The organism is Microbacterium testaceum StLB037 (assembly GCF_900104345.1).
In the GTDB taxonomy this organism is placed as follows: Bacteria; Actinomycetota; Actinomycetes; order Actinomycetales; family Microbacteriaceae; genus Microbacterium; species Microbacterium testaceum_A.
Map to the genome: position 1 here is coordinate 57,497 of NZ_FNJN01000008.1, position 57,671 is coordinate 115,167.

General features: G+C 67.4%; 50 protein-coding genes, 1 tRNA gene and 1 pseudogene (2 of these 52 running past the window's edge). 26 read left to right on the forward strand and 26 right to left on the reverse strand.

The annotated features are described in order from the left end of the window. Positions 1-817, forward strand: the 3' portion of a protein-coding gene (locus BLS25_RS15605) for an aminotransferase class I/II-fold pyridoxal phosphate-dependent enzyme (protein WP_074696911.1). Its footprint begins 389 nt before the window's first position; only the last 817 of its 1,206 coding nucleotides appear in the window; its start codon lies off the left edge, out of view; the stop codon is at positions 815-817. 132 nt (positions 818-949) lie between these two features. Here the strand turns inward: BLS25_RS15605 and BLS25_RS15610 are convergent, their stop codons facing one another. Continuing rightward, on the reverse strand, positions 950-1,900 hold the full coding sequence (locus BLS25_RS15610; protein ID WP_143017978.1) for a hypothetical protein: 951 nt from the start codon (positions 1,898-1,900) through the stop codon (positions 950-952). A 59-nt stretch (positions 1,901-1,959) separates the two neighbouring features. On the opposite strand from BLS25_RS15610, the gene BLS25_RS16745 reads away from it, so the two are divergent. Beyond that, positions 1,960-2,172 (forward strand): hypothetical protein, encoded by a 213-nt coding sequence (locus BLS25_RS16745; protein ID WP_143017979.1) that lies wholly within the window; start codon positions 1,960-1,962, stop codon positions 2,170-2,172. Here the strand turns inward: BLS25_RS16745 and BLS25_RS15615 are convergent. Together BLS25_RS15615 and BLS25_RS15620 are read right to left on the reverse strand one after the other, a co-directional pair. After that, positions 2,159-2,965 carry a carbon-nitrogen hydrolase family protein gene (locus BLS25_RS15615; protein ID WP_074696915.1) on the reverse strand — a complete coding sequence of 269 codons (807 nt, stop codon included), beginning with the start codon at positions 2,963-2,965 and terminating at the stop codon, positions 2,159-2,161. The genes BLS25_RS16745 and BLS25_RS15615 overlap by 14 nt on opposite strands. Beyond that, the gene (locus BLS25_RS15620; RefSeq protein ID WP_143017980.1) at positions 2,962-3,459 is read right to left on the reverse strand and encodes a DUF6328 family protein; all 498 of its coding nucleotides are present in this window, start codon (positions 3,457-3,459) and stop codon (positions 2,962-2,964) included. The genes BLS25_RS15615 and BLS25_RS15620 overlap by 4 nt, the downstream gene beginning before the upstream one ends. Positions 3,460-3,542: 83 nt before the next feature. Between BLS25_RS15620 and BLS25_RS15625 the strand changes: the two genes are divergently transcribed. Next, positions 3,543-3,616 (forward strand) — tRNA-Met (locus BLS25_RS15625). A 108-nt stretch (positions 3,617-3,724) separates the two neighbouring features. Here the strand turns inward: BLS25_RS15625 and BLS25_RS15630 are convergent. The 4 genes from BLS25_RS15630 to BLS25_RS15645 all read right to left on the reverse strand — a co-directional run bounded on the left by BLS25_RS15630 (position 3,725) and on the right by BLS25_RS15645 (position 7,243). Then, positions 3,725-4,042 (reverse strand): Dabb family protein, encoded by a 318-nt coding sequence (locus tag BLS25_RS15630; RefSeq protein ID WP_074696919.1) that lies wholly within the window; start codon positions 4,040-4,042, stop codon positions 3,725-3,727. Continuing rightward, a complete protein-coding gene (locus tag BLS25_RS15635; protein ID WP_074696921.1) occupies positions 4,043-5,026 on the reverse strand; it encodes a GDP-L-fucose synthase family protein in 984 nt (327 codons plus the stop codon). After that, entirely contained in the window at positions 5,023-6,072 is a 1,050-nt protein-coding gene (gmd, locus tag BLS25_RS15640) for a GDP-mannose 4,6-dehydratase (protein ID WP_074696923.1), read from the reverse strand. The genes BLS25_RS15635 and gmd overlap by 4 nt, the downstream gene beginning before the upstream one ends. Positions 6,073-6,178: 106 nt before the next feature. Beyond that, the gene (locus BLS25_RS15645; RefSeq protein WP_176786396.1) at positions 6,179-7,243 is read right to left on the reverse strand and encodes a hypothetical protein; all 1,065 of its coding nucleotides are present in this window, start codon (positions 7,241-7,243) and stop codon (positions 6,179-6,181) included. A gap of 60 nt (positions 7,244-7,303) precedes the next feature. Between BLS25_RS15645 and BLS25_RS15650 the strand changes: the two genes are divergently transcribed. Further along, entirely contained in the window at positions 7,304-8,734 is a 1,431-nt protein-coding gene (locus BLS25_RS15650) for an oligosaccharide flippase family protein (protein ID WP_074696927.1), read from the forward strand. On the opposite strand, the gene BLS25_RS15655 is transcribed toward BLS25_RS15650, so the two are convergent. The 10 genes from BLS25_RS15655 to BLS25_RS15695 all read right to left on the reverse strand — a co-directional run bounded on the left by BLS25_RS15655 (position 8,688) and on the right by BLS25_RS15695 (position 18,994). After that, on the reverse strand, positions 8,688-10,040 hold the full coding sequence (locus BLS25_RS15655; protein ID WP_074696928.1) for an O-antigen ligase family protein: 1,353 nt from the start codon (positions 10,038-10,040) through the stop codon (positions 8,688-8,690). The two genes, BLS25_RS15650 and BLS25_RS15655, sit on opposite strands and share 47 nt — an antisense overlap. 63 nt (positions 10,041-10,103) lie before the next feature. After that, positions 10,104-11,162, reverse strand: a complete 1,059-nt coding sequence (locus BLS25_RS15660; protein ID WP_176786398.1) for a glycosyltransferase family protein — start codon at positions 11,160-11,162, stop codon at positions 10,104-10,106. A 53-nt stretch (positions 11,163-11,215) separates the two neighbouring features. After that, positions 11,216-12,406, reverse strand: coding sequence for a glycosyltransferase family 4 protein (locus BLS25_RS15665; RefSeq protein WP_074696932.1), 1,191 nt, complete (start codon positions 12,404-12,406; stop codon positions 11,216-11,218). After that, entirely contained in the window at positions 12,403-12,924 is a 522-nt protein-coding gene (locus BLS25_RS16750) for an acyltransferase (protein WP_143017983.1), read from the reverse strand. The genes BLS25_RS15665 and BLS25_RS16750 overlap by 4 nt, the downstream gene beginning before the upstream one ends. A 138-nt stretch (positions 12,925-13,062) precedes the next feature. Next, positions 13,063-13,914: a glycosyltransferase family 2 protein gene (locus tag BLS25_RS15675; protein ID WP_074696934.1), complete on the reverse strand. Its 852-nt coding sequence runs from the start codon at positions 13,912-13,914 to the stop codon at positions 13,063-13,065. A gap of 38 nt (positions 13,915-13,952) precedes the next feature. Beyond that, a complete protein-coding gene (locus tag BLS25_RS15680; protein WP_074696936.1) occupies positions 13,953-15,113 on the reverse strand; it encodes a glycosyltransferase family 4 protein in 1,161 nt (386 codons plus the stop codon). Beyond that, the gene (locus tag BLS25_RS16515) at positions 15,114-16,187 is read right to left on the reverse strand and encodes a glycosyltransferase family 4 protein (RefSeq protein WP_176786399.1); all 1,074 of its coding nucleotides are present in this window, start codon (positions 16,185-16,187) and stop codon (positions 15,114-15,116) included. A gap of 34 nt (positions 16,188-16,221) precedes the next feature. Further along, the gene (locus BLS25_RS15690) at positions 16,222-17,034 is read right to left on the reverse strand and encodes a WecB/TagA/CpsF family glycosyltransferase (protein WP_074696940.1); all 813 of its coding nucleotides are present in this window, start codon (positions 17,032-17,034) and stop codon (positions 16,222-16,224) included. Next, a complete protein-coding gene (locus tag BLS25_RS16755; protein WP_143017985.1) occupies positions 17,031-17,750 on the reverse strand; it encodes a hypothetical protein in 720 nt (239 codons plus the stop codon). Before BLS25_RS16755 ends, BLS25_RS15690 begins: the two co-directional genes overlap by 4 nt. Positions 17,751-18,382: 632 nt before the next feature. Continuing rightward, positions 18,383-18,994 (reverse strand): CPBP family intramembrane glutamic endopeptidase, encoded by a 612-nt coding sequence (locus BLS25_RS15695; protein ID WP_081349909.1) that lies wholly within the window; start codon positions 18,992-18,994, stop codon positions 18,383-18,385. Positions 18,995-19,260: 266 nt separating this feature from the next. Between BLS25_RS15695 and BLS25_RS17235 the strand changes: the two are divergent. From BLS25_RS17235 to BLS25_RS15730, 8 genes and pseudogenes are all read left to right on the forward strand, one after another. Continuing rightward, positions 19,261-19,584, forward strand: a pseudogene (locus BLS25_RS17235) (arsenate reductase/protein-tyrosine-phosphatase family protein); the annotation flags it as partial. Positions 19,585-19,686: 102 nt separating this feature from the next. Beyond that, complete coding sequence (locus BLS25_RS17240) at positions 19,687-19,860, forward strand: hypothetical protein (protein WP_256335610.1); 174 nt, start codon at positions 19,687-19,689, stop codon at positions 19,858-19,860. Between the two features lie 161 nt (positions 19,861-20,021). Then, positions 20,022-21,521 (forward strand): tyrosine-protein kinase domain-containing protein, encoded by a 1,500-nt coding sequence (locus BLS25_RS15705; protein WP_074696946.1) that lies wholly within the window; start codon positions 20,022-20,024, stop codon positions 21,519-21,521. Positions 21,522-21,608: 87 nt separating this feature from the next. Beyond that, the gene (locus BLS25_RS15710; RefSeq protein WP_074696948.1) at positions 21,609-23,423 is read left to right on the forward strand and encodes a DUF4012 domain-containing protein; all 1,815 of its coding nucleotides are present in this window, start codon (positions 21,609-21,611) and stop codon (positions 23,421-23,423) included. Between the two features lie 219 nt (positions 23,424-23,642). Then, positions 23,643-24,161 carry an LPXTG cell wall anchor domain-containing protein gene (locus tag BLS25_RS15715; RefSeq protein ID WP_056230531.1) on the forward strand — a complete coding sequence of 173 codons (519 nt, stop codon included), beginning with the start codon at positions 23,643-23,645 and terminating at the stop codon, positions 24,159-24,161. Positions 24,162-24,311: 150 nt separating this feature from the next. Then, positions 24,312-24,800, forward strand: coding sequence for a cupin domain-containing protein (locus BLS25_RS15720; protein ID WP_074696950.1), 489 nt, complete (start codon positions 24,312-24,314; stop codon positions 24,798-24,800). Between the two features lie 49 nt (positions 24,801-24,849). Continuing rightward, a complete protein-coding gene (locus BLS25_RS15725; RefSeq protein WP_074696952.1) occupies positions 24,850-25,770 on the forward strand; it encodes an SMP-30/gluconolactonase/LRE family protein in 921 nt (306 codons plus the stop codon). Further along, positions 25,767-26,408, forward strand: coding sequence for a formylglycine-generating enzyme family protein (locus tag BLS25_RS15730; protein ID WP_074696953.1), 642 nt, complete (start codon positions 25,767-25,769; stop codon positions 26,406-26,408). Before BLS25_RS15725 ends, BLS25_RS15730 begins: the two co-directional genes overlap by 4 nt. Positions 26,409-26,436: 28 nt before the next feature. Here the strand turns inward: BLS25_RS15730 and BLS25_RS15735 are convergent, their stop codons facing one another. Beyond that, positions 26,437-26,868: a MarR family winged helix-turn-helix transcriptional regulator gene (locus BLS25_RS15735; RefSeq protein ID WP_322476743.1), complete on the reverse strand. Its 432-nt coding sequence runs from the start codon at positions 26,866-26,868 to the stop codon at positions 26,437-26,439. 111 nt (positions 26,869-26,979) lie between these two features. Between BLS25_RS15735 and idi the strand changes: the two genes are divergently transcribed. The 7 genes from idi to BLS25_RS15770 are packed head-to-tail and all read left to right on the forward strand — an operon-like array spanning position 26,980 to position 32,573. Next, positions 26,980-27,531, forward strand: a complete 552-nt coding sequence (gene idi / locus BLS25_RS15740; RefSeq protein ID WP_074696955.1) for an isopentenyl-diphosphate Delta-isomerase — start codon at positions 26,980-26,982, stop codon at positions 27,529-27,531. Continuing rightward, the gene (locus BLS25_RS15745; protein WP_056230519.1) at positions 27,528-28,595 is read left to right on the forward strand and encodes a polyprenyl synthetase family protein; all 1,068 of its coding nucleotides are present in this window, start codon (positions 27,528-27,530) and stop codon (positions 28,593-28,595) included. Before idi ends, BLS25_RS15745 begins: the two co-directional genes overlap by 4 nt. Beyond that, positions 28,592-29,461 (forward strand): phytoene/squalene synthase family protein, encoded by an 870-nt coding sequence (locus BLS25_RS15750; protein ID WP_074696957.1) that lies wholly within the window; start codon positions 28,592-28,594, stop codon positions 29,459-29,461. Before BLS25_RS15745 ends, BLS25_RS15750 begins: the two co-directional genes overlap by 4 nt. Beyond that, positions 29,458-31,014: a phytoene desaturase family protein gene (crtI, locus tag BLS25_RS15755; RefSeq protein ID WP_074696959.1), complete on the forward strand. Its 1,557-nt coding sequence runs from the start codon at positions 29,458-29,460 to the stop codon at positions 31,012-31,014. The genes BLS25_RS15750 and crtI overlap by 4 nt, the downstream gene beginning before the upstream one ends. 1 nt (position 31,015) lies before the next feature. Then, positions 31,016-31,372, forward strand: coding sequence for a lycopene cyclase domain-containing protein (locus BLS25_RS15760; protein WP_074696961.1), 357 nt, complete (start codon positions 31,016-31,018; stop codon positions 31,370-31,372). Next, on the forward strand, positions 31,369-31,683 hold the full coding sequence (locus BLS25_RS15765; protein WP_056230511.1) for a lycopene cyclase domain-containing protein: 315 nt from the start codon (positions 31,369-31,371) through the stop codon (positions 31,681-31,683). The genes BLS25_RS15760 and BLS25_RS15765 overlap by 4 nt, the downstream gene beginning before the upstream one ends. Continuing rightward, the gene (locus BLS25_RS15770) at positions 31,680-32,573 is read left to right on the forward strand and encodes a prenyltransferase (protein WP_074696963.1); all 894 of its coding nucleotides are present in this window, start codon (positions 31,680-31,682) and stop codon (positions 32,571-32,573) included. The genes BLS25_RS15765 and BLS25_RS15770 overlap by 4 nt, the downstream gene beginning before the upstream one ends. A 266-nt stretch (positions 32,574-32,839) precedes the next feature. Here BLS25_RS15770 and BLS25_RS15775 read toward each other — a convergent pair whose 3' ends face one another. Both BLS25_RS15775 and BLS25_RS15780 read right to left on the reverse strand, forming a co-directional pair. After that, on the reverse strand, positions 32,840-35,785 hold the full coding sequence (locus tag BLS25_RS15775; RefSeq protein ID WP_056230507.1) for a UPF0182 family membrane protein: 2,946 nt from the start codon (positions 35,783-35,785) through the stop codon (positions 32,840-32,842). Between the two features lie 48 nt (positions 35,786-35,833). Next, positions 35,834-36,955, reverse strand: a complete 1,122-nt coding sequence (locus BLS25_RS15780) for a YlbL family protein (RefSeq protein WP_074696965.1) — start codon at positions 36,953-36,955, stop codon at positions 35,834-35,836. A 183-nt stretch (positions 36,956-37,138) separates the two neighbouring features. Here BLS25_RS15780 and BLS25_RS15785 point away from each other — a divergent pair, with 183 nt between their 5' ends. Next, positions 37,139-38,602 (forward strand): zinc-dependent metalloprotease, encoded by a 1,464-nt coding sequence (locus BLS25_RS15785; RefSeq protein WP_081349911.1) that lies wholly within the window; start codon positions 37,139-37,141, stop codon positions 38,600-38,602. Positions 38,603-39,453: 851 nt separating this feature from the next. On the opposite strand, the gene BLS25_RS15790 is transcribed toward BLS25_RS15785, so the two are convergent. Together BLS25_RS15790 and nudC are read right to left on the reverse strand one after the other, a co-directional pair. Continuing rightward, positions 39,454-41,205, reverse strand: a complete 1,752-nt coding sequence (locus tag BLS25_RS15790; protein WP_056230501.1) for an ATP-dependent helicase — start codon at positions 41,203-41,205, stop codon at positions 39,454-39,456. Further along, complete coding sequence (gene nudC, locus BLS25_RS15795; protein ID WP_074696969.1) at positions 41,202-42,119, reverse strand: NAD(+) diphosphatase; 918 nt, start codon at positions 42,117-42,119, stop codon at positions 41,202-41,204. The genes BLS25_RS15790 and nudC overlap by 4 nt, the downstream gene beginning before the upstream one ends. 107 nt (positions 42,120-42,226) lie before the next feature. On the opposite strand from nudC, the gene BLS25_RS15800 reads away from it, so the two are divergent. Further along, positions 42,227-43,723 carry a phosphotransferase gene (locus BLS25_RS15800; protein WP_176786400.1) on the forward strand — a complete coding sequence of 499 codons (1,497 nt, stop codon included), beginning with the start codon at positions 42,227-42,229 and terminating at the stop codon, positions 43,721-43,723. A 572-nt stretch (positions 43,724-44,295) separates the two neighbouring features. On the opposite strand, the gene BLS25_RS15805 is transcribed toward BLS25_RS15800, so the two are convergent. Both BLS25_RS15805 and BLS25_RS15810 read right to left on the reverse strand, forming a co-directional pair. After that, positions 44,296-47,583 (reverse strand): ATP-dependent DNA helicase, encoded by a 3,288-nt coding sequence (locus tag BLS25_RS15805; RefSeq protein WP_074696971.1) that lies wholly within the window; start codon positions 47,581-47,583, stop codon positions 44,296-44,298. Between the two features lie 52 nt (positions 47,584-47,635). Next, entirely contained in the window at positions 47,636-50,782 is a 3,147-nt protein-coding gene (locus tag BLS25_RS15810; protein WP_081349898.1) for an ATP-dependent helicase, read from the reverse strand. 257 nt (positions 50,783-51,039) lie between these two features. On the opposite strand from BLS25_RS15810, the gene BLS25_RS15815 reads away from it, so the two are divergent. Both BLS25_RS15815 and BLS25_RS15820 read left to right on the forward strand, forming a co-directional pair. Continuing rightward, on the forward strand, positions 51,040-51,264 hold the full coding sequence (locus tag BLS25_RS15815) for a DUF3107 domain-containing protein (RefSeq protein WP_056230491.1): 225 nt from the start codon (positions 51,040-51,042) through the stop codon (positions 51,262-51,264). 10 nt (positions 51,265-51,274) lie between these two features. Continuing rightward, positions 51,275-51,562 carry a hypothetical protein gene (locus tag BLS25_RS15820; RefSeq protein WP_074696973.1) on the forward strand — a complete coding sequence of 96 codons (288 nt, stop codon included), beginning with the start codon at positions 51,275-51,277 and terminating at the stop codon, positions 51,560-51,562. An 87-nt stretch (positions 51,563-51,649) separates the two neighbouring features. Here the strand turns inward: BLS25_RS15820 and BLS25_RS15825 are convergent, their stop codons facing one another. Next, positions 51,650-52,366 (reverse strand): ferritin-like fold-containing protein, encoded by a 717-nt coding sequence (locus BLS25_RS15825; RefSeq protein ID WP_074696975.1) that lies wholly within the window; start codon positions 52,364-52,366, stop codon positions 51,650-51,652. Positions 52,367-52,515: 149 nt separating this feature from the next. Between BLS25_RS15825 and BLS25_RS15830 the strand changes: the two genes are divergently transcribed. Further along, positions 52,516-53,973, forward strand: a complete 1,458-nt coding sequence (locus tag BLS25_RS15830) for a DEAD/DEAH box helicase (RefSeq protein WP_074696977.1) — start codon at positions 52,516-52,518, stop codon at positions 53,971-53,973. A gap of 252 nt (positions 53,974-54,225) precedes the next feature. Here the strand turns inward: BLS25_RS15830 and BLS25_RS15835 are convergent, their stop codons facing one another. Continuing rightward, positions 54,226-55,086, reverse strand: a complete 861-nt coding sequence (locus BLS25_RS15835; protein ID WP_176786401.1) for a PHP domain-containing protein — start codon at positions 55,084-55,086, stop codon at positions 54,226-54,228. 86 nt (positions 55,087-55,172) lie between these two features. Between BLS25_RS15835 and BLS25_RS15840 the strand changes: the two genes are divergently transcribed. Then, positions 55,173-56,204 (forward strand): endonuclease/exonuclease/phosphatase family protein, encoded by a 1,032-nt coding sequence (locus BLS25_RS15840; RefSeq protein WP_074696981.1) that lies wholly within the window; start codon positions 55,173-55,175, stop codon positions 56,202-56,204. A gap of 148 nt (positions 56,205-56,352) precedes the next feature. Beyond that, a protein-coding gene (locus BLS25_RS15845) for an aminopeptidase P family protein (protein ID WP_074697112.1) crosses the window boundary here: on the forward strand, positions 56,353-57,671 show its 5' portion. It continues 91 nt past the right edge of the window; only the first 1,319 of its 1,410 coding nucleotides appear in the window; the start codon lies at positions 56,353-56,355; its stop codon lies beyond the right edge, outside the window.

Sequence of the window (57,671 nt, forward strand, 5' to 3'; positions counted from 1 at the left end):
CTTCGAGCCCTACTACGACTCGTACGCCGCCTGCGTGGCCCTCTCGGGCGCCACGCTCGTGCCGGTACCCCTGCGGTGGCCCGACTTCCAACCCGACCTCGAGCGCCTGGCATCCGCCGTCACCGACCGCACGCGCGTGATCCTCGTGAACGACCCGCACAACCCGACGGGCACGGTGTTCTCTCGCGAAGTGCTCGACGAGGTCGTACGCCTCGCACACCGGCACGACGCGATCATCGTCACCGACGAGGTGTACGAGCACCTCGTGTTCGACGGGCCGCATGTGCCGATCGCGACGCTCCCCGGGGCGGCCGAGCGGACCCTGTCGATCTCGTCAGGCGGCAAGACGTTCTCGCTGACCGGGTGGAAGACCGGGTGGGTCACCGGCCCCGCCGACCTCGTGTCGGTCGTGCTCGCGGTCAAGCAGTACCTGACCTACGTGGGCGGCTCGCCCTTCCAACCGGCGATCGCCGTCGGCCTGCGCCTGCCCGGTGCCTTCTTCGCCTCGGTCGCGTCGGAGATGGCTGCCAAGGCCGCCCTGCTGGGCACGGGGCTCCGCGCGGCGGGGTTCGACGTGTCCTCCCCCGCGGGCTCGTATTTCACGGTGGTGGATGCCGCCCCACTCGGCGCCACCGACGCCGACGCGTTCTGCCGCGAGCTGCCCGCCCGCGCCGGAGTGGTCGGCATTCCCCTCACCGCCTTCGTCACACCGGAGCACCGGGGCGACTACGCCACGCTGGTGCGATTTGCGGCGTGCAAGCGGGTTGAGGTGTTGGAGGATGCGGCGGGGCGGTTGGCGGGGATGACGTTCAACTGAGGGCATTTGAACCTTGCTAGCAATGCGAGTCGAACCGAGCAGTTATTCCGAATAACTCTTCGAAGGTTGCGTAAGGCCCGACGTCTTCGTCTGACAACCCGCTCAGTATTCAAGGATCGTGGAGGCTAACCGTCACTTACGACGAATTCGATGACGGGCCTGAGCGGCTATGTCCTTCAGTAGACGGCTCGGCTTTCGATGATGCAGACCAGCAACACGACCGGCCCTCTCGACAAAAGATTCTTGGGGCAAAGTCCAAAACCAACTGCCCCGATCTATGACCGCGGCGTGCATCTCCGCGAATGCTCGTTCCTTCTCAGCCGGCAAGTGCCACAGCGCGAGTGCCGCTTCGTTCCCTGTGACAGACCTGAAACGGTGAGCCGTCCAGATGCGGTTCACGATATCTGTCGAGGCGCGAGTGGGCAGCCCCTCGAGGGCGAACCCCATTATGTGTTCCTCGGTCGTGAAGTATGAGAGGCCCCGTTCATATCGGTCGAGCGCGCTCCGCCACGCCGTTGCAGCACGTTCGATCACCGCCCTGCGCAGCGACGACGGGATACCGTAAAACTCGCCGCCATAGTGGGACACAGAAGTTCGCGGCTCACCTAACGCGTCATGAATGCGCGCCGCCTCGGTTCGACTCAAGCGGTTGATGTCGTGGTCATCCCCATAGGGCAGCGGGAGGGCCGCTATCGCGCCCTGCTCGCGTAAGAGCCCGGACAGGTCCCCAACGCACAGCACATCGGGGTCGATGAGGAGCAGGTAGTCGCTCAGCGCGATCTGATCGACCGCATCTAGAAGGTAGAGAGACCCGGCAAATGTCGGAGCGAAACCCACCGGCGGTGTGTGCGCAAATGGAATCACCTCGACACGGGCACCCACGGAGGCAAACTCGGCGCGCCACTCGACACCCGGATCCTCAGATGTCACAAATACTCTGTCCCATGCAGGGTTCCAACGCTGACAAGATGCGAGCGCGACAACAGATGCTTTCATGTAGACGTCGCGAGTTGCGGCGGCTTTGGAAATGTTCGGGCTGTGCGAAGACGGCATTGGTGCGAAGGGAATCGCGACAGTGGGCACGCGCCTAGGCTAGCGGGTATGCCCCCGCGGTGACCCTCCAACATAATATTCAGCCCTGCATGGTGACCGAAGAGATCGAGATCAAGGTCTCAGGTCCGCCGTCTTCAACCCTCGAACTACCTGACGAACAACCCATTCGTTGGGCGGTCGAGATCGTTCGCTTTGCTTCCCGGTTCATGGTGCTTCAGATTGCACCAGCAACACGACTGCGTTGGGGCGACAACGATAGGCACCGGGAGCGGGCCGATCAACGGCAACTCATCGCGGCGTGACCCGGTACCGCCGCAGCTCGAGTGCCGGGTTCACGCGCCGCACGCGAGCGATCGCGGCCGGGTCGACATGCGCCACGGCCACGTCGGTCGCCGTCCCCACCTGAGCGAGCGTCACGCCCTGCGGGTCGACGATCATCGAGTGCCCGACGCCGAGGGGCGGCGGGTGATCGGCGGCGGCCACGAAGAACGTGTTCTCGATCGCGCGAGCGGTGAGCAGCGTCTTCCAGTGATGCTCCTTGAGCGGACCGCGCACCCACTCGGCCGGCACGAGCGCGACATCGACGGCTGCGTCGGCCAGCGTCCGGGCAACCTCCGGAAACCGGAGGTCGTAACAGGTCATCAGACCGAACCGCAGCCCGTCGACCTCGAACGTCTGGGGAGGCGCGATCTCACCCGGCTCAACCCAGTCGGACTCACGCTGACCGAAAGCGTCGTACAGGTGGAGCTTTCGGTACACGGCCCGGATGCCATCGGCACCCACCGCCACGACAGCGTTGCGCACGCGACGACCGTCGTCGGCACGCTCGACCAGCCCCGCGACCACGACGATGACGAGTTCGGAGGCCAGGGCGGCGAGAGCCTGCACGAAGGGGCCGTCGAGGTCTTCGGCGTTCTCGGCGAGTGAGGAGTCGAAGGGGTCCACGAAGTAGCTCGAGTACTCGGGGAACGCGACGACCCGCGCACCTCGAGACGCGGCCGTGCGAGCGGCTTCGGAGACGTCGGCCAGATTGCCCTCGCGAGATGCCGACGGGGCGAACTGCGCGACGGCGATACCGACGGTGTCGTGACTCATCGCGCGCTCTGCCTCCCCGTTAGCCGGACGTACACCGGCACCACGATCCACAGTACGAGGATGATCGCCCCGAGCACGACCCCGGACGCCACAGCACCACCGAACCCCACGACCACGTCGAACACGAACGCCACGACGCCGACCAGCAGCAGGGACACCAACGCGAGCGCTCCCCGGAGGGCGTTGTGCCCGACCCGCACGAGCGCAGGCTTCACCTGCAGGTGAAACACCGCTCGATGAAGCGCCACGGGCGCCAGGGCCACAACCGCGCTGAGCGCCGCGAGACAGATCAGCACCAGGTAGAACACTCGCTGGGTCGGGTCGAGCTCCGCGAAAGACGCTTGGAACGCCAGCGCCAACAAGAAGCCGGTCAGGATCTGCGTACCCGTCTGCAGCACCCGAAGTTCCTGCAGAATCTCGTTCCAATTGCGGTCGGCACGCTGGGCGGGCGTTTCGGGGCGTCCGTCGTCGAGATCGTCGATATTGCTGCTCACCTGGCTATTCTCTCGCGACACTCCCGGGCGGTGTGCCAGGATTTGCGGCTTCGTTCATCTGTGGGTAATGTTTTCTCTTGTGCCGCGGGGTGGAGCAGCTCGGTAGCTCGCTGGGCTCATAACCCAGAGGTCGTAGGTTCAAATCCTGCCCCCGCAACAAGAAGAAGGCCCCGGATCGCAAGATCCGGGGCCTTCTGTCTCTCGTCGTCGAGCGTCATCCATGCCGACCGGACGCGAGGTCGTGGCTTCTTACGACCGACCCCGGTCACCCCGTCTCGGTGTCGACGTTCGCGCGCCCAGGCTCCGTCTCCCAGTCCCCCACCCACCAGTCGGCTAACCCCGCCATACGCCCAGCAACCCGCTGGTGCGCGTGACCGGCCCGCCACGTCTCAAAAGCGGACCGGTCCACGAAGCTGCCATCTTCGACGACGATCCGCCCCTTGCGAGTGTCGAGCGACATCTCGATAGTCCACGCGGTGACACCAGGCGCCTTTCCGACCGCGCGCAACTCGTCGATTGCCGCAGACAGGTCCGGGTCCGTGACGTCATCACGGACCCGGAACAGCACAACGTGTCGGAACATCTATTCGCGAATTGTGTCGACGTGGTCGCGGTACCACGCGACGGTGCGCTCCATGCCTTCTTCGAGCGAGATGGATGCCGTCCACCCCGCCTCAGCGAGCTTGGACACGTCCAGCAACTTCTGCGGGGTCCCGTCAGGCTTCGACGTGTCCCATTCGGTTTCGCCGGTGTACCCGGTGACGCGCGCGATAGTCTCGGCGATCTCGCGGATCGTCACGTCGCTGCCGGTGCCGACGTTGACCTGGTCCGGGCCGTCGTAGTGCTCCATGAGATGCAGGCAGGCATCCGCCATGTCATCAGCGTGAAGGAACTCGCGGCGAGGCGTCCCGGTCCCCCAGTTCGTGACGCTCGCGGCACCGGACTGCGCGGCCTCGTCGTAGCGGCGGATGAGCGCCGGCAGCACGTGCGACCCCTTCGGCGAGAAGTTGTCGTTGGGACCGTACAGGTTGGTCGGCATCGCGCTGATCCACGGCAAGCCGTACTGGCGGCGCACAGCCTGGGTCTGCAGGATGCCGGCGATCTTCGCGATTGCGTACGCGTCGTTCGTGGGCTCGAGGTGCCCCGTCAGCAGCGAGTCCTCGCGGATCGGCTGCTCGGCGAACTTCGGGTAGATGCAAGACGAGCCGAGGAAAAGCACCCGCTCCACGTCGTTGGCGAGGGCGGCATCGAGCACGTTGACCTGAATGCGCATGTTGTCGCTCAAGAAATCCACGGGATAGGTGGAGTTCGCCAGGATGCCGCCCACCTTGGCCGCAGCCAGCACGACGTACTTCGGCTTCGTCTCTCCCATGTAGGCGAAGACCGCGTCACGGTCCTTCAGGTCGAGTTCTGCCGAGGGCTTGCCCACGACGTTCTCGAATCCCGAGGCCTCGAGCTTGCGCACGATCGCCGATCCAACAAGCCCGCGATGACCCGCAACGTAGAAGGTCGCGCCTCGGTCGAGCTCGCCCGGGGTGTACTGGACTCCGTCGACGGCAGTGCTCACGCGCGCGCTCCGAGCATGTCGCGGTTGCTCCAGGTCGGGAGCGACACTGTGTCGATCCACTCGGAGCCCCGCTCGAGCAGCGTGACGTCTGCATCGACCATGAGCTTCGCCAGCTCGTCTCCGTGCACCGAGGGCACCCAGCCGAGCTTGTCAGCCGCCTTTGTCGGATCGCCGATGAGGGCGTCGACCTCGGTCGGACGCAGGTAGCGCTCGTCGAACTTCACGAACTCTGCCCAGTCCAGGCCGACGTGGCCGAACGAGACCTCGAGGAAGTCTCTGATCGTGTACCCCATGCCGGTGGCGAGCACGAAGTCCTCGGGTGTGTCGGCCTGGAGCATGCGCCACATACCTTCGACGTACTCCGCCGCGTATCCCCAGTCGCGGATGGAATCGAGGTTGCCGAGGTAGAGGTCCTTCTGCACGCCGGCCTTGATGCGAGCGACCGCGCGCGTGATCTTGCGCGTCACGAACGTCTCACCGCGGCGCGGCGACTCGTGGTTGAACAGGATGCCGTTGACCGCGAACATGTCGTACGCCTCGCGGTAGTTCTTGGTGATCCAGTAGCTGTACAGCTTGGCTGCCGCGTACGGCGAACGCGGGTAGAACGGAGTCTCTTCGTTCTGCGGCGGTGGTGTCGCCCCGTACAGCTCGGACGTCGAGGCTTGGTAGAACTTCGTCTGAATACCCGAAAGGCGAACGGCCTCGAGGAGGCGGATGGTTCCGGTTCCGGTGGTGTCAGCCGTGTGCTCGGGCTCGTCGAACGACACACGCACGTGCGACTGCGCTGCCAGGTTGTAGACCTCGTCCGGGCTGATCTCGGACATGAGCGTCACGAGGCGTGCTCCGTCGGATAGGTCTCCGTAGTGCAGGAAGAGCTTCGCCTCCGGGTCGTGGGAGTCGACGTATAGGTGGTCGATGCGATGGGTGTTGAAGGTCGATGCTCGACGGATGAGTCCGTGAACCTCGTACCCCTTCGACAGGAGCAGTTCCGCCAGGTAAGACCCGTCCTGGCCCGTGATGCCGGTGATGAGTGCGCGCTTGGTCACTGTGTGAGCCCCTGTTTCATGTCGCGACGAGCAGGTTTAGAAGATAGCGACGCCGCCGATCGTTCTACCGGCATCCGCTTTGAGAGAATAGTGGACTGCTGTGTCGTCAATTTTCTTCGACGTTACGCAGGCGCAACGCTGCACTTTCGGCGAGCGCTCGCTTCAGTGACGGTTCGGAGAACGAGCCGCTTCCACCCATGTGGGTCCACCGCCCGGCATCCGGAATGTGATGCCACCACGGTGCGCGAGCGAGGACTGCCCCGCGCGATACCAACGCCGCGTTGAAGCTGAACGAACTCGGAGCGGCTACGAGCAGCCGAGCGGCCGACAACTCCACGAAATCGCGGTCGCGCTCGCCGTTCAGGTGGAGGTGTACGCCGGCCACCTCCGACAGCGGGGCGAAAGACTTTGGGTCACCCAGCGAGTACACACGAATGGGCAAGCGGCTGAGCTCGTCCAGTGCCCTGATACGAACGATGAGATCCGCGTACCACTCGCTGGTGAGCCACCGATCCGGGTGAGTGTTCGGGCCGATCTCGTTCTCGCGAGCGGGCCGTCGAACGTGCACGGCGACATAATCCCCTCCGGCCTCGAGGCGCTGCAGCTCGGCTCCGAGCGACCCGTCTAACACGGCAGAGCGAAGCACTTCCGAGGCAGGGGTGTGATCGAAACGCGGGTGATCGAGGGGGAGGCGGAACTCGATCGCCGTGGCCGGCCGCTTCTTTCGTGCACGGTCCACGTGCGATCGAAGAATCCCCACGGAAGTGTCGTCTCGCTCGTCCTCAGTCGCAGGGAGCCGGACGATCGCACGCTTGCGCACCTCGACAGACTCCGCGTCCGACGCTAGGGCGAAAACGCCGTCGGTGTCTTCCGGCAGTGCGGAGCCGACGTAATCGAGATTCAGATCCCGCGCCCACAAGTAGCCCGACATCCATCCCGACGCCTGATGACCCAGAAGCGCGTAGGGGTGGAGTTCCACCGTGAGAATGTCCCCTGGACGCCGCACGGAAGTCGGCGGGACGCCGCGCGCGGAGGCACGCGCCCAGTAACGTTGTTGAGAGCGCTTCTGAACCTTGTTCTGAAAGCGACGAGCGCGCAGGCGGAAACGCAGTGGAATGGTTCGGAAAGGGCGGAGGGCCAATTCGGCTCCTGTCTTCAGGTTTCTACGCACAGCGCCTTGTCTAGACATTCTTGAGTGTAAGGGGAGTCATCGTTGGGCGTAGGACGGACGTTGGCTCACGGCGCTGCATGGACATATGGATCACAACTTGTGATCGTTGTGTTGCAATTCGGTTACGCGAGTATCACCACGCGATCACTAAACGATGACGCGTTCGGAGCGTACGCCGTCGCTCTGTCGGTAACAGGCTTTGTTGCCCTCCTATCGACGGGCGGAATCGGCCAATCCGTCGGAAGGATGGTTGAACTTGACGCGAAACGTTTGCGCGGTTTGATGACGTACGCCACCGGACTCGGCGTGATAGCAGCAGCGGTTGTGTGGCTCACCGCCCCCTTGTGGACCGTCCTCTGGGACGCACCGTCCGCTCTCGGACCCATTCAGTGGTTTGCCGTCAGCGCCGGATTCGCCCCCCTCGTCGGCTTCGCGACGGGCTACGTGCGCCGAATCGGCAGGTTTCGCCAACTCGCGATCTTCACGCTCGTGGCAAACGTGCTGGGTATGGCGATCGGGGTGGCGGCGGTCCTCGCGTGGGACAACGCTGAAGCGCTCCTCGTCTTCCCCCTCGTTGCACAGCTCGCGACCCTCGTCGGCGCGCTCATATTGAGCGATCGACGACACCTCGGTTTCGGGAGCATCGCGTCGGCACGCGGTGACGTGGCATTCAGTTGGCGCGTGACCGTCGCGTCGCTCCTGTCTTACGGAATCGGGAACATCGTCAAGATCGGCACGTCACGGGTGCTCGGCCCCGATTACATCGGTCAGTGGAATCGCGCCGATGTTCTCTCCGCCGTGCCGTTTCAGCAGGTGCAAGCCGCCCTCATCCCCGTGATTTATCCAGAGTTCCGCCACGACCTGAGCGGCAGCGAGCGCACACGGGCGGTGTGGACGGACATGCTGTCTCTCGTGGCATGGGTGGTCGTGCCGACCGCCGGCGTCGCCGCTGTCATCATCCCGACCGTGCTTCCCGTGCTCTTCGGGTCTGGATGGGGCATCGCGGTTGCAATCTCTCCTTTCATCTGTGTCGCTGCCGCGATCCAGGTCGTGAGCACCCTCCTCGCGAGCGCGGTGGAAGCTCTCGGGAAGTTCAGATGGATCTGGTGGACGCAGGGTCTTCTTCTTCTTATCCAGCTTCTCGCAGTTCTCGCGATCTCCCTGTCCCAGTCCATCGCGCCGGCCATGATCGCGCTCGTCGCGACGATGCTGGCGCAACACATCGTGTACGTCTGCCTCTGCGTCAAGGACGATTACCTCGACGGGCGCAGTCTCCTCACCACGTACGGGATCGTGACCCTCGCCTCCGTTTTCGCCTACTTCATGACTCAGAGCCTTCTTTGGATGGGCACGTCGCTGTTCACCCTTGCGCCGGTCGCTACGCTGCTGACGCTGATTCCCGTCGCGGCGCTCGTCGTTGTTCTGTGGGCCTTCCGATGGAAGCTCACGCCGGTGAAGATCGCCCGAAAGTACGGACTGCTCCGCGGTTGAGGAGCGAGGGTGCGGGTTGCTCCATCGCGGCCTCCGGCAGCGCGCGCTGCCTGGGACGAACGGGCGGTGTCCTGTCTTGAACTCGTTCTCGGTGCGCCGAGTAGAGAACCAAGCCCAACCACGGGGCGATATACCACGGCAGGTGATAGAACCACGCGTAAGCGCAAATCGCCATCAGCACCGCAAGCGACGCTCTCGAGACCCGCAGAACGCGAATGAACGTGTAAGCGATGATCCCCGCAACGAGCAAGAGACCCACCAAACCGATACGCAAGTACAGAACGACGTACCAATTGTGCGGATTGAAGTCGATGAAGATGCCATTCACAACTCTTCCCCACCCGGCTCCGAAGCTCGCCCCGAAGATTACGGTTTGCGGGCCTCGCTGAATGGACTGATCGATCAGTTCCGTCCACGAACCTTCTCGGGCGTTCAGAGTTCCATCGCTGCTGAGAGCATGACTCACGCTGTCGCCGAAGGCGGCCAGGACACCGAAAGCGATGAGACACGTCAGGGCTACACCGGCATAGAACACTAGAAAGACCGTCGAGGCAAGGGCGCGCCCTCGCAGTGACACCGCAACCACCAGGAGACCGATTACCGCCGCCACCCAGATCGATCGGTGCATGCACAGGATCGAAATGGCGACGAAAACGTAACCGACGAGCAAGTCCGACACGCGTGTCGCTCCGCTTGTGAGGATGAGCGAAAGCCCACAACACAGGAGAACGAGTGCCTGGCCGGATACGAGAGGGCGCCCCGTCTGCAGGACTCCGGTCGCCGCGGTCACGAAGCTGTCAGCGCCGCCCCACCCGTACACGATGACGTGGATCACCGCGAAAGCGCAGAGCACGAAGCCACTGTGCAATAGAAACCTACGCAGGGATGCTGACGACTGCGACCAGTCTCTCGAAAGCGCCCAGGCAGCCGCCGTAACCAGCCAGATCGTCGACCGAGCCTCGTTGAACGCCTGAGTACCGTGATGCACCAGACCGCTCGCCAACGAGATCGTCAGGCAGAACGCGAACAGCCCGAGGAAAGGCCCCACTCGCATGAGGTTCTTCGACATCTGACGAAGGGAGGTCAGGGCGGAAACGAGAAGCACGATCGAAATGAAATCTTCCGGCTTGATCTGCACTCCGGCGAAACTGATCAAGGACGGGCTGTCGGGGAGTTCCCACGCGATGACCGCGAATGCCGCGATGAGATACAACCCGACGATCTGCCAGCGCTGTATCAACGCCACGAGCGCCCAGACACACACGCCACCAAAGGCGAGCGCGCCCACAGCGATGAGAAAAATCATCCGTCTCCTCCGGAGAGTGCCCGTGAGACGCTCACAGGATCCTGCCTCGACCCTACGCGGGAGTCACATCTCGTCAAGCGCATCGACGCGCACCTCCCGCAACGGCTCGTATGAGCTCTGGTCGATCCCGGCACCGCCACGATTAAGCATTCGCACGAGCTGGTCGTCCTGCCTGAAGTGTCGGTGTGCGAACTCCCACGCGGCAACCTCCCGTTCGATCCGCTCATCGGCGTCGACGTTCGTCAGATACTGCTCGATCCTGTCGCCGAGCGCGACCATGCTCTCGGACATCAGCAAGAACGGTTCGGCACCGGGGAATATCTGATTGAAACCGGGGTGAGCGGTGGTCGCGTGCACGCTGCCCGTCGCCAGCGAGGTGGGCAAGCGGTCGGAGAAATACTTCGGCTCGCGAGCGAAGTGATCCCAGTTAGCCGACACCCAACCGGAACGTATTGCGGAAGATTGGTCAGAGTATGCGACGGCACCCTGGGCGCTCGGCCCCGCCCACCCGCGACCGAAGATCGCGAAACGAGAGCCAAATCGCTTTTCCATGTAATTCACGAATCGGATGCGATCACGCCAGTTCGGAAGCCCCCGAAGCCGCGGGCGATTCCTATTTGCCACCATGACGATGTCGAAATCACGATGGCGGTTCGCGCGCGGCCTCTCGCGACCGAATCGCTCAGGGTCGAAGACGCTCGGCTCCCATTGGACGTCAGACGCGCCCGCTCGTTCAAAGTTCCTCGCGAACGTCCCGGTCCCCACGGTGAAGACCGCATCGGCTACTGCACCCGCTTCGCGTGCCTCTCGGGGCAGAGCGTGCACGAACCGGGAATAAGGATCGGCCTCGTGATAGATGAGAGCGTCACAGCTCTCCTTCAACTCTCTCAACTCGTCGCGGGCAATGCCGGTTCCACCGAGGTGCTGCATGAGTATGATGTCGGGCCGGTAGTCCGCCGCCAGCTCGACGAGCTCTCTTCGCTGCGATGCACCCGCCATTCCTTCGCGGATCCGCCACAAGAGGCTGAAGATCCTGACATCGGATACACAGCCCCCTGATCGCAATCTCGAGAAAGTCGTTCGAATACCCGATTGACGCGCCGAACCATGCTCGTTCGGCACATACAAAATTCGCGCGCCCATCTTTCCTCCCGCGACGGCGCCGCCTGTTCGCATCAGGCGGCTGCCGCCGCAATCGTGCGTCGATACTTCTCGAGGTAGATGTCCGCGATCACATCGGTGCCGAATCTCTCCTCGACCATCCGCGCCCCATCGAACCCCTCCGTCGAGGCCCGCTCCGGCGTGGAAATGGCAAGAATCAGCGCATCCGCTACGGCCTGGGGAGAGCGAACATCCGTAAGAATGCCCGCTGCCCCGTCGAACAGCGTCCATCGGACGGCGCCGGAGTCGCGACCGGCGACGACAGGCAGCCCCTCCCGCACGGCCTCCAACAGCACGAGGCCCTGCGACTCCTCGAGTGACGTATGGCAGAAGACAGTTGCGCGTGCGTATTCGCTCGCAACGTCGTCACGCCCCCGGCGGCCCACAAAAACGACCCCTGACGCAGGCGAATCCCTCGTCCACGTACGAGCCATCTCGTCATCGGGACCCAATCCGTTGCCGACCAGTCGCAATTCAGCGTTCGGGTAGCGGGCTCGAATGATGGGAAATGCCCGCAGAAGAGTCATGACGTTCTTGCGCCTAGAACTGTCCGTGACGCTCAAGATAATAGGGCCCGCGCCCGACGCGGCACCTCCCTGCGAATGGTGCATGGAAGCCGACACAGGATTGGGAATCACGTCGATGGGGTCGCGATAGAACATCTCGCGCCGCCACCGCTCAGCAAGATACGGAGAGACGGCCGTGAGAGTCGGCCGTTTGAGCCGCGTCCTCAATGCCAACAACGCCCGAACGAGACGATAGGCATCGGGCATATGACTGAGCACCGTGAAAGGCGCGTCGTGGGCGGTGATCACCGTCGGGCGATCTCTGGTCTTCAGCGCGCCTAAAGCGAACTCGTACGTCCAATGCGCGTGCACCACGTCAGCGCGTATCCCCGACAGAGCGCGAGCCACCCCTGCCCGTTCCACGGCAAACATGTCGAGTGCACGATCGCGAGCTCTCGGACGAGAAGGCGCGAGAAGTACCGAAACGTCTCGACCCTCATAACGGGTCACGCGATCGATGTCGGACGACGTCGTGACGAGGGACACCTTATGCCCGCGGTTCAGGAACGCTTCCGCCAAGGTCGGCAGGAGAGGGAACGGATAGCCAACGTGCCCCAAAGCCCCCCGAGCATCGCCTTCGAGGCGACCTTCGAGCATGTCGAGGGAAGCTGGTCCGCAGAGAGCAATGTGCAAGCTCACTCGCCAACTTTCCCTACCGGCATGCACGGGTTACCGGCTGCAATGGTGTTGGGCGCGATGTTTCTGCTAACGACGCTTCCCGCGCCGATGACCGAACCACGACCGATTGTCACGCCCTTCAGCACGATCGACCGCGCCCCGATAAACACGTCGTCCTCGATCATCACGGCGTGGTGCGGCTCGGCCGCCGGCAAGCCGAGATGACGTCGAGACCTACCCTCTTGCGGGCGAACAATGTGATGGTCGGAGTCCGTGATGATGCACCCGGATCCGATGAGGACTCGTGCCCCGATGGTCACATCGATCATCGCGCTGATCGTGGAACTTGTGATCCCCGTTTCTGGACCTATCTTGATTCGCGCCGATGGCGAGAGGCTCTTGATGATCACGGGACCGCGCGCTTCGAGCGAATTCTTCGAGACGACGGAGTTCAGAACGACGTGATCGCCGATGGAAACAGTGCTTCGCTTGTCGATGCTAATGATCAAGCGGCCCGTGATGACGACGCTCTTCGACACTGCCGCACCGGCTCGCCGCGCCAGAGCGCGGGCGACCTCTCGTCGAGCCGCTCGTATGCCTCTCAAGAGTGGACGAAGCACACGACGCAGCCTTTCGTCAGTCAACAATTGCTCGCCTTTCGAACGTCACTGCTCTCTTCATTTCGCTTCAACCCCACCGTCACCGACCCTCCTCCGCAGATTTTTCGCCCACCACGTCGCGTACGTCACAGGCAGCCATACGAACCATGACGCTGGCGAAGACTTACGGAGGTAACGGGAGAGCGACGCAGGATTGCCGCCACCTTTCGGCCCGACAAATCGCTTCCACTCGGTGATGATCGACAGGCCCCGCGGTGACTCGTTCCGGGGACACGTGCCGAGGGTCCCCGGCATCAGCAGAACGTCGATCCCCCTCTTGCGGCAGCGCAGACCGTAGTCGATGTCGGCGAGGGCGTGCGAATACTCCCCGTCGATCCCGCCGATCTCTCTCGCGACCGCAACGGACACGACGACGAAGTTGCCGTTGAAGGTGTCGACGTCGACGACGACGTCACGAGAGACAACCGCCTGGTACCTGAGCGGATGACGACCCGCACGCGTCATCCCCGAGTACGTCATCTCGCAGCTGCCCGGATCACGCATGGCACCGACCAACACGGCGCGCGGTCGTTCCGCATGTATGCGCAAGCTGGTAGAGAGAGCGCCCGAGTCGAGAACCACGTCGTCGTTCAGCCACACGATGAGGTCGTGCTGCGAGACGTCCACGCGTTCCAAGATGGCGCTCTCGGCCACCGCCATGCTCTTCGCCCAGAACGCCGTCCCATCTCCTCTGATAATCGTTGCGGCAGGTAGCATTTCTCGCACCGCCTCCGCGGTGCCGTCGGTCGACCCGTCGTCGTAGACCGTGACGGATAACGACACCTCTGCATCCGATGCCGCCTGCACCAAGGCGCGCAAAGATTCGACCGTGAGCGGGCGCCGATTATGGCAGGCGAGAATGGCATGCACGGAAAGTGTTCGTTGCGAATCTGTTGCGGGATGATTTGTCACTCTCGGTCCTCGCCGTCCTGTACGCCGGACGGAACGCCCGTCCCGCGTATCCACTCCTCGATGCCGTCGATGTATCGTTCTGCCATCTTCTCGACGGAGTAGGTCCCCGCGTATCCGAGTGTGTCCTGTTTCAAACGTTCCCTCATCGAGTGGTCCGTGAGTATCCTGAGCACCCCGTCCGCGTACATGTCGATCGAATTCCCCGTGACGATCGCGTTCACGTCGGGAATGAGGTACTCGAACTCCGGCGCGTGCCACGGCCAGTCCGTCGTCACGATCGGCACTCCGGCAGCAAAGCTGTCGACGGCGACGAGACCGACTCGGCCCGGGACCAGGAGGGCCTGGGAGAGCGCGAGAGCGGTCCACTTCCTCTTGCCGTGAACCTGCCCGAGATAGACGCACCAAGAATGATTTGCTGCGAACGCCGCCACGTCGGACTCCCGCTCCCCGGAACCTGCGATCAGAAGACGGAACTCCGGCACCTTCGCATGGACGGCGACGGCGCTTTCGAGCAGGAAATCTAGCCGCTTCGACTCATCGAGCCCTCCAATGTAGAGGGCCGTCGCATCGGTCAGGCCGTATTGCCCGGCGAACTCCGCCTTCTCATCCTCGGTCAGGCCCGTCACGCCCTCCGAGAGCTCCGAGGTGTCGACCGCGTTTTCCAGCACTGTAACCCGTTCCCGCGGGTACCCTTCAGCGACGACAGCCTTCTTCCCGCCCTCTGTGTAGGCGAAGAACCAATCGGCGCGGGACGTCATCCACAGTCGGAGCCGCTCGCTCAGCGCACCGACATCCTGGGTGTAATCACGACCGTGTCCCCACAGCGCAACCGGGAACCGCCGTCGTCGTCGGCCGAGCAGCATGTACGCATCAAGGTTGCGACGAGCCTGCTCCAGCACGACGAAGTCGGCGTCGCTCAGCACGCGGGCAAGCCTGCGCATGGTTAGTCTTCTGCCAGCGAGGTTCAGTTCAAGTTGCGAGATGGAACGTTCACCCGATACGTGCACGCCATCCGAACGGGCGGCGAGGGTTCCGGATGGTTTCCCCGCCGCGATGACGATCTCGATCCCGCGAGCGCGTCCGCTTTCCACCATCTGATTGAAGAGCGGCGCACGGTAATGAGGAACGTACTCCTGGACGATGACAACTCTCGTCATTTACCGTCCCTCCCCGCGCAAGAGCGTTACCCAGCGCTCGCTGAAGACGCTAACGGAGAAGTCGCGGCTGAACCGCTCCGAAGCCTCCCGCGACAAGCCGTGTAGCAGTTCTTCGTCTTCGAGAAGCCGCAGGACGCCTTCCTTCATCCCTTCGACATCGTTCGGCGCGTACACGAGGCCGGTGACGCCATCGCTGACGATGTCTTTGATGCCGCCCACGTCAAAGGCTACGACGGGCGTGCCCACCGCCATCGCCTCCAGGATGGTCAGCGGTTGAGCCTCATAGGCGTAGGTGCTAGGAAATACGAGCACTGATGCGCTCGCTAATAAATCCCATTTCGTGTGCTGGTCAGTGATCGCCCCCAGGAAAACTACTCGTGACGCCAGTCCGTCATTAGCGGCATCCGCTAGGAGCATCGCCTGGAAGTCATCATCGACCGGCGCCCCTGCAATAACAAACTGTGTTTCAGGGCGATTCTCGGAGACGGCCCTTGCCACCTGCAGAAAAGTCCCCGCTCCTTTTTCTGGGATCAGGTTCGAAAAGTACAGCACGGGGCCAGAGACGCCCGACTGCGGTCCGACCGGAGGGCTTACAGCGTTCGGTATCGAAAGCACAGGAGCGGAGACGAAAGGTCGAACGTCTGCGCATAGCGTCTCACCCAGACACACAACCACGTCACCGCTACGGAGAAGCATCTTCACAAAGAAGTCGTAGACACGCGATCGCCCCGCGAGATCCGAAAATCCTCGAGTGTGCAAGTAAATGATGGTTTTGGCACGAAGAGCTCGCAGAACACAACTCAAAGCAACATCGACCCAAAATGAGAAAGTCCGGTTGGTAACGAAAAAGATTATGACTCCAGGCTTGCGAAACAAGATTCGCCCGAATAGTCGTCCCGGCATCATTGCCGCCGAGAGAAGCTTTCGAAATGAGAACTTGCCAACCTCAGAAACAGCCTTACTGAAACGGCGTTCGACAATATCGAGGGCGAAGCCACGGTCCCGAAGTACCTGCATGAGTGTACGCGTCATGAGCGTCGACCCGTGCAGCGGCGGCGGGAGCTGACTGATCACGAGAATTCTCTTATCTCTCGCGTCACGCATGCGGTCACTCACCCTTGCTCCAGAGCGGACGCTGGAGAAGATATCCAACTGAAACAATCAAGAACCGAATATTTCCATACAGGTATCTTCGACCGAGTCGCCGAGGCTCCGCCAGTAAACGATAAAGCCACTCGAATCCGGAGTTCTGGACTAAACGAGGAGCCTCGGGAATCGTCTGCGCAACAAAGTCGAAGGCCGCACCCACATTCAGCACTGGGATATTGACAGATTTTGCTATCTCCGTGCCAACAAAATCCTGTTTCGGCGTTCCCAAACCCACCCAGATAATATCGGACTCGACACGACCCACTTCCTCGATACAGGCCTTGATGTATGCCTCGTCGATGGGCGCGAAAGGCGGCGAGAAAATCCCGGACACGCGAGCGGCCGGGTACTCGACAGCCATCCGATGCTGTAGCGCTTCCAGCATTCGAGGAGAACCTCCCAACAGAAAATGGCGCAACGGCTCCCGCGAACTGTCTTTCAGAATCTCTCGAAAGACCGACGGCCCCCTCACCCGACGAGCTGCCCGCTGTGTGGCGCGCATGAACCACACGACGGGCGTACCGTCGGGAAAGTTGAGGCAGCCCGGCTGCACGAGCAGGCGCTTATATGCCGAGTCCTCACCCGCGAGGGCCACGTTCCAGGCATTGGCGAAACGGACATTGATGCCACCGCGTCGCGACAATGCGCGGTCGACGATCCACCGAACGGTCTGCTGCAGATCTGCGACAGCAAAAGGGATGCCTCCAACGTTGACCAAGTCAAAATCAGACCGGTCATGAGACCCGCTCTGCCGCTCAGGGTTGGCGTTCAACGATTGATCCTCAACTTCCCCCAGGACGCGCGAGACACATCGCGAACCCATTTAAACGGCGAGTTTTTCGGGATTCCGAGGCATGCACCAAGCGTGCCCACGGCAATGGGTCGCAAACCATGGCCAGCTTCTTCAACCGAGTGCGACAAAGCATCCGAGGTGAATCTCTTGTATAGGCGACGGATACCATAACGCTTCTCCGCGGGCAGATGCCATAAGGGTAGTGCCACGTCATCGTCTCGCACGTTTTTATACTTGAGTGGTTGCGTCCATAATCGTTTGACATAAAAGTTTGCGGACCCAGCCTGTATTCCGATTCGACTATTTGCGACGCTCAATACGTGAGCCTCTTCGAACGCATATAAGGTCCCCCCTGCCGAACGATCGATGTTCTCCAAGAGAATTGCAGCCGCCTCCAGATAGTACGCCTGGACAATCTTCCCGCTCAGCGCAACGAATTCACCTCCGCAATACGCTAGCGGCGGGGCGGCATCATCAAGTCCAGCCATCTTTTGAGTCATCTCACGTCGAGACATGGAGTTCACTGATTCGTCGGGCGCATAATCAATACTGAGAGCGATTCCTCCATCTTCGCGCACTCTTCGCCACATGTTGGACGCACGCGGCGACCCTGTCCAAACCATGTCGCTATCGAGAACGAGAATCTCGTCGTCCGGAAGTAGCGTTTGGGCCGCCCATTTCAAGACGTCGAGCACGAAGAATTGATTACGCCATGCCGCTGGCCACGTTGCTGGCGGTTCGTGCGAGTAGGGGATTTGAACAATTTCCACCCCCAATCGCCGAAGCAGCACCTCAACTTCATGCGAGACTCGCGAAGCGCTCCCGTCCCACGTGACATTCGAGAAGAGCACTAGCCGAGCAGTCGGCTCGACCAGTCTTGCAGTCGCGAAGAAGACTGCGATACATCGGCGATAAACGTCACGAAAACCCTCACTCGCTATGTGCCCGCGCATCTGTGCATACGCGCCCAGCTCGCCGTCACCATGCGTGTAGAACCAACTCGAAATTATCTTCATAGCAACCCCATCGAGTCCCACCGCGGAACCAGCGGTGTCGGCCTGACCCTCAAAACCAACATTAGTGGCACCCCCCATTCGTCACCAACAAATGAACGGAAAGTTTCGTTTGTGCGGATATTCCTAAGAAAACTGAGGTACGCGGGTGCGGCACGCCGACGTCGCGCACACAGATCAAACTGCAATCGCAACCCAGGCCCGCGTCGGCACTCGTTAATCGGATTCTGGACTATGCATCTGCCCTACACTCTCTGCCGCCGTCGAGCGCAGTCAACCGATATATCGGGCACAATGGCCTGCACCCTGTTGCGTCATGATGCGGCAGTGCCGATGAAAATCAAAGCTAAGAATGCTGCGTTGTACACCGCGTGTATCAGCACTGCCCCCCAAATGCGTCCGGTCAGGAGCACTGTGGCAGAGCAAACCATGCCAAGAGCGAACAGCTCAAGACCGCTGACGAACTCGACCGCCGCGAACGCCGCGTGAAGTAGAACGAATGTGCCCGCCGAAAATAATGCCGCGGTCAGCGCTGCCGGCAACGACCCCACGCTTCGGCGCAGAAGTTGATAGATCGCAACCAGAACGACGGCTCGAAAAAAAAGCTCCTCGACAACAGGCGCGACCAGTGCCGCCGGTACGGCCTGTGTCCACCACCATCGGATCGGCACCAAGCCGTCGAGAGATCCTGTTGCGGGAAACGAAGAAACATTCGCGCCCGAGATAGCCCCCGCTCCTAAACGGAGGAGCACGCCGACCCCGACTCCCCAAAGGATGTCGGTCGCTTTGAATTGTAGGAGACCAGCTGGCCGGGCGCGGGCGATTGCGGCGCAGATCGCGACACCCATCCCCGCCCACAAAGTGAGCAGCGACGCCTCCGGTGCCCACGAGAGCGGCGAACGATATATGAGGAGCGCGGCTGCCATGCCAAATGCAAGGCCGGCAAACGCACACAGGAGCACCCAGCGATCCCATTTCCGAACAGCGCGTCCCCCGAGACGCCAATCGACGCGACGTAGACGATGAGCGCGCGTCGTCGATCCGCCCGCCGGGAACCGAACGTTCGCGGGCGACAAGTCCGCGGCGGAAGGCGTCGCGGCGAACTCGGTAGGCTGCTGATGCACGTGGCCAACATAGCGTTCATCTGGACCACAATCCGCTCGGCTCCACCCTCATTCACCCGAGGAAAATCATGCTGAACATCTTGACCGTATGTACCGGCAATGTGTGCCGTTCGCCCGTCGCTGCGCAGCTTCTCGCAACGCGTCTCGGCGACCTTGACGTCGAGTTCCAGAGTGCTGGGACAAGGGCGCGAAACGGAATGTCGATGACCTCAGGGGCGATGGCACTGGCGACCAACCGCGGAGTGGACCCCGCAACGACGCTTGCACACCGCGCAAGGTTGTTGGCAGACAGCCATCTACGCGGCACAGACCTCTTGCTCGGAATGGCACGGGAACACCGCAGAGAGATTGTTGAATTAGCGCCATCCTCGATGCGACGGACCTTCACCATTCGAGAGCTCGCGCGTCTCTGCGAGGCTATTACGGACGACGACCTCCGGGGAGCGTGGAGCCAAGCTGAGAGGTCAAATGAGCCCGGGGTTCGACTCGAGTTCATGCTGCGGTTGATCGCCGCTCAACGCGGGGTCGCGCCCGAACCCGTCACAGTGCTCGACGACGATGTCGTTGATCCCTATGGCCGATCGCCCGAATTCTACGAGCGGTCAGGACTTGAGTTGGAGCCCGGCCTCCAAACCGTCGAGCGCATTGTGCGGCTCACCTTCGAATGAGACGGACCCGCTCGACGCCGAGCGCGCCGGGACTGCTTCTCGCGCCGGTCAACGTCCCCGTGTAGCAGCCACACACGAGCGTCTTGCATTCTTTGTGTCAGACTGAGCAGGACTTTCCACACGCTGAGTCCTCGGTCGTCAGCGACTCCTCGAAAGGCCCCATGGAGCTCAGCGATTACATCCGCATCCTCCGCAAGAACTGGTTGACGGTATTGGTGCTGACTCTTGTTGGCCTCGTTGTGGCGACCGTCTTCACGCTGACACGCACCCCGACCTACGAGTCGTCGAGCACGGTCTTTGTCTCGACACAAGGTTCCACAACGACGGCAGAACTCCAGCAAGGCTCCAGCTTCACTCAAGCGCGTATCAACACCTATGTGGGCCTAGTGGGCACTCCGGCCGTACTCGACCCGGTCATCGAGAGCCTTGGCCTTCCCACAACCGCAGATGCGCTAGCGGACAACGTCAAGGCCTCGGCAACTCTCAACTCGACTCTCATCACGCTGTCGGTGACGGACACGAACGCAGATCGCGCAGCGGCCATCGCGAACGGTATTGCGTCGAGCCTTGCGACAGTCGTGCCAGAGCTTGAGCCGGCCGTGGACGGGGGCGCTAGCCCGGTACGCCTGAGCCGCGTCCGAGACGCGCAACCGGCGCTGCGTCCTGCAAGCCCGAACGTCCCGTTGAATGTTCTGGTTGGCGGGCTCGTAGGTCTCGCCGTGGGAATCGCCGCCGCCGCTCTTCGGACCACCCTCGATAACCGCGTCCGCACTCCTAAAGATGCCGAACAAATCACAAAAACACCCGCAATCGGCGCTATTGCATACGACACGAAAGCGAAAGAACGACCGCTCATCGTTCACGCCGATCCTCTGAGCCCGCGCGCCGAGTCGTTCCGAGCCCTGCGGACGAACTTGCAGTTCCTGGACATGGGCGGACGTTCGAGCTTTGTCATCACCAGTTCGATCCCTAGCGAGGGCAAATCGACGACGACGATCAACCTCGCGATTGCCCTCGCTGACGCTGGAAAGCGCGTCGCCCTACTCGACACCGACCTGCGTAAGCCAAAAGTTGCGGAGTACCTCAGCATCGAGGGCGGCGCTGGTCTGACCGATGTACTCATCGGACGCGCCAAAGTCAACGAAGTGATGATGCCGTGGGGCGGCCGGAGCCTCTATGTGCTGCCCGCTGGCAAGATCCCGCCGAACCCGAGCGAACTGCTCGGATCGCAGCAGATGGGCATCCTGCTCGAGATGCTCGAGCGGGACTTCGACGTCGTGCTGTGCGACGCCCCTCCGCTCCTCCCTGTGACCGACGCTGCGATCCTGGCGCGTGCTACGAGCGGAGCGCTCATGGTGGTCGCCGCAGGCAAGACGACCAAACACCAGCTCACCGGCGCGACGGAGGCTCTCGAAACGGTCGGAGCGAAACTGGCCGGCTTCGTCATGTCGATGGTGCCGACTCGCGGCCCCGACTCCTATTACTCGGGATACGGGTATGGCTACGGGTACGGCTATCGCGAGGTGCCCGCCAAGCCAAACCGTTCTGCATCCAAGAAGGAGAAGCGCGCCAAAAACGTCGAGGTGGCCTCGGTGGACACACTCGACGAACTCGGCTTCTCTCCGCGCCGCACCTCGCGAGAAGCTCAACGCGACTCCTAAGCCAGGAGCACTCACACCGGGTTGACTTAGCTGAGCTGTCCGTCAAACAGTACGACTACGGCAGGTCCGAGACGAAAGGCGCCCCGCATGAATTCGCCCGTCCTTCCTCCGGCCATCGTCACCGCAGGTCGTGTAGCGGCGTGGGTGCTCGCCGGGCTTCTCCTGCTCATGGTCGTGATGGGTGCGTGGATCGGCATTCGGGGCTGGATGGCCTACCAGCACCTGATGCGCATCGAGGCCAAAGTCACGGACGCGTCTTCGGCACTCGCTTCCGATCCTTCGCAAGCGGGTTCCACTCTGGGGCGGCTCGCGGCTGATGCCTCCGCGGCTCATGACCTCACCTCAGACCCCATCTGGCACCTGGCCGAGGGCACGCCGTGGATCGGCCCCCAGCTCCGCGCCTTCGGGACCGTTGCCACGGCTGGCGACGAGCTTCTCAGTGAAGCGCTCATGCCGCTCGTCACGGCCGCCCAAGACACATCCTTCGACGCTCTCAAGCCCGTCAATGGTCGCATCGACACGAGCGGGCTCGGGGTACTCGTTGCGCCCGCGCAGACCGCGGCGGTATCGGCGGCCCAAGCAGCACGCCAGGTGGACGACATCAGCCACACTCCTCTCGTCGGCGCCATCTCGCGGGCGGTCGACAAGTCGAGCACCGTGTTCGACCAAGCAGCGAGGGGACTCGACGCTCTCTCGCGTGCGACGCGACTTCTGCCTGACGTTCTCGGGCAGAACGGCGAACGCAGCTATCTCGTGCTCGTCCAGAACAATGCGGAGTGGCGATCGCTCGGCGGTATCGCCGGAACAGCGATTCTTTTGAAGACGAATCAGGGCGCGATCAGCCTCGCCGCGACGGAGTCAGGCACGTCGCTCTCGAGCGGCATCAAGAATCCGGTCGTCGACCTACCCGCCGACGTGCAGAACATCTACGAGACCAGACCAGCACGCTTCTTCCAGAACCTCACGCAGGTTCCCGATTTCACCTTCGATGGCCCGCTCGCCCAAGAAATGTACAAGCAGCGAACGGGTGTGTCCGTGGACGGCGTCATCGCCCTGGATCCGGTCGTGCTGTCCTACCTCCTGCGCGCAACCGGACCGGTAGCGCTGCCCGACGGCTCGACGCTGTCTGCCGAGAACGCCGTCAAAACGCTGCTCAGCGACGTCTATCAGCGATATCCCGATCCGTCAGCGCAGGATGCGTTCTTCGCCGCCTCGACTGGAGCCGTCTTCAACGCCTTTCTCGAAGGACGCGGGTCGACAGTGAGCTTGCTGACGAATCTCGCGACTGCGGCCGACCAGCGACGAGTGCTGATGTGGAGCGCCGATCCCGACGAACAGGCCATTCTGGAGGGGTCGTCGGTTGCCGGTGAGCTGCCGCAAACGGACGACGACACGGCCCGGTTCGGGGTGTATCTCAACGACGGCGGCGGTTCGAAGATGAGCTACTACGTCAAGCCTGACGTGAGTCTGGCGTGGGACCAGTGCGCCCCCGACGGGCGGAACGGCCCGCGTCAGCTGACTCTGCGGATGAGCCTCGCGAACACCGCGCCCACCGACGCCGAGACGTCACTTCCGCGATACGTCACTGCCAACGGCGCATTCGGTACGGCGCCGGGAACGGCGACGGTCGTCAACGACGTCTACCTCCCCGAGGGGTTCGAACTCGTCTCGGCCGAGACTGCGGCGGGTACGGGACCCTCGACCGGGACGTTCGAGGGGCGTCAGGTGCTGACCTTCGGGTTCCAACTTCTTCCCCAGTCGTCGGCCGACCTGACGGTGACCGTGCGCGCAACGACGACGGCGTCGAAAGCCGAGGCATTCGTCACCCCGACAGCCGATGCCGGAATTGAACCGACGGTCAAAGCCACGTGCGAAGCCACGGCAGTCGCAACCCTTCAGTGAACAATGCGACTGCGTAAATGCGCCTCCGACTGCGCGTCAGCGTAAATTTACGTAGTCGAAACCTCGACAATTTGCAATCCAGGGAAAACCTAGGCAATACTCAGGAAGGGTCTAGCACCGCCCACCGCTTCATTGTTGTCCTTCCCCTTGCAGCTCCACCGGGATAGCACGGACGCGGACCACCACCTCCCGGTAGCCCGGATTCGAAAGCAGGCATTCATGAAGCTCAACCTCAAAAAGGCTGGCGTCACCGCGGCCCTCGCCGGCGCGCTGCTCTTCGCAGCTCCCGCCGTGGCTCAGGCGTACGTCCCCACCGCTCCCGGCACGCAGACCGTGACGATCACCAACAACGGCCCCGTCACGTTCAACGTGGCCCCCGGCGCGACCGTGAACTTCGTCCTCGTCGGCTACAACGCCAACCAGGCCGGCCTCGCCACGGCGAACCTGCCCGTCAGCTCCAAGTCGATCACGAAGGTCGCCGACGCCTCCGGCAACGCGACCGCGGTTGTCACGCTCCCCGCTGACGCCCGTGGCACCTACACGCTTTCGGCCACGCCTACGGGCGGCACCGCTGGCGGCTCGAACAACGCCGGCGGCAACACCGGCCTCCCCGCGACCGGCTTCGACGCCAACTCGATGCTCGGCCTGTGGGTCGGCGGCGGCGCTCTCGCGCTCGCCGGTGGCACGATCGCCGTGGCCACCACGGTTCGTCGCAACCGCGCCGAAGGCAAGGCCTGACGCACCACGCGTTCCTGAAGGGGCGCCGTCGACTTCGGTCGACGGCGCCCCTTCTTCGTTCGTAAGCGCCTGCGCCGAGACCGGCACGCGGCATCCAGCCCGCTCCGTCAACCCTGCGCGCCCCCGGGCTCGGCGCGGTTGACTCGAGCCATGGACACGACCACCACCGCTCCCCTCGACAACGACGGGCGTGACGCCGACACCCCGCCGACGCTGCCGTTCGTCCACATGTGGACCGGACTCGACGGCAAGAGCCGGCTCGACGAATCCGTCCTCCGGGGATTCGGGATGCAGAGCGTCGGCGGCGGAGCCGACCCGCAGTGGATGCGGCCGTTCCCCGGCGAGGTGTCGGCCGTGCTCTTCGCGGCGCTTCCGGTCGGGTGGGTGGGGCAGTGGCATCCCTCCCCTCATCCGCAGTGGGCGATTCCGCTGCGGGGGCGCTGGTTCCTCGAGACGCAAGACGGCTCGCGCGTCGAGATGGGACCCGGCGACATCCACTTCGGCCAGGACACCGACACCACCGAGGTCGACGGCACGGCCGGACACCTCTCGGGCACCGTCGGCGACGAGCCGTGCCTGCAGGTGCTCATCCAGTTCGCCACGTCGCCGGCCGCGCCTACCGCCCACCCGTTCGGTTGAGCGCGTCAAGCCGCCCCACCCGGCGGCCCCCGCACGTTTGACTGGGACCATGCCCCGCATTCCCCTCGACGGTCAGATCCTGCAGAGCGCCCGCTCCCCCGAGGCGGTCGACGTCGCGCCTCCCCGCGTGTGGGACGAACGCCTGAGCGCCGTCCTGCCTTCCGCCTCGCGCCTGCTGTCGCTCTACGGTGACGCCACCTGGGCCGAGGGACCGGTCTGGTGGCCCGAGGAGCGCTCCCTCGTGTTCAGCGACGTGATCGGCCGGCGCACCCTCGCGTGGCGCGAAGACGGCTCGATCGTCACGGTGCGCGACCGCTCGAACTTCGCCAACGGAAACGCGATGGATGCCGACGGCCGCCTCGTCCAGGCCGAACACGGACGCCGCGGCATCAGCCGCACCGACGAGAACGGCACCGAACTGCTCGTCGACGCCTTCGAGGGCGAGCCGCTGAACTCCCCGAACGACCTGATCGTGGCATCCGACGGCTGGATCTGGTTCACCGACCCCACGTACGGCATCTCGGATCCGCGCGAGGGATACCCCGCCGACCCCGCACTCCCCCACCAGAGCGTCTACCGCTGGCGCGACGGCGACGGGCTGCAGCGCATGATCGACCTCGACCAGCCCAACGGACTGGCCTTCAGCCGCGACGAACGCACCCTCTACGTCGCCGAGTCCAACGCCGAGCGGCTCCCCCGCGTCGTCGCGTGCAGCTGGGACGGCGAGACCCTCGGCGCCCCACGCACCTTCGCGACGGTGGATGCCGGCATACCCGACGGATTCGTCGTCGACAGCCGCGACTGGCTCTGGATCTCGAGCGAAGCGGGCGTCGTCATCGTCGACGAGACCGGCGCGCGCCTGGGCGTCATCCCGACCCCGCACGTCGTCAGCAACTGCACCTTCGACGCCGACGAGAAGCGCCTGTTCATCACCGGCGACAGCGACCTCTGGATGGTGGAACTCGCGTGACCGACGTCGAGATGGCGCGCATCCCCGCCGGCCGCGTACTGCGCGGGGATCTGCGGGGTGCGGAACGACGCGAGATCGTCGTCGACAGCTTCGAGATCGGCGTCTACGCCATTACCGAGGAACAGATCGCGGAGCTGCTCGGCATCCCGTCCCGCCACCCGCGCCGCCCCGCGACGCAGCTGAGTTGGCTGCGCGCGATCCGCCTGTGCAACGCGCTGAGCGAATGGGAAGGCCTCGACCCCGTCTACTCGTTCGACGGAGAGGTCGTCACGGGCGACCCCGACTCGGACGGCTTCCGCCTGCCCACCGAAGACGAGTGGGAGTACGCCTGTCGCGCGGGCTCGACGTCATCGGCCTACGGACCGGTCCGCGAGGTGGCCTGGACGGCCGCCGACGGCCTGCGCGCCCCGGCCGAAGTCGGAGGACGGATGCCGAACCTCCACGGACTCTTCGACACTCTCGGCAACGTGTGGGAATGGTGCGCCGACCTGTACGACCCCGAGGGCGAGAGCGACGCACGCGTGTTCCGCGGCGGCGGATGGTCGGACGCCCCCGCGCAGGTGCGGGCGACCGCGCGGCGGGGCGGGCGTCAGCGGGACGCGTTCGACGACGTGGGCGTGCGGGTCGCGCGGGGGTGACACCCCGGGGGTCTTACGGCTTCGCCGGTCAGTCTTCGGTGGTGATGGACTCGGTGAGCGAGTCCATGAACGCCACGATGGTGTCGAGCTCGCCGTCGTCGAAGCGCTCGGCGACATCGCGCATGGCGCCCAGGTGCACGCCGAAATGCTGAAAGAACTCGCGGCGCGACTTGTCGGTCAGCACGACCACGCGGGCCCGCCCGTCCGAGGGGTGCGGCAGACGCTCGAGATGGCCCGAGGCGACGAGGCGGTCGATGAGCTTCGTCGTCGACGCGGTCGAGATGCGCAGGTGGGTCGCCACGTCGTGCGGGCTGACCATCTGACCGCGGTACTCGCGGATGGTGAGCATGCGCAGCGTCGCGAGGTCGCTGGCATTCATGTCCATCTCGCCCTTCATGCCCGAATGCATGCGGTCGAGGGCGTCGCTGAGGGTCTGGACGGCGCGTAAAGTGTGGGTCACGGCGGGCCTTGTACCAGAGGCCGACACGGCTTTCGTCACGGTGGACACCCCCTTTCGGCGTCGGTATAGTCAAGGCTACATCGCTAGCTAAACTAGCAAACGGGAGGCACGATGAGCGAGACCGAATATGTCGTCCTCCTGGACGACTTCGGCAACGAGATCGGCACGGCGCCCAAGGCTACCGTGCACGACACTGAAACACCTCTGCACCTGGCGTTCTCGTGTCACGTGGTCAACTCCGCGGGCGAGGTGCTCGTCACGCGTCGCGCCCTGCACAAGAAGACGTGGCCCGGCGTCTGGACCAACTCGTTCTGCGGCCACCCCGGCCCCTCTGAAGCCTCGCTCGCGGCGGTGCACCGCCGCGCCGAGCACGAGGTCGGCCTGGTCATCCGCGACCTCGAGCTGGCCCTCCCGAACTTCCGCTACCGCGCCGTCGACGCCAGCGGCATCGTCGAACACGAGATCTGCCCCGTGTACATCGCCCGCGCCGACGTCGACCCCGAGCCCAACCCCGACGAGGTCGCCGAGTACCGCTGGGTCGACCCGCTCGAACTCGCCGCATCTCTCGAGTCGACGCCGTGGGCGTTCAGCCCCTGGCTCGTCCTGCAGGCGCAGCAGCTGCACCTGTTCCAGACCCCTCACACAGTGAGGCGCGCCTCATGATCAGTCTCGAATCCACCCCCGTCGCCCGTCAGGGCATCGACCGCGAAATCGACGGGGCGCTCTCGCGCCTTCAGCGGCGCGCCACCACCCTGGGCGACGGCGCCCGGTACCTGGCATCCGCCATCCGTCGAGCGACCGAGGGCGGAAAACGCTTCCGTCCCCTGCTCGTCGTCTCGGCCTTCGAGACGCTCTACGGCGATGACGAACACCGCATCGGCGTCTACCAGGTCGCCGCGGCCTTCGAACTGCTGCACACGGCGTTCGTCATCCACGACGACGTGATCGATCACGACACCGAACGCCGCGGCGTGCCCAACATCGGCGGAGAGTTCCGCCAGCGGGGTCTGATGAAGGGGGCGGATGCCGACGGCTCGGCCCTGCTCGGAGACGCGGCCGCGATCCTCGCCGGTGACCTGCTGCTGCACGAGGCCGGACGCATGATCGCCCTCGCGCAACTCCCCGACCGCATGCGCCAGCCGCTGCTCGAGATGCTCGACGATGCCGTTCTCATCTCGGCGATGGGCGAGCTCTCGGACGTGGAGCACGCCGTCTCGTCGGGCGAGGTCGACTCCGAGGCGGTGCTGCGCACCACGCGCGACAAGACCGCCGCGTACTCGTTCTCGGCACCGCTGCAGGCCGGAGCCCTCATCGCCGGGGCCCCGAGCCCCTCGATCTACGCGCTCGAGCGATTCGGCCAGCGCCTCGGACTCGCTTACCAGCTGGTCGACGACCTCATCGGCGCCTTCGGTTCGTCGGCGGTATCGGGCAAAGAAGAGGGCTGCGACCTGCGCGAGGCGAAGAAGACGCACCTCATCTCGCTCGCCCGCAAGACACCGAAGTGGCCCGAGGTCAGCGAAGCGCTCGCCCAGGCCCACACCGGTCCGATTGCGGTGCGCGCCGCCCAAGAGGCCCTCTCCGAGTCGGGCGCCCGCGCCGAACTCGAATGCCTCATCCTCGACACGCTCGAAGAGGCCCTCATCATCGTCGACTCCTCGACGGTGCCGGCCGCGTGCCAAGACATGCTGCGCGACCTCGTGAAAGCCGTGCAGGAGCGCATTCCGTGAGTCATGCGCCCACGGGCCTCGAGCTGTACTCCCAGACCGCGGACGACGCCGCCGCCGCGGTGATCAATCGCTACTCCACCTCGTTCGGCATCGCCGCGCGCCTGCTCGGGCCCCGCCCGCGCCCGCACGTGCGCAACATCTACGCCCTCGTGCGGGTGGCCGACGAGATCGTCGACGGACCCGCCCACGACGCGGGGCTCAGTCCCGAGCGGGAGCGCGCGGTGCTCGACGGCCTCGAGAACGAGGTTCGGGATGCCATCGCCACCGGCTTCAGCGCCAACCTCGTCGTCCACGCGTTCGCCCGGACAGCGCGCGAGTGCGGCATCACCGAAGAACTCATCGCCCCGTTCTTCGCGTCGATGCGCACCGACCTCGACACCGCCGAGCACGACGACCTCTCGCACGACGCCTACGTCTACGGCTCGGCCGAGGTCGTCGGGCTCATGTGCCTGCAGGTGTTCCTCAACGCCGGGATGTCGGCACCCGCCCGACCCGCCGCCGACCTCGTCGACGGCGCACGGCGCTTGGGCGCGGCGTTCCAAGACGTGAACTTCCTGCGCGACCTCGCCGACGACGCCGACCGCCTCGGCCGCGACTACCTCGACGGCGCGGCCGACGACGAACGCCGAGTGGCCGTTCTCGATCGCATCGACGCCGACCTCGCCGCCGCGGCATCCGTCATCCCCCACCTGCCACCCGACTGCCGCGCCGCCGTCACCACGGCGCACGACCTGTTCGCGGAACTCTCTCGCCGCCTCCGCTCCTCCCCCGCCGGCGCCCCGCGCGTCCGCGTTCCCGACGGTGTCAAAGCCACCCTCGCCGCCCGCGCCCTACTGGGCCGCCCCCCGAAAGGTTCACGCTCATGAGCGCCCAGCGCATCGTCGTCGTCGGAGGCGGGATCGCCGGTCTCGGTACCGCAGCACTGCTCGCCGACCGCGGACACGACGTCCACCTCTTCGAGGCGCGCGACGCCCTCGGTGGCCGCGCGGGATCGTGGGAGAAAGACGGCTTCCGCTTCGACACCGGCCCCAGCTGGTACCTCATGCCCGAGGTGTTCGACCACTTCTTCCGCCTGCTCGGCACGAGCGCCGCCGAACAGCTCGACCTCGTGCGCCTCGACCCCGCGTACCGCGTCTACGGCCCTCCCGGAAAGGGCGAGCCGATCGACATCGTGTCGGGTCGCGAGGCCGTTCGCGCGCTGTTCGAGAAGCACGAGCCCGGCTCAGGCGACAACATCGACGCGTACCTCGACTCGGCGAAAGACGCCTACGAGCTGTCGACGTCGAAGTTCCTCTACGACCCGTACTCGTCGACCAAGGGCCTGCGCGACCCCGCGCTCGTGAAGCGTCTGCCCACGCTCATCCCCCTGCTCACGCGCACGCTGTGGAAGCGCGTGACCTCCGACTTCAAGAACACCCGCCTGCAGCAGATCCTCGCCTACCCCGCGGTGTTCCTCGGCGGATCGCCCTTCGAGGTGCCCAGCCTCTACCACCTCATGAGCCACCTCGACCTGGGCGACGGCGTGCTGTACCCCAAGGGCGGCATGACCGAGATCATCACCGCGATCGAGAAGCTCGCGCGCGGGCGCGGCGTCACGATCGAGACCTCGGCACCCGTCGAGGCGATCATCACCGAGTCGGGCACCGCGCGCGGCGTGCGCCTCGCCGACGGCCGGATCTTCGCAGCGGATGCCGTGGTCTCGGGTGCCGACCTGCACCACACCGAGAACGAGCTGCTCGAAGAGAAGGACCGCCAGTACCCCGAGAAGTGGTGGAAGGACAAGGTGCCGAGCCCCGGCGCCCTGCTGCTGCTGCTCGGCGTCACGGGCGAGCTGCCGCAGCTCACCCACCACACGCTGCTGTTCACCGACGACTGGCACACCAACTTCGACGCGATCTTCGGCGAGAACAAGAAGATCCCCGACCCCGCGTCGATCTACATCTGCCGCCCCAGCGCCTCAGACGACTCCGTCGCGCCCGAGGGACACGAGAACCTGTTCGTCCTCGTCCCCGTGCCCGCCGACCCCGACAGCGGCCGCGGAGGCGTCTCGGGCGCCGGCGACGAGCGTATCGAGAAGGCCGCGGATCGCGTCATCGCGCAGATCGGCGAATGGACCGGCATCCCGGATCTCGCCGAGCGGATCGTCGTGCGCAAGACCATCGCGCCCGAGGACTTCAAAGAAGACCTGCACGCCTGGCACGGCAACTCGCTGGGCCTTGCGCACACGCTCAACCAGAGCGCGATCTTCCGCCCCAAGAACCGCTCGCGCAAGGTCGACAACCTCTACTACGCCGGCACCTCGGTGCTGCCGGGCATCGGCCTGCCCATGTGCCTCATCTCGGCCGAGCTCGTGGTCAAGCGCCTGACGGGCGACACCACCGCCGGGCCCCTGGCGGAACCCGCGCGCGCGGCGGTCTGAGGTGCCGGGGATCTACCTGGGCGCGATCCTCTTCTCGCTGATCGGCATGATGCTGATCGATGGGAAGTACTCGCTCGCGCTGCGGGTCGCTCCTTTCCGCACCACGATGGCGGTGCTGGGCGGGACGGCGTTCTTCCTCGCGTGGGACCTCGTCGGCATCGCCACGGGCGTTTTCGTGAAGGGTGAGAGCCCGCTGTTCGTCGGCGTGATGCTCGCCCCGCACCTGCCGCTCGAAGAGCTCTTCTTCCTGCTGTTCCTGAGCTACCTCGCGGTCGTGATGTTCGCCGTATTCGAGCGGCGCGCCGCCGCCCGGGCTCGCCGCACCGACGCCCCGGCGGTCGAGAGGCGGTCCGCGTGACCTACCCGCTCATCGTGCTGCCGTTCGTCGTCGTCACCCTCCTCGTCACCCTCGCCACGCTCCGGCGGCCGCGGTTCCGTCAGCGGATGGCATCCTCCGCTCTGACGGCACTCGTGCTGGTGGGCCTGACGCTCGTGTTCGACAACCTCATGATCGCCGTCGACCTGTTCTCGTATCCTCAGGAGCACCTCAGCGGCCTGAAACTCGGGCTCGCCCCCCTCGAAGACTTCGCCTACCCCCTGTGCGCGGCGTTCCTCGTGCCGGCGCTGTTCACCCTCTTCGCTCCCCTGCCCTCGAAGGACACCGCATGACCGCCCCCGCCGCCCTCACCCCCGGCCGCGTGCTGCGGGAGCTCTTCGTGTCGTCGCGACCGGTCAGCTGGATCAACACCGCCTTCCCGTTCGCCGCCGCCTACCTGCTGACCACGCGGACGATCGATGCGACGCTGATCATCGGCATCCTGTTCTTCCTCGTTCCCTACAACCTCGCGATGTACGGCGTGAACGACGTGTTCGACTACGAGTCCGACCTGCGCAACCCCCGCAAGGGCGGCACACACGGCGCCGTGCTCGCCAAGCGCATGCACCCCATCACACTGTGGGCCTCGGCGCTGTCGTGCCTGCCGTTCGTCGTGTACCTCGTCATCATCGGGTCTCCGCTGTCGTGGCTCGTGCTCGCGCTCAGCCTGTTCTTCGTCGTGTTCTACTCCGCGCCGCCGCTGCGGCTCAAGGAGCGCCCGTTCGCCGACTCGATGACGAGCAGCATCCACTTCTTCTCGCCCGCCGTGTACGGGCTCGTACTCGCGGGCGCCGTGTGGACGCCACAACTCGTGTTCGTGCTGATCGCGTTCGCGCTCTGGGGCATCGCCTCGCACGCCTTCGGTGCAGTGCAGGACGTCGAAGCCGACCGCGCCGCCGACATCTCGTCGATCGCGACCGCCCGCGGAGCCCGATGGACCGTGCGCTTCGCCCTCGTCGCCTACGCCCTCGCCGGGGTGGCCATGCTGTTCACCGCCTGGCCCGGGCCCCTGGCCGCCGTGCTCGTGGTGCCCTACCTCGTCGTGTGCTGGCCGTACCGGAACGTCACCGATGCCGAGAGCGACCGCGCCACCGCCGGCTGGAACCGCTTCTTGTGGCTGAACCAGATCGCCGGCTTCGGCACCACGATGTTGCTGATCTGGTGGTGGTTCCTCAGCGCGTGAGCGCGTGCGGCGCTCCGGCGCGCGAGCGTTGCGGCGTGGGGCGCTGCGGCGCGCGAGCGCGGCGGGGGCGCTCGGGCCGGCGAGACGGCAACTTCCTGACGAGAGGGCGTCAGCCTGACGCGGGTTTATCAGCGCGATGCAGCCTCGCGCATCCAGGGGGCGCGCGGCGCGCACGTGAGCGCGGGGCGGGAACGCGCCGTGGGCGGCGGCGGGAACGACGACGCCGGCGCCCCGCGGGAAGCGGGACGCCGGCGCCGAGGGATCGATCAGCCCGCGGGCGTGGCCGAGGGAGCCGGGGTCGGCGTGGTGCTGGCCGTGCCGCCCTGGCCCTGCGACTCGAGGTCGAGCAGGCGCTGGACGGCCGCGGTGAGGCGGGCATCCTGCGTCGCGAAGCCCGCGAGGTCGCCGCTCGTGAGCGCCGCCTGACGTGCCGTGAGCGCGTCGCGCGCCTCTTGCAGGGCAGCCGCGTAGTCGCCCGTCGGAGCCGGGGTGCCCGACGATCCGCCCGAACCGCTGTTCTGGTCGGTCGGGGTGACGGTCTCGTCGCCCGTATTCGCGCCGGAATCACCGCCGAACAACGTGTCGAGCGCCTCGCTGAGCGTGTTCTCGAACGCGATCTTGTTGCCGAAGGCGACCAGCACGCGTCTCAGCTGCGGGAGCTTCGTATCACCCGACGACTGCACGAACACCGGCTGCACGTACAACAGACCGCCACCGACCGGGAGGGTCAGCAGGTTGCCGTTGAGCACCTGCGACTGCCCCTGTTTCAGAATGTTGATCTGCGACGAGACGTTCGTGTCGGAGTCGAACGTGTTCTGCACCTGGCCGGGTCCGGGCACCGTGGTCGACGAATCGATCACGAGCATTCGGAGCTTGCCGTAGTCGTCGCGTTTCGTCCCCTGCTGATTACCCGCATTGGAGTCGACGGCGAGATAGCCCGTGAGCACGTTTCTCGCCTGCCCGCCCTGAGACGCCGGGATGAAGCTCGTGAACATCGAGTACGACGGGTCGTCCTGGTTCGGCATCTTCATCGTCAGGTAGTACGGCGGCTGGAAGGTCGCCGGGTCCTGCGGGTCGTTCGGGGTCGTCCAGCGGTTGTCCTGCTGGAAGAACGAACGCGCGTCGTCGACGTGGTACACGCCGAGCATCGAGCGCTGGACCTTCATCAGGTCGGTCGGGTAGCGCACGTGGCTCATGAGGTCGGCCGACATGTCGGTCCACGGCTTGACGGTCGTGGGGTAGATGTTCTGCCACGCCTTGAGCAGCGGGTCCTGGTCGTCCCACGCGTACAGGCTCACCGAGCCGTCGTAGGCGTCGACCGTGGCCTTGACCGAGTTGCGGATGTAGTTGATGTCATCCAGCGCGTAGGTCGGAGCCGGGTTGTTCGAGTCGGCGATCGCCCGCGAGAGCGAGACGCCCGAGGAGTACGGGTAGTTCGCGCTCGTGGTGTAGCCGTCGATGACCCACTTGATGCGCCCGTCGACGACCGTGGGGTACGGGTCGCTGTCGAGCGTCAGGTACGGCGCGAGCTTCTGCACGCGCTGCTTGGGGTTGCGGTCGTAGAGGATCTGCGAGTCGGAGTTGACGTAGTCCGAGAACAGGATCTGCTCCGACTGGAACTTCAGCGCGTAGATGAGGCGGTTGAAGACGTTGCCGACGCTGGGGCCGCCGTTACCGGCGAAGGTCGTGCGCGTCTCGTTGCCGCCGTCGGCGCCGAGCGGGTAGTCGAGCTCGATGTTCTCGCCGCCCTCGGGGCCGCCGACGATCGAGTACGGGGGCGACTGCTCGCCGAAGTAGACCCGCGGCTCGTAGTTGAGGTCGGTCAGGAAGCCGGTGCCGGGGATGGCCTGCTCGAGGAAGACCGGGTCGCCGTCGGCGGTGCGCTCGTTACCGGCGGCCGCGACCATGCCGTAGCCGTGCGTGTAGACGAGGGTCGTGTTCTGCCACGAGGCCGCGTCGCCGAGCTGACCGATGTTCAGCTCACGCAGCGACACCACGGTGTCCTGCGTCTGGCCGTTGATCGTGTAGCGGTCGACGTCGAGCGGGGTGTTGAACTGGTAGTACGCGCGGTACTGCTCGAGCTGGCGCACGGTCGGGCCGATGATCGCGGGGTCCATGATGCGCAGCTGCGCGGTGGACTCGGCGTCGTTGCGCAGCTGACCCGCCTGGGCCGTCGTGGTGGCCTGGAAGTTCTCTTTCTCGATGTTGTCGAGACCGTATGCGGCCTTCGTCCCGTCGAGGTTGCGCTGGTAGTACTGGCTCTCGAGAGCGAGCTCGTTCGGACGCACCTGGAACGTGGTCACCGCCCACGGGATGGCGGCGCCGACGACGATCGCCGAGACGACCAGCAGCGCGGTACCGATCAGCGGGTAGCGCCAGCGACCGAGGAACGCCGTGACGAAGAACGCGAGGGCCACGATGACGGCCGCGATCGCGAGGATCGTCTGGCCGGGGATGACGGCGTTCGTGCCGACATAGCCAGGACCGGTGATGCGCTCCGACGGCTCGACGAGCGTGCGGAAACGGTCGAGCCAGAGGCTCGCACCCTGCAGCAGCAGGTAGAGGCCGGCGAGGATCGCGAGCTGGATGCGCGCGGCCTTCGAGATGCGCAGCTCGCGCTGGCCGACGCGCACCGAGCCGTACAGGTACGAGACCACGCCCGTGAGCAGGAGGCACACCAGCACCACCGCGGACGCGAAGCCGAGGGCGGCGGCGTAGAACGGCATCCCGAACAGGTAGAAACCGGTGTCGAGACCGAACTGGGGGTCGGTGGTGGAGGTGGAGACGCCGTTGAACCACAGCCACGTGGTCTCCCACTGGGCGGAAGCGGCGAAGCCTGCGAAGAAGCCGAAGAAGATCGGGATGCCCCACATCGCCAGGCGGCGGAGCGGCTCGACGACCTCTTGATAGCGGTCGAGCTGCGAGCTCAGACGCGCATACACCGGCCGCAGCCGGTAGGCGAGCTGGATGACGCCCCACACGGGCAACGCCATCGCGACGAAACCGACGACGAACATCACGCTGCGGCCGATCCACTGGGTGGTCAGCACGGTGGTGAAGCCCAGCTGCGAGAACCACAGCCAGTCGGAGTACAGGTTCGCGAAGACGAAGAACGCCACGACGAGCGCTGCGATCACCGCCAGAGTGATCGAGATGATCCGTCGAGAGCGGTTAGGAGGCGTGGCCTGATTCGGCGCCGAGGTCGTGGTCACCCGTCCATCCTAGGCGCGCCCCGCCTGGGGTTCGCCGTGAAAGGACGATCACGAAGTACACGTCGGCAGGGCGTCGAGATCGCCCCCGTCGCGGATGGTCTCGAGCACGGTGAGCGACTGCTTCAGCGTCGACGTCGAGAACACCCGGATGCCGTCGGGCACGTGCCCCACGACCTCGTCGCAGTTCGCCTCAGGGGCGAGGAACCAGGTGGCCCCGGCATCCCGAGCTCCGTAGAGCTTCTGACGGATGCCGCCGATCGGGCCCACATTGCCGTCGGCGTCGATCGTGCCGGTGCCGGCGATGTGCTGGCCACCGGTCAGGTCGCCGGGCGACATCTTGTCGATGATGCCGAGCGCGAACATCATGCCGGCGCTCGGGCCGCCCACATCGTTCAGCTGGATCTTCACGTCGACGGGGAGGTCGAACGTCATCATCAGTCCGACGCCCAACAGGTACTGCGTCTGACCGTTCACATCGGTCTGCCGCGGCGTGACCTGGACGGTGGATGCCGTGCCATCGCGCTCGTACCCGACGGTGACCGGGGCTCCGGCGGCCTTCTGCACGGCGGCGCGAACGTCGTCGATCTTCGAAACCGCCGCCCCGTCGACGGAGGTGATGACGTCGTTCTGCTGCAGCAGGCCCTTCGCGGCCCCGGAGTCGTCGATCGTGCCGACGGCGATCTCCTGCGGGACGTCGTACCCGAGCTGCCGGAGGGCCGCGGCGCTCGCCTCGAGCTGCGAGTCGGTCATGAGGGCGGCGTTCTCGGTGTTGCGCTGCTCGGTGCTCTGCCCCGCGGGGAAGATGCGGTCGATCGGGACGACGGCGCGCGAGCTGTCGAACCAGGCCGAGGCCAACTCGATCCACGACGGAGTGTGCTCGCGGTTGCCGCTCACCTGGACGGTCAGCAGGTCGAGCTGACCGGTACTGGTGGAGTCCTTCTCGTCGGGCACGGTGATCAGGGGCACCTGCTGACCGTCGGCCGACGCGGTGGTCCCGAGCGTGTTGTAGACGGGGCCGGGCTGCTGGATGACGTACGCCGAGGGCAGGAACGTCATCACGAACAGCACGATGACGGCGATCGTGAGCGACCAGACGCCGACGACGGTGCCGCGCCTCCACCGCTGTCGAGGGGCGGGCACGACGGAGACGTTCTCATCGAACAGGGTCACGGTCTCAATCCTTTGCCGGGTCGTTCGCGCGCGGCGTAAGCGGCGAGAGGCCGGGCCGACAGATGCGGGGAAGCGTGCGACTAGCGTAGGACTCGTTCCCCCAGACCTGGCTGAAAGGCGGCTGAAGTGGCAGACGACAACCCCGGCGGCGACCGGAGCCCCGAGGACGAGTTCCAAGAACTCATGCGCCGTCTCATGTCAGGCGATGTCAGCGGGATCGACCCCGAACAGCTCTCGCGGCTGTCGGGCATGCAGATCGATCCCGCGATGCTGCAGGCGGTCATGGCGCAGCTGCAGGGCGCCTTCGCCGGCACCAACGACGGCGTCGACTGGAGCCTGGCCGAGCGCCAGGCCCTGCACATCGCCAACCAGGACGGCCTGGGCGTGACCACCGGTCAGCGCACCGACATCGACCAGGCGTTCACCCTCGCGGCGCTGTGGCTGGGAGAGGCCACCTCGATCAGCGACCTCCCCCGTCCCCCGCGCGCCGTCACCCGCGGCGCCTGGGTGAGCGCGACCCTGCCCGTCTGGCAGGAGCTCGCCGAGCCCGTCGCGACCAGCATCGCCGACGCGCTCACCGCGGCCCTCGGACAGCAGGCCCCCGACGACATGCAGGAGATGATCGCCGGAGCCGGTCGCCTCATGCGCACCGTCGGCGGGTCGCTCTTCGCCACCCAACTCGGCCAGGTCGTCGGCCGCCTGTCGACAGAGGTCGTCGGTGGCGGAGACGTCGGCATCCCCGTCATGCCCGACGGTGACGCCGCGATCCTGCCGCAGAACTTCGCCGACTTCGGTCGCGACCTCGAGATCCCCGAGGATCAGCTGGCCCTCTACCTCGCGACCCGCGAACTCGCTCACGCGCGCCTGTTCCGTCACGCCCGGTGGCTGCGCCTGCACGTCATCTCGCAGGTGCGCGACTTCGCCCGCGGCATCCACGTCGACACCGCCGCCCTCGAAGACCTCGCCTCGCGCTTCGACCCGACGCAGCCCGAAGAACTGCGCGGCGCCCTCGAGAGCGGCGCGCTGCTGCCCGAGCGCTCCGAAGAGCAGACCGCGGCGCTCACGCGCCTCGAGAACCTGCTCGCCACGATCGAAGGCTGGGTCGACGTCGTCACCGAGGACGCCACCTCGCGGCTGCCCTCGGCCGGACGCATCGCCGAGGCCGTGCGCCGCCGCCGCGCGGTGGGCGGGCCCGCCGAGCAGGCGCTCGGCGCCCTGGTCGGCCTCGAGCTGCGCCCCCGCCGCATGCGCGAGGCCGCGGCCATGTGGCGCGCCGTCACCGACGCGGTCGGCGTCGACGGTCGCGACGGGCTGTGGGACTACCCCGACCTCATGCCGTCGTCGGAGGACATCGACGACCCCGCGGCACTCATCGCGCGCCTGACGGCCGCCTCGCGCGGAGAAGCGGCCCCCTCCGACGCGATGGACGACGCGCTCGCGCAGCTGCTCGCCGAGGAAGCCGACGGCGGACGACGCGACGCCGAGAGCGAGAGCCCGGATGCCGGGACGCCCGGCACTGCGGGCCCGGATGCCGGGAGACCGGATGCCGGGAGCGCGGGCGACGCGGCGGGTGACGCGGCGGGTGACGCCGGACGCGACCGCGGCGATGACGATGGAGCGGCTCCGGGAGACCAGCGCCCGGTGTGACGCGGGCCCGGGGCGCGGATGGCCGTTGTACGCGGCGGACCCGTTGTGACGCGGGCCGGGCGCTGTTGTGAGCGCCGAGCCGGCTTCGAGCTGACGCCCGTGGGGAGGACGACGTTCCTCCCCACGGGCGTTTCGCCGTTTTCGCCCTGGGGACAACGGCATCCGGGATCTCGAGCGACGCGATGATCGGGCGATGATCCGACTCGATTCCGCCGCTCCCCCGCTCTGGCGCGCCGACGGGAGCGTCCAATTCGGTGCCCCCGCGGTGGCCGTCTCGCCGTTCACCGGCTCGTGGGTCGACGTCGTCGTCGCGGCCCTGGCCGAGGGGACGAACTCGGCCGCTGTGCGAGGCCTCGCCCGCGTGCACGGGGCCGGGGACGGCGAGGCCGACGCCTTCCTCGCGGCGGTCGCGCCGGCGTTGGCGCGGAGGACGCGGCATCCACCCCTCGCCCTTCACGTCGACGACGATCTGCCGGCGCGGGCGACTCGCGCCGTGCTGGCGGCATTGCCCGCCCGCACGCGGGTCGTTCCCTGGGCAGGACCGGCGACCGAAGACGTCGCCCCCGGAACGCAGGTCGTTCTGCTGGCCGCTCACCGGGTCGACCCGCGACGGGCGGGGCCGCTCGTCCGCGACGACGTGACCCACGTGCCCCTCGTCCTCGACGGGTCAGGCGCCCGCATCGGCCCCGTCGTGGCGCCGGGACGAACCGCGTGCCTGGCCTGCCTCGACGCCGATCAGCGCCGCCACGACCCGGACTGGGCCACGGTGGCCGCCCAGCTGATCGGCAGACCCCGACCCGAGGTCGACGTGGCCCTCGCCGCCGAGGCCGGTCGGGCGGCGCGGTTCTTGCTCACCGCTCCGATCGGGCGGACGACGAGGTCGTTGCACTTGCGCGGCGACTCGTTCCGGCGGGCCTGGACGCTGCATCAGCCGAGCGCAGACTGCCACTGCCGATCTCCCGAAGGAATCGCGACGGAGACCGCTCACCCCGACCTCGGCCCCGCGCCCAGCTCACCGACAGCGTTCGCGCGGCCCGCGTGACGCCCACGTACGCGAGGCGTCGCTCCTCGTCGACCGCCTCGAACGTCTTCGCGTACGAGATCGGCAGGAGCCCTTCGCTGACTCCCACGAGGTACACGTGATCCCACTCCAGACCCTTCGCCGCGTGCAGCGTCGCCAGCGTCACCGTGCGGGTGGTCGGCTCGTGCTGATCGCGGGCGCGCGCCTGCAGGTCGTCGGTGAAAGCGCGCAGATCCGTACCCGCGGGGGCCTCCTCGGCCAGCCGCAGCAGAGCCGCCCGCGCCTCCCACGCCTCGCGCAGAGCACCGCCCGCCTCGGGCGGGTCGTCGGTGAGCCCGACGCTGCGCAGCACATCGCGCACCGTCGGAAGGAAGCCCGTCTCGAGCGGCGCCACGGACGCCGCCCGCAGAGCCATGAGCGCCTGACGCACCTCGGGCAGGTCGAAGAACTTGCGCCCACCCAGCACGGACGCTGCGACACCCACCTTCGCCAGAGCAGAGAGCAGCGCCGCCGACTGGGCGTGCGAGCGGTACAGCACGGCGATGTCGTGCGGATCGACGCCGCGCGAGAGCGAGTCGCGGATCGAGCGAGCCACGGCGGCGGCCTCGTCTTCGTCGTCGTCGAAGGCGCGGACCGTCGGGGTCGGCGTCTCGTCGTCGCTCGCGGCCTTCAGCTCGAGGGCGCCGGCCCGGCCCCGCATGAGGTCGTTCGCGACGGCGAGCACGGGAGCGGTGGAGCGGTAGTTGCGCTCGAGACGCACGACGCGCGCGTCATCGTGGGTGCGCTCGAAATCGAGCAGGTACCGCGCATCGGCGCCCGTGAAGGAATAGACCGTCTGGCTCGCGTCGCCCACCACGCACAGGTCCCGACGATCCCCGAGCCACAGCTCGAGCAGCCGGTTCTGCAGCGGAGAGACGTCCTGGTACTCATCCACCGTGAAGTGCCGGTACTGCTCGCGCACCGCCGCGGCGACGCGCGGTTCGGCCTCGATCATGCCGGCGCACGTCAGCAGGACATCCTCGAAGTCCATCTGACGACGCTCGTCCTTGAGCTTCTCGTACGCCCGCTGCAACGCGACGACCTGATCCACACCGAGGCGGCCGACGCCGTCGGGGCGGTCCGCCGCGTACTGCTCGATCGACCGCAGGGTCACCTTGCGCCACTCGATCGCCGAGGCCACATCGCGAAGGGTCGCCGTGTCGGGAGCGAGTCCCACACCGTCGGCCGCGTGCGCGAGCATGCGGACCTTGTTGTCGATGATCGACGGAGCCTGGTCGCCGGCGAGCGTCGGCCAGAAGAAGTTGACCTGCGCCAGGGCCGCCGCGTGGAACGTGCGGGCCGACACCCCCGAGACGCCGAGAGCGCGCAGACGCCCGCGCATCTCTCCCGCGGCCTTGGCCGTGAAGGTCACCGCCATCACGCGCTGCGGGGAGTACGCGCCGGTGTCGACGCCGTGGGCGATGCGACGCGTGATCACGCGCGTCTTACCGGTACCCGCCCCCGCGAGCACGCACACCGGACCGCGCAGCGCGCGGGCGGCCTCGAGCTGGTACTCGTCGAGCCCCTCGAGCGGCGAGGTCACGCGACGCCTCGATACCAGTCGTCGATGAGCCGCCGGGCGATGGACGCCCGTCCCGGAAGCATCGCCGAGCCCTCGCCCCGCAGCGCCGCCCCGATCTCGTCACGGTCGAACCAGCGCACCTCGACGATCTCGTCGCCGTCGGCCTGCGCCTCGGCGTCGTCCACGACCACCGCGCGGAAGCCGAGCATCAGCGACCGCGGATACGGCCACGCCTGCGAACCGCGGTACGCGATGTCACGCAAGCGCACCCCGGCCTCCTCGCCCACCTCGCGGGCCACGGCGTCTTCGAGCGACTCCCCCGCCTCGGCGAAGCCGGCGAAACACGAATACCGGTCCCCGCCCCAGGCGGCGTTGGCACCGAGCAGGATGCGGTCGTCACTGGTGGCGGAAGTCACGAGCACGATCACCGCGGGATCAGTGCGCGGAAAGTGCTCGCGCCCGCACACGGGACAGTGGCGCGACCAGCCGGCGTGGCGCAGTTCGGTCGCCGAGCCGCACGCCGGGCAGAAGGCGGCATCGCGCAGCCACCCCGCCAGAGCGACGGCGGTGGTCAGCAGTTCGGCTTCGCCGGCGGGCAGGTCGCCACCGGCGGCGCGGAGCGGGGACCACTCGGCATCCGGAACGATCTCGCCGGGCGCGCCATCGCTCAACGCCGCCAGAACGACCGCGGTGCGGTCGGGAGTGCGTCCGAGGAATGCCCACTCGGTCACGACGTCGTCGTCCACCTCCGTGGTCGACACGAGTGCGAGGCGGCCGTCGCGGAGGGGCGCGGCGTCTCGACGGATCGCGAGCACACGCGTGCCCGGCTCCGCGCGGAGGCGGCCCAGCAAGGTTTCGTCGTCACGCTCACCACCCGCGCGATCCACGGTCAACGGGGGACGGACCTCGGACGACGAAGACGCGGGACGCGGCATCGAACACCTCTCTGACGGCGGGCGGCAAGCGGCGGTCGGACGACCGACCTCCTCGGTCAAGGGCGTGGCGCGGGCCGGTGAAGGAAGGCCCGACCTACCCTGGGGGCATGGCACGCTCGCCCCTCATTTTAGCCGCGTCGGCGACAACGGCCCTGCCCGGTGCAGCCTTCTCGAACGTCAGCACCCTGACCGAGAACGCCGCAGGTCGCTTCGATGCCGCTCTCGCGCGCACCGCCGACGGGCGCGAGGTCGTCATCCGCATGCCGGCTGGCGCAGAGGCGGCCCCCGACCTCGCCGCCGAATCGCGCGCCCTGCACGCGCTCACGGCGGGCGTCCGCGCCCTCCTCCCCTTCGCCGTGCCCGAAGTGATCGGAGAAAGCGGCTCCGGAACGCAGCGCGTGCTCATCGTCGACCGCATCGACGGCTACCGCATCGACCCCGCGCACCTGCCCAAGGGCCCCGGCTACGCACCCGCCATCGGCGGAGCCCTGGCCGCCGTGCACGCACTCCCCGTGTCGATCGTCCGTACCGACGGACTCCCCGTGCGCTCCCCCGAGCAGGTGCGCGACGACGTCAAGCGACTCCTCGACCGCGCCGATGCGACCGGACGCGTCAGCGACGACCTCATGCTGCGCTGGCGCCGCGCGCTCGACGTCGACGACCTGTGGCGCTTCGAATCGGCGGTCGTCCTGGGCGGAGCGACCAGCTCCTCCATCCTCCTCGCCGACGACGAGGACGAGATCCCCCACGTGGTCGGCATCCTCGACTGGGCCGGGCTCAGTGTCGGCGACCCGGCCGTGGACCTGCGCTGGTTGGCATCCGCTCCCCTGGCCGCCGACGACGTGCACGCCGGATACGCCGCCGCGGGCGACCGCTCCCCCGATCCCCTTCTGCGCGAGCGCGCCCGGCTGTACGCCGAGCTCGAGTTCGCCCGGTGGCTCGTGCACGGCCACGACGCCGGCGAGACCGACGTCGTCGCCGACGCCGTCGCCCTGCTCGACGCCCTGGCCGACGGCGTGCGCGGCGACCACATCGTGCCCGACTCGCGCAGCGACATCGACGACGCGATGGCCCTCGTCGAGAGCGTCCCCCCGGTCTCCGCCCCGGCCGCGGTCGACACCTCGATGCAGACCGACGCCTACGACCCCGAAGCCCTCTCGCTGTACCTTTCCGCCGAGCGCGATCGCGCCACGGCTGCCGAGGCCCTCGCCGAAGCCCTCGCGAACGCGAAGGAATCGGATGCCGACAGCGGAGCGATCCACGTCGACCGGCTGCCCGTCCCCGACAGCGTCGAGCCCGGCGCGACCGAACCGCTCGACCTCGACGGGTGGTCCGAAGGTGACGCCCGGGAGCCGAAGGACGACCGCACTCAGGGGCCCGCACTCAGCGGAGACACCGACGCGACCTCGCTCTGGTCGCGCGCCGCGGTGTCCGCCGACCCGGCCGGGCCCGCCGTCCGCGACGAGAACACGTTCGGCGGCGACGCATCCGAGGATCAGCATCCCGCCGAGGGTGACGCCGCGCACATCGACGACGAAGAAGATGCCGCTCGCGCGAGCCGCGCCGCACTTCGCCGCTGGGGCGTCTCCGGCGACGGGGCCTGACGGGTTTCTCCGGTTCGCGGGGGGTGATCTCCTGCGTCGGGGGTGACACCGACCGCGCTCGCGGCCGCGCCGATTGGGGCGGGGCCCGGCGTTGCCTGCGGTTTGGGGCGAGTTTGAACGTTTGGGGCGTGAATTTCGCGCCCCAAACGGAAAATAGCGCCCCAAACCTACGATGACCGCCCCGGCACAGCGAACCACGCCGCAGAAATCCAGCTGACACCGACTGCGCTCGGGGCTCCGCCGCTCGGGGCGAGGCCCGGTGTTGCCTGCGGTTTGGGGACTGGGCCCGGCGTTGCCAGCGGTTTGGGGCGGGTTTTGGGCGTTTGGGGCGTCAATTTCACGCCCCAATCGGAAAATCGCGCCCCAAATCCGTGATGACCGCCCCGGGTCAGCGAACCTCGCCACGGAAATCCAAGGGGCGCGCCAACACCGCAAATCGCGCCGCAAATGGCGCGTTTCAGGTCAAGGAGACCGCCCTGCGACCGGCCTGAGGCGCGTACTTCCGCGACCTCAACATCACCCCGTACCCGTCATCAGGTGGTCACCGCGCTGCGCAAGCGACCGCGCCCGGGTCAGCCCCGCAGCACCAGCTCGTCGCCGACGTAGAACAGGGCCACATCGATCAGGTCGAGGTCGATGCCGTGTTTCGCGTGGTACGCCTCGCGGTAGAGCTCGAGCTGCAGCATGCGCGAGCGACGCTCGGGCTCGCTGGTGGGCGGGCGACCCGTCTTCCAGTCGACGATCTCGTACCTCTCGCCGCGGCGGTACACGGCATCCAGCTTGCAGATGACGACGTGCTCGCGACCGTCGAGGCGGGTCGTGACGAAGTCGATCTCGGTTTCGACCTCGAGGGGCCGCAACCCCGCCCATTCCGAGCGCTCGAAGCAGGCGCGCAATCGCTCGAGTTCCACCGCATCCGCCGCAGACGCTCCGTGCTCGTCGTCGTCCCACAGGCCGTCGTCGTCGAGCCCGACCCCCGCGCCGACCAACCCGGAGCGCTGCTCGACCCAGGCGTGGAAAAGGGTACCCAGACGCGTCTGCCGGTACGGGCGCTCCGGCATGGGGCGCCTCAGGTCGTCGACCGCCCGCCCATAGTCGGCGACGAAATCCTTGAACCGCGACGCCGGGATACGCGTCGGAGCCGGCGTGTGCACGGGCCGGAAGCGGTCGGCGCGTTCGGCGAGCAGCAGTTCGAGGTCGTCGTCGGGGTCGGCCGGAGGCGCCGCGCGCGCCGCGGTGACGGCGCTCACCGCGCCCGAGATCGCTGTGCGCCGCGCGCCGAGCGGGTCGAGCGGCCACTGCAGCAGGCGCCTCTCGCCGTCGTAGGGGTCCTCCCCCGCCTCATCGACGGTCAGCTCGACGCCGAGCGCCTCGGCCGCCTCGTCGAGGAAGATGCTGGGTCTCCGCGGGCGCTTCGTGCCCGACCAGCTCGACCCCGACAGCATGAGGTGATCCCTGGCGCGTGTGAATGCCACGTAGGCGAGACGCCGGTCCTCATCGAGCTGACGCGCCCGGTTGTCGGCCACGAACGCGTCGATCGCCGCTTTGAGGTCCTGCTGCGTCTCGGCCCCGCGCCACCCGAACACCGGGAGCCAGGCAGAATCGCCCCGGAACTCCGACGGCAGGATGCCGAATCCCAGCCACCCCTTCGTGTCGCGGGGCAGTGAGGGCAGCTCGTCGGTCACGAGACGCACGACTGCCACGGCATCCCATTCGAGGCCCTTCGAGCCGTGGATCGTGAGGAGCTGCACCACGTCGTCTTCGGGCGGCTCGGTGCGGGGCGCGAATTCGTCGGCCTGTTCGGCGTGGTCGAGCCAGGCGAGCAGGCTCGGCACCGAACCGGACTCGTCTGCGGCGAGGAACCCGCGGATCTCGTCGACGAAAGCGCGCAGCTGCGCCGAGGCGATGCGCGCCGGGCCGCGGGCTTCGTTGGCCGCGAGCTCGATGTCGAGACGGAGCTCGGCCTCGATCAGCCGAATGAGTTCGGGAATGGGAGCACCGACGCTGCGCCTCAGCGCGGCGAACACCGCCCCCGCCTCGCGGAGGCGCGCGCGTCCCTCGGGGGTGATGTCGGTGAGCCAGCCGTGACCGTCGGTCTGGCGCGTGACGAAGTCGAGGGCGTCGACGAGCGACGCCCGATCGGCTCCGGGAGTCGAGCGCAGACGGTCCACGGTCTCGGGCGCGAGCGGCTGCAGGGCGACGTCGTGGGTGGCCAGGCGGCGGGCGAGCTGCGCGAGAGCGCGGAGATCCGCGAGACCGACGGCCCAGCGCGGGCCGGACAACAGGCGGATCAGCGCGGACCCCGCCTCGGGGTCGCTGATGACCCGCAGGACCGACACGACGTCGACGACCTCGGGAGTGGTCAGCAGGCCGCCCAGCCCGAGGATGCGATGAGGGATGCCACGCCGCCCGAGCGCATCGCCGAAGCGCACCATGTGCTTCTTGCTGCGGAACAGCACCGCTCCCGTGGTGCCGCGTCCCTCTGCGGCACGAGCCGCGCGGACGCCGACGAACCACGACGCGACGCGGTCGGCCTCTGCGTCGAGGTCGTTCTCGAACGCGATCTCGACCACCCCGTCGGGAGCCCCCGGCCGCGAGCGGAGCTCTTCGACCGCGACGGCCGCCCGCGAGGCGAGCGGCGCCAGCACGGCGTTGGCGGCGTCGAGCACGCGCGCGCTGTTGCGCCAGCTCGTCAGGAGGGCGAAGCGCTGACATCCGCCCGCGGGGGCGAAGGCGTCGGGGAAGCCGCCGAGGTTTCCGGCACTGGCGCCGCGCCAGGCGTAGATGGCCTGGTGCGGGTCGCCGACGGCCATGACGCCGGTCCCGCCGAACAGGGTCGCCAGCAGGTCGGTCTGAACGACCGAGGTGTCCTGGTACTCGTCGAGCAGCACGACGCGATAGCGCGCGCGCAGTTCTTCGACGACCGCGGGGTGCTCCTGGGCGATTCGCAGGGCACCCGCCACCTGATCGGCGAAGTCCATGACACCCAGCCGCGCTTTCTCGCGGTCGTAATCGGCGGCGAGCCGCGCGAGCAGCGACAACGCCGACACCCGGGTCGCGGCGTCGGCCACGTCTTTGTAGACGCCGACGCGGGCCGAGGTCGACGGGCGCTCGACGATGCGACCGAACTCGTCGGGGAAGGCGGCGAGCTTCTCGAGGTCGACGAGGTTGTCGACGCCGTCGCGGGCGATGCGCAGTGCCGCGTCGATCAGCGTGCGCGGGGATTCTTGACGCTCCTCGAGGCGGGGGTCGTCGGAGGCGAAGACGACCCTTCGCATGAGCAACCATGCCGCCGATTCCGACATCACGGCCGCCTCGGAATCACGACCGATGCGCAGCCCGTGCTCGCGCACGATCGAGTCGGCGAAGCTGTTGTAGGTCGACACGGTGGGCCGGTGCAGGAGTTGGTCGCCCTCGTCGAGACCGGCGTCGGCCGCCCCGACCTCGGCGGCGAGAGCATCGAGGACGTCCCGCCGAGCCGCGTCGGCTTTCGCCCCCTCGAGTCGAGCGACGTCGGCGAACACCGACAGCCGGCCGGCCTCGTGAAGAGCGGGCAGCGCGGGCAGCAGGCCCCGTGTCTCGAACTCCGACAGACGCTGCAAACGGCGCTGGATACGCTCGGCCAGCTCTCCGGCCGCCTTTCGCGTGAACGTCAGCCCGAGCACCTCGTCGCGCCGGACCAGTCCGTTCGCCACGAGCCAGACGACGCGTCCGGCCATGGTCTCGGTCTTGCCGCTGCCGGCGCCCGCGACGACGAGGGCGGGGGCGAGGGGGGCTTCGATGACGGCGGTCTGCTCGACGGTCGGCGGGAACTGCCCGAGGGCCGCGGCGATCGTCGCGGCAGAGAGCACAGCGCTCACGGCGTCCTCCTCGAGCGTCGGCGGGTGCCCCCGAGGACCGGGAGAACAACGGTCATGACGCACTCACCGCCGAGACCGTGTGGATGCGGCACAGGCCGTACGAGAATTCGTCTCGGCAGTGGACTTCGTACGGGGCGGCGAAGCTCGTGCCGCGCATCACCCCGACCGCGCGCTGCACCCGCTCGACGAACTGCGCGCGCTGCGCGTCGTCGAACGGCTTCTGCGTCGGTTCGGCGTAGTCCTTCTTGGCCGCGGTCGGACGCAGAACGAGCAGCTTCGCCCCACCCGAGGGCAGCCCCGCGACCTGCTCGATCGCGCCCGACGAGAACGCCAGCTGGTACGCCGCGAGCTGAGGGTTGTCGGCGACCTTGGCGTCGGTCTGGGGCTCGCTCTTGCCGGTCTTGAGGTCGACGATCACGACCTCTCCTGCGGGTGTCACCTCGACCCGATCGATGTCGCCGCTCAGCACGGCGCCGTGCTCGCCGGCATCCGCGATGGGGATCGGCACCTCGAAGTGCCGCTCGGCGCCGATCAAGCGCCCGCCCGCGTCATCGAACCGACGCAGGTACGCGGCCAGACGACGAATCAGTTCGCGCGCACGCGTGCGTTCGGCCCGCTCGCGCCACACGGCGTCGAAGGCCAGCTCGCCCCAGCGCTCGTCGACCACGGCCCAGAGGTCGTCTTCAGACGACGACGCCGCCGTCTCGAGCGCCGCGTGGATGATCGTGCCGATGCCGGCCGTCGTCCCGCCCCGGTCGCCGCCGAGGTCGGCGATGACCCAGTCGAGCTCGCATTCTTCGAGAGCGTGCAGGCGCGACGGCGAGACGCGGACGTCTTCGCGCGTCAGGTCGCGCAGGGGTGCCGACGAGGTCGGTGCGGCCACGCCGTACCACTCCTCGGGCGCTGCACCGGCGACCCCGGCTGTTGCGAGGAGCGCGAGCTGGCCCGCCGCGTGGGCGCGCTCGGTCGCGGGAACCCGCGGCACGGTCAGCGAACGCCGGTGCCGAGCGACGAGGCCCCGCAACGACAGCGGATGTTCGGGAATGGATGCCGCCGGCTCGGGCGCCGGGAGCATCTCGAACAGCACGCTGGGCCCGGTGTCGTCGTCGTCGACGGCGGTGACGACGAGAAGCGAACCGGCCCGGCTCAGGGCGCGGACGAACAGCCTGAGCTCGTCGTGCATGGCCGCGCGACGGCGGTCGAGCATGCCCGCGGCGGGGAGGTCGGGGTTCTGCACCGCGTCGGCCAGACGCCAGGTCTCGAGCAGGCCACCGCGCAGGCGGGTGTTGGGCCACACCCCGTCTTGCACCCCCGCGATGATGACGGTGTCGAACGCCGTGCCGGCCGCAGCCGCGGGGGTGAGCACGCGGACCGTGTCGACGACGGCGGGCTGCTCGATGCGGTCTTCGGCGACGTCGCTGTCGAGGACGGCCCGCAGGAAGACCGAGGCCTCGCCGTCGGGTTCGCGTTCGGTGTAGCGCTTCGCCGCCTGGAAGAGCGCGACGACGGCGTCGAGGTCGCGGTCGGCCTGTTCGGCGATCGGCCCGTGCCCACGGACGGCCTCGCGCCACGACCGGGAGAGTCCGCTGCGCTCCCACGCGGTCCACAGCAGTTCGTGGGGTGTCGCGCGGGAGAGGGCCTGCGCCCGGAGGGCGGCCAGGGTCTCGCCCAGGCGTGCGGCGCGACGTGCCTCGCGCGTGTCGACGGTCTCGAGTTCGAGAGGGAAGCGCACGCCGGAGACGAGCAGCTCGGTCGCCGTGCGTGCTCCCCCGGCGCCGAGCTCGTCGTGGCGAAGCGCCGTGCGCAGCCGACGGAGCTCGATGGGATCGAGACCCCCGAACGTCCCGAGCAGAGCGTCGACCACCTCGTCGGGAGCCCAGTCGTCGGGGTCTTTCATGCCGAGCTCGACAAGACCCACGAGGTCGCGGACCGGTCGCTGGACACCGAGGGCGAGCCCGGGCCCGCTCGCCCGAGCGGGCACCTCTCGCGCGGCCAACTCGGCCTCGAGGGTCGCGACCTGCCGTGAATCGTGCGCGATCACGGCGCACGAGCCCCAGGGCACGCCGTCGAGGACGTGCCGTTCCCGCAGCAGACGGGCGATGGCATCGGCCTCTTCGGCCGGAGACCGGAGGAGGTACGTGCGCACCGACCCCTGCGGCACCGCGCCCGAGGGGGCGCGTCGGTGAGCGACGACCCCGGCCGCACCGATCCGCGTCACGACGCGACGAACGAGGTCGATCTGTTCGGGCGTTCCCCGATGCGGCTCGCCGAGAGCGGCGGTCGTGCCCAATTCGCGGGCGAGACGCGCGAAGTTCTCGGGGGTCGCGCCGCGGAACGCTCCCGACCCGACGTCGGGATCGCCGAACGCGACCACGCCGATCCCCAGGCCGCGGCACGCGCGCAGCAGGTCGATGCCGCCGGCTGTCAGCTCTTGCGCATCGTCGACGAGGATGCAGCGCAACGCGGAGAAGCGTCCGAGCAGCCCGCGCTCGACGCGCGCCTCGTCGAGGACGGCGACGGCCTCGCGCGCGAGATCGGCCGCGTCGCGGTGCGCGCCGCGCATCTCGGAGCGCACCGCCCGGTACTCGTCGGCGAACGACGCCAGTGAAGCCCACACCGGCAGGTCGAACCGCTCGGCGAGATGGACGAGATCGTCGGAGACGACGCCCAGGTCGGTGCATTCCGCGAGGAACGCGCGCAGATCGCCGCGAAAACCCCGCGTGGCGCGGATCACCGGCCCGAGCCACGCGGGCCAGCGCGACAGCCCCTCGAGCTCGTCGAGCGCGTCGCCCTCGAGCAGGTCGCGGATGATCTGGTCTTCGTCGCCGCCCGTGAGCAGCTGCGGCGGTTCGAGGCCACGACGCACTTCGGCCGCCCGCACGAGTTGGAAGGCGAACGACGCCACCGACCGCGCCAGAGCGCCGGACGTGGCTCGCCCCACCGCGAGGGCGAGGGGGTCGCGCAGCGCCGTCGCCGCGGGCCGCGTCGGCGTGAGCACGAGGATCTCGTCGGGATCGACCCCGGATGCCACGAGCTCGCGCACGCGCGCCAGAAGGGTGGTCGTCTTGCCCGAGCCCGGGGCCCCCACGACGACGCCGCTCGCGGCAGCGGGCCAGTCGATGACGACGCGCTGCTCGGCGTCGAGAGCACCTCCCCGGGCGGGAGATGCGTCGAGGGCGACGGCATCCGGGATCTGCATGTCTCCACGCTAATCGCGACCTCCGACATCGCCGTGTGCGACGCCGCGACCGCACCGGTTCGCACCCCGCAGACACCCCCGGGCGCGCGCCCCGCCCCGCCCCCAAGGGACGCTGCGACCCGGCGAGATCTCCCGGTACAGCCACGCGCGTTCGCCGTCCGCGAAGCGGCCCCTCCCGCGGGCTGCGGTGTCGGGAGCCTGCCCTAGAGTCGAATCACGCGCCGGGCCGACCGCGGCCCGCGGGGAAAGGACGCATCGTGGAGATCCGCATCGGAATCACCAACACCGGCCGCGAGCTGAACTTCGAGACGAACGAGAGCTCGGACGCCGTCAAGTCGGCCGTCGCCGCCGCCCTCGACAACTCCGCCAGCCACGTCACCTTCACCGACGTGAAGGGCAACTCCTACCTCGTTCCGACCGCCAACCTCGCGTTCGTCGAACTGGGCACCGAAGAGTCGCGTCGCGTCGGCTTCGTCGCCTGACACTCGAGCCGTGCAGATCCTGCTCGGACTGATCATCGGCGCGGTCATCGGCCTCGCCGTGCACTTCGCGCTTCCGCACCGTCACCTCCGCGGCGTCGTCCTCGCCCCTCTGGCGGGGGCCGCCGCGGCGGCGATCGTGTGGACGGCGCTGACGTGGATGGGCCTCGGCGTCGACTCGCCGATCCTCTGGATCGTCGCCGTCCTGGCCCCGGCCGTCACGACGTTCGCGCTCGTGTCGCTGCTCACGCGGTCGCGCGTCGCCCGCGACGAAGCCGATCGCGCGCGCCTGGGCGTCTGACGGCAGCACCGGATGCCGGCTCCCCGGCGCCCGACGAAGCCCGTGGCATCCCCGCGAAAAGGTGCACGCCGCAGGCGGTGACCGTCGTTACGCGGCGAGCCCCATGGCATCCATTCGGCGTGCGTGCGCACCCATCAGTTCGCTGAACACGGGCTCGACCTTGGCCTCTTCGTCGCGATCGAGGTGACCGTGGCGGAGCGCGGCGCGCGCGACCAGCAGGGTGTCACCGACCAGTCGGCGGCCCCACAGCGCGAGCAGCCAGCGCCACTCCTCGTCGCTCTCGATCGTCGCGCCCAGGATGTCGACGATCGCCTGACGGTCGTCGTCGGCCTGCAGGACGCGCGCGACCCGGCGGCCGGTGTCGCCGTAACTCGACGACAGTGCCAGGTAGAAATCGTCGAGAAGACCGGCGGTGATGTGGACCGTGAGCATCGTCTCCTGCGGGCGGACGCCGTGCGTGTTGCGGCGGAAGGCATCGAGCGACTCGCGGAACGGCAGCATGAGCTGCGTCGGATCGGCCCCGCGTTCGCGGATCAGGGCGACGAGCTCCTGGTGCTTGATGAGGGCCGCGCCCGCTGCGCGAGACAGCGACTCCTTCTCGGCCAGCTCGGGAGTCAGGGCGATGAGCTCGCTCAGCGTCTCGAAGAAACCGAGCTGCAGATAGGCGGCCTGACCCAGGAAGGTCTCGACCTCGGGAGCGAGCTCCGCGAAATCGACCCGCATGGCCTCGCCGAGGTCTCCGCGCGAACGCAACTGCAGCGTGCGGCCCACCGGGCGCTGACGACGACGGAACCACTCGAACACAGACCACAGCCTAGGCGTCGGGGGCCCGCGAGACACGCCGGGTAGAGTGGAACAGCCCCGGCGTCGGATCGGGGCCCCGCGCCTGTGGACGAGTGAGGCGTGGATACGACTCCCCCAGGCGGTCTCTCGCCGCCGGAACAGGCACGCTCATGACGACATTCGCCGAGCTCGGCATCGATCAGGACATCGTCGATGCCCTCGCATCGAAGGGCATCGTCGATGCCTTCCCCATCCAGGAGCAGACGATCCCCCTCGGCCTCCCCGGCCAGGACATCATCGGCCAGGCCAAGACGGGTACCGGAAAGACCTTCGGCTTCGGCATCCCCGTCGTCCAGCGTCTCGGCCTGAACCCCGAGCCGGGCGTCAAGGCGCTCATCGTCGTCCCGACGCGCGAGCTCGCGGTGCAGGTCTACGAAGACATGGACATGCTGACCTCGAACCGCCCCACCAGCGTCGTCGCCATCTACGGCGGCAAGGCGTACGAGGGCCAGATCGACCAGCTCAAGGCCGGCGCGCAGATCGTCGTCGGAACGCCCGGTCGCCTCATCGACCTCGCCAACCAGCGCTTGCTCGACCTGTCGAACGCGACCGAGGTCGTCCTCGACGAGGCCGACAAGATGCTCGACCTCGGCTTCCTCGCCGACATCGAGAAGATCTTCTCGAAGGTGCCGCCGGTGCGTCACACGCAGCTGTTCTCGGCCACGATGCCCGGACCGATCGTCGCGCTCGCCCGCCGCTTCATGTCGAACCCGATTCACATGCGCGCGAACGACCCCGATGAGGGCCTCACGCAGGCGAACATCAAGCACCTCGTCTACCGCGCGCACTCACTGGACAAGGACGAGGTCATCGCCCGCATCCTCCAGGCCGAGGGTCGCGAAAAGGCCGTCATCTTCACCCGCACCAAGCGCGCCGCCCAGAAGCTCGTCGACGAGCTCGGCGACCGCGGCTTCAACGCCGCCGCCGTCCACGGCGACATGAGCCAGGAAGCGCGCGAGCGCTCGATGGCCGCGTTCAAGGCCGGCAAGAAGGACGTCCTGATCGCCACCGACGTCGCCGCCCGCGGCATCGACGTCAACGACGTCACCCACGTGATCAACCACACGATCCCCGACGACGAGAAGACCTACCTGCACCGCGCGGGCCGCACCGGCCGCGCAGGCAAGACCGGCATCGCGGTCACGTTCGTCGACTGGGACGACCTGCACAAGTGGGCGCTCATCAACCGCGCCCTCGAGTTCGGCCAGCCCGAGCCCACCGAGACCTACTCGTCGAGCCCCCACCTCTACACCGACCTCGACATCCCCGAGGGCACCAAGGGTCGTCTCGTGACGGCTCCGAAGGCCGTCGCGCCGAAGCAGGTCGAGAAGAAGAACGAGGGCCAGGATGCCGAGGGCACCCGCGGCCCGCGTCGTCGCCGTCGCGGTGGATCGTCGTCGGCCGAGGGCACCGGCCCCGCCGGTGACGCCGCTCCCCGCGAAGAGGGCGGCGCCGGAACGCATGACGGCGCCGGCAAGGAGCACCACGACGGCAACGCGGCCCCGCGCCGTCGCCGTCGTCGCCGCAGCGGCGGCAGCTCGGGAACGCCGTCGGCTCCCGTGGCCTGATACGCGAACACCGAGAACGGCGCCGATCCCCTCCGCGGGGGTGGGCGCCGTTTCACGTGGCGCCGGGGTGCCGGCATCCGGAATCCCCCGCCCGCCCCGCGGGCGGACCCGCCCGGCCCTCGCCCTCGCGATGAACGCTTCCTGCACCCGGAAACGCGCTCGGACAGCGTTTCTCGTCGCACCAAGCGTTTATCGCGCCCCGCACCGCGCCCTCGCGCAGCGTCACAGCCCGCCCGGCGGCCGCGCAGCGTCCTACGGGAAGACCGGCGCCGTCCCGCGGCCCCGGGCGAAGATCCGCGCGACCATGTCATCGGCCGTGGTGTTCTCGCCCGGCAGGTTGGGCTTGCCGAGACCGTGGTAATCGCTCGAACCGGTGACGATCAGATCGCGCTCGGCGGCGAGGACGGCGAGGAGGGCCGTGGGTTCGGGGAGGTTCTCGCGGTGAGCGAGCTCGAAGCCCGCCAGGCCCGCCTCGAGCATGGCCTGGAGCACTCCGTCCGGCAGGAGCGATCGCCCCGCGGGGTGGGCGATGATCGGCACGCCGCCCGCACCCACGACGAGCTCGACGGCCGTGACCGGATCGGGGGCGTACAGCGCTACGTAATAGTCGCCGGAGGGGTGCAGGATGCCGGCGAACGCCTCGGTGCGATCCGCCACGATGCCGCGCGCCACGAGCGCATCGGCGATGTGCGGGCGGCCCACGGTCGCGCCGTCGGTGGTCTGGGCGACGATGTCGTCCCAGGCGATGTCGTAATCGTGCGAGATGCGCTCGGCCATGATCTGCGCGCGATCCAGTCGCGACGACCGGATCCGGTCGGTCATCGCCCGCAGCGCTGCATCGTCGGGATCCACGAGGTACGCCAATAGGTGGACGCTGCGCCACCGGTGCCGCGCCGACAGCTCCATGCCGGGTACGAACGTCATCCCCAGCGAGGTCGCCGCCTCGGCGGCCTCGGCCCAACCCGACGTGGTGTCGTGGTCGGTGAGGGCGGCGGTGTGCAGACCGTGTCGGTGAGCGGCGGCCATCACCTGCGCGGGGGGCTCGGTGCCGTCGGAGTGCGACGAGTGCAGGTGAAGGTCGCTCGGACCCTCGAATCGACGTTCACACTGCACCCGTCGAGCGTAGCGCGCCGCTTCACAGGGGCAGCGCCCACCCGGCATCCGTGGATCTCCCAGACGGCTCCCCTAGGGTCGGGTGCGTGCGTCGTCTGGTCGGTCTTCTGGTCGCGCTCGCCTTCGCGGCGGGCGCCGCTGTGTTGACGTGGCCCTCGGCGTTCGGGGTCGAACGCACCTTCCCCCTGGCGCAGGTCATCTCGTTCCGGGCTCCCCTGGCGGCCGCCTTCGTCGGCGCGACACTGCTCATGCTGCTGTTCGCGCTGATCCGCCCCGTCCGCGCTCTCGCCCTCGTCCTGGCGTTCGTGTTCGCCCTCGCGGGCGGCGTCAACGTCTCGATGCTCGCGCAGCGCGGACTCGGCTCCGAAGACATGCCGGCCAAGACCGCGTCGAGCCTGCGCATCATGACGTGGAACACCGCGGGCTCGGCCACCTCGGCCGAGTCGATCGCGCAGTTCGCCGTGGGCATGCAGGCCGACGTCGTGACCCTCCCCGAGACCACGATCGAGACGGGGGCGCAGGTCGCCGAGCTCATGCGCGACATGGGCCAGCCGATGTGGGCGCACCACGCCGAGTACGGCGAGTACGGCATCACCGGATGGGATGCCACCTCGACGACCGTGCTCATCAAGCCCGAGCTGGGCGAGTACTCCGTCATCCAGTCGTCGCTCGACGGATCGAGCAACACCTCGACCGTGCCGAGCGCCGTCGCGATGCCCGTCTCGGGCGACGGCCCGATCATCGTCGCCGCGCACGCCGTCGCCCCGCGCGAGGAGTACATGACGCAGTGGCGGAGCGACCTGCAGTGGCTGGCCGATCAGTGCGCGACCGACAATGTCATCCTCGCGGGTGACTTCAACGCGACGCTCGACCACATGACCGGTATGGGCGTCGAGGGCGGCACCCTCGGCCGGTGCCACGATGCGGCGTCCGAGAGCGGCAACGGCGGCGTCGGAACGTGGCCGACCGATGCCCCGGCCCTGCTGGGCGCACCCATCGACCACGTCATGGCCACCCCCGACTGGACGGTGTCGGCGTCCGTCGTCATGCGATCGCTGGACGGCTCGGGAAGCGACCACCGCCCCATCGTCGTGCAGCTCGAGCGCACCGGCGGCTGACCGCTCCCCCTCCCGCGCGTCGAGGAGAGGCACGGGATGCTGTTCCCCCGCGCCCCCTCGATGCCCGACGCACCGCCGTGCACGTCGTCGTGCGCGTGACGCCCGACGGTGCGAGACTGGAACGATGGACGCCCCCTCCACCAGCGACATGACCGCGACGACCGCCGAGCCCCAGGCCGAGACGACCGAACTCGACGCCCCCAGCAACAGGAAGGCCCCGTTCCCGCGCGGCTTCCTCGACACGATCTCGACCGGCTGGGCCGAGCACCCCGCGGCCCTCCCCGAGCCGCGTGAGCAGGCCGCCTGGGCCGCGCGTCGCCGCGCCCGCGTCTCGGAGGCCTTCCCCGGGCAGCGCGTCGTGGTCCCCGCCGGCGGGCTGAAGCAGCGCAGCAACGACACCGACTACCCGTTCCGCGCGCATTCCGCCTTCGCCCACCTCACCGGGTGGGGCAGCGACGCCGAGCCCGACGCCGTCCTCGTCTTCGAGCCGCGCGACCAGGGTCACGAAGCCGTGCTGTACTTCCGCGAGCGGGCCGACCGCACGACGGCGGAGTTCTACTCGGATGCCACCGTCGGCGAATTCTGGATCGGCCCCCGCCCCGCCCTCGACGGCGTGGCCGCCGACCTGGCCCTGGCCACGGCCCACCTCGCGGACTTCCAGACCGGCGACGACGACCGCACCGTGGGCGAGGACGACGAGGTCACGCGTTTCGTCTCGGAGCTGCGCCTGATCAAGGACGAGTACGAGCTCGCCGAACTGGCCCTCGCCGTCGAGGTCACGGGCCGCGGCTTCGACGACATCGTCGCCGAGCTGCCCCGCATCATCGAACACCCCCGGGGCGAGCGGGTCGTGGAGGGCGTCTTCCACCAGCGCGCCCGCTCCGACGGCAACAGCGTCGGCTACGACACCATCGCCGCCTCGGGCCCCCACGCGTGCTACCTGCACTGGACCCGCAACGACGGCGCCGTGAAGCCGGGCGACCTCATCCTCGTCGACGCCGGCGTCGAGGTCGACAGCCTCTACACGGCCGACATCACGCGCACGCTGCCGGTGTCGGGCACGTTCACCGACATCCAGCGCCGCATCTACGAGACGGTCCGCGAGGCCGCCGACGCCTCGTTCGCCGCCGCGAAGGTCGGCGTTCCGTTCCGCCGTCTGCACGAGGCTGCGATGGAGGTCATCGCCGCGCGCGTCGCCGAGTGGGGCCTGCTCCCGGTGACCGCCGAAGAGGCGCTCCACGCCGACAACGGGGGTCAACACCGCCGCTACATGGTGCACGGCACGAGCCACCACCTCGGCATCGACGTGCACGACTGCGCGCAGGCGCGTCGCGACATGTACTACGACGGTCTGCTCGAGCCCGGCATGGCCTTCACGATCGAGCCCGGCCTGTACTTCCAGATCGACGATCTGACCGTCCCCGAGGAGTACCGCGGCATCGGCGCGCGTATCGAGGACGACATCGT

Bases quoted from the DNA above. Each gene is read 5' to 3' on its own strand.
- BLS25_RS16745 (WP_143017979.1), top strand. From the start codon at position 1,960: ATGGTGACCGAAGAGATCGAGATCAAGGTCTCAGGTCCGCCGTCTTCA.
- BLS25_RS15615 (WP_074696915.1), bottom strand. From the start codon at position 2,965: ATGAGTCACGACACCGTCGGTATCGCCGTCGCGCAGTTCGCCCCGTCG.
- BLS25_RS15630 (WP_074696919.1), bottom strand. From the start codon at position 4,042: ATGTTCCGACACGTTGTGCTGTTCCGGGTCCGTGATGACGTCACGGAC.
- BLS25_RS15655 (WP_074696928.1), bottom strand. From the start codon at position 10,040: ATGATTTTTCTCATCGCTGTGGGCGCGCTCGCCTTTGGTGGCGTGTGT.
- BLS25_RS15680 (WP_074696936.1), bottom strand. From the start codon at position 15,113: ATGACGAGAGTTGTCATCGTCCAGGAGTACGTTCCTCATTACCGTGCG.
- BLS25_RS15695 (WP_081349909.1), bottom strand. From the start codon at position 18,994: ATGGCAGCCGCGCTCCTCATATATCGTTCGCCGCTCTCGTGGGCACCG.
- BLS25_RS17240 (WP_256335610.1), top strand. From the start codon at position 19,687: ATGCTGCGGTTGATCGCCGCTCAACGCGGGGTCGCGCCCGAACCCGTC.
- BLS25_RS15705 (WP_074696946.1), top strand. From the start codon at position 20,022: ATGGAGCTCAGCGATTACATCCGCATCCTCCGCAAGAACTGGTTGACG.
- BLS25_RS15710 (WP_074696948.1), top strand. From the start codon at position 21,609: ATGAATTCGCCCGTCCTTCCTCCGGCCATCGTCACCGCAGGTCGTGTA.
- BLS25_RS15715 (WP_056230531.1), top strand. From the start codon at position 23,643: ATGAAGCTCAACCTCAAAAAGGCTGGCGTCACCGCGGCCCTCGCCGGC.
- BLS25_RS15720 (WP_074696950.1), top strand. From the start codon at position 24,312: ATGGACACGACCACCACCGCTCCCCTCGACAACGACGGGCGTGACGCC.
- BLS25_RS15725 (WP_074696952.1), top strand. From the start codon at position 24,850: ATGCCCCGCATTCCCCTCGACGGTCAGATCCTGCAGAGCGCCCGCTCC.
- idi (WP_074696955.1), top strand. From the start codon at position 26,980: ATGAGCGAGACCGAATATGTCGTCCTCCTGGACGACTTCGGCAACGAG.
- BLS25_RS15745 (WP_056230519.1), top strand. From the start codon at position 27,528: ATGATCAGTCTCGAATCCACCCCCGTCGCCCGTCAGGGCATCGACCGC.
- crtI (WP_074696959.1), top strand. From the start codon at position 29,458: ATGAGCGCCCAGCGCATCGTCGTCGTCGGAGGCGGGATCGCCGGTCTC.
- BLS25_RS15770 (WP_074696963.1), top strand. From the start codon at position 31,680: ATGACCGCCCCCGCCGCCCTCACCCCCGGCCGCGTGCTGCGGGAGCTC.
- BLS25_RS15785 (WP_081349911.1), top strand. From the start codon at position 37,139: ATGCGCCGTCTCATGTCAGGCGATGTCAGCGGGATCGACCCCGAACAG.
- nudC (WP_074696969.1), bottom strand. From the start codon at position 42,119: ATGCCGCGTCCCGCGTCTTCGTCGTCCGAGGTCCGTCCCCCGTTGACC.
- BLS25_RS15800 (WP_176786400.1), top strand. From the start codon at position 42,227: ATGGCACGCTCGCCCCTCATTTTAGCCGCGTCGGCGACAACGGCCCTG.
- BLS25_RS15810 (WP_081349898.1), bottom strand. From the start codon at position 50,782: ATGCAGATCCCGGATGCCGTCGCCCTCGACGCATCTCCCGCCCGGGGA.
- BLS25_RS15830 (WP_074696977.1), top strand. From the start codon at position 52,516: ATGACGACATTCGCCGAGCTCGGCATCGATCAGGACATCGTCGATGCC.